49 protein-coding genes, 1 tRNA gene and 1 pseudogene (1 of these 51 running past the window's edge) are annotated in these 57,671 nt (G+C 40.3%); 30 read left to right on the top strand and 21 right to left on the bottom strand.

Translation table 11 applies throughout. The annotated features are described in order from the left end of the window. Positions 1-682, top strand: the final stretch of a protein-coding gene (locus tag M2448_RS00255; protein ID WP_280644232.1) for a translocation/assembly module TamB domain-containing protein. It extends 3,908 nt beyond the left edge of the window; 682 of the gene's 4,590 nt are visible here — the last part of the coding sequence; its start codon lies off the left edge, out of view; the stop codon is at positions 680-682. A 393-nt stretch (positions 683-1,075) separates the two neighbouring features. Here M2448_RS00255 and M2448_RS00250 read toward each other — a convergent pair whose 3' ends face one another. After that, positions 1,076-2,134, bottom strand: coding sequence for a tyrosine-protein phosphatase (locus M2448_RS00250; protein ID WP_280644231.1), 1,059 nt, complete (start codon positions 2,132-2,134; stop codon positions 1,076-1,078). 228 nt (positions 2,135-2,362) lie between these two features. On the opposite strand from M2448_RS00250, the gene M2448_RS00245 reads away from it, so the two are divergent. From M2448_RS00245 to M2448_RS00235, 3 genes are all read left to right on the top strand, one after another. Further along, a complete protein-coding gene (locus M2448_RS00245; RefSeq protein WP_280644230.1) occupies positions 2,363-3,322 on the top strand; it encodes a tyrosine-protein phosphatase in 960 nt (319 codons plus the stop codon). A 258-nt stretch (positions 3,323-3,580) separates the two neighbouring features. Further along, entirely contained in the window at positions 3,581-4,102 is a 522-nt protein-coding gene (locus tag M2448_RS00240) for a hypothetical protein (RefSeq protein WP_280644229.1), read from the top strand. Then, positions 4,102-4,257 (top strand): hypothetical protein, encoded by a 156-nt coding sequence (locus M2448_RS00235; RefSeq protein ID WP_280644228.1) that lies wholly within the window; start codon positions 4,102-4,104, stop codon positions 4,255-4,257. The genes M2448_RS00240 and M2448_RS00235 overlap by 1 nt, the downstream gene beginning before the upstream one ends. A gap of 433 nt (positions 4,258-4,690) precedes the next feature. Here M2448_RS00235 and M2448_RS00230 read toward each other — a convergent pair whose 3' ends face one another. From M2448_RS00230 to M2448_RS00220, 3 genes are all read right to left on the bottom strand, one after another. Then, positions 4,691-5,770, bottom strand: a complete 1,080-nt coding sequence (locus M2448_RS00230; RefSeq protein ID WP_280644227.1) for a DUF4831 family protein — start codon at positions 5,768-5,770, stop codon at positions 4,691-4,693. A 78-nt stretch (positions 5,771-5,848) separates the two neighbouring features. Beyond that, positions 5,849-6,511, bottom strand: a complete 663-nt coding sequence (locus tag M2448_RS00225) for a hypothetical protein (protein WP_280644226.1) — start codon at positions 6,509-6,511, stop codon at positions 5,849-5,851. Beyond that, positions 6,504-7,205 (bottom strand): hypothetical protein, encoded by a 702-nt coding sequence (locus tag M2448_RS00220; RefSeq protein ID WP_280644225.1) that lies wholly within the window; start codon positions 7,203-7,205, stop codon positions 6,504-6,506. The genes M2448_RS00225 and M2448_RS00220 overlap by 8 nt, the downstream gene beginning before the upstream one ends. A gap of 165 nt (positions 7,206-7,370) precedes the next feature. On the opposite strand from M2448_RS00220, the gene M2448_RS00215 reads away from it, so the two are divergent. The 4 genes from M2448_RS00215 to M2448_RS00200 are packed head-to-tail and all read left to right on the top strand — an operon-like array spanning position 7,371 to position 10,486. Continuing rightward, positions 7,371-7,904, top strand: a complete 534-nt coding sequence (locus M2448_RS00215) for an RNA polymerase sigma factor (protein WP_280644224.1) — start codon at positions 7,371-7,373, stop codon at positions 7,902-7,904. A 12-nt stretch (positions 7,905-7,916) separates the two neighbouring features. Further along, entirely contained in the window at positions 7,917-8,459 is a 543-nt protein-coding gene (locus M2448_RS00210; protein ID WP_280644223.1) for a hypothetical protein, read from the top strand. Between the two features lie 10 nt (positions 8,460-8,469). Then, positions 8,470-9,777, top strand: coding sequence for a hypothetical protein (locus M2448_RS00205; RefSeq protein ID WP_280644222.1), 1,308 nt, complete (start codon positions 8,470-8,472; stop codon positions 9,775-9,777). Between the two features lie 10 nt (positions 9,778-9,787). Beyond that, positions 9,788-10,486 (top strand): head GIN domain-containing protein, encoded by a 699-nt coding sequence (locus M2448_RS00200; protein WP_280644221.1) that lies wholly within the window; start codon positions 9,788-9,790, stop codon positions 10,484-10,486. Between the two features lie 117 nt (positions 10,487-10,603). Here the strand turns inward: M2448_RS00200 and M2448_RS00195 are convergent, their stop codons facing one another. Together M2448_RS00195 and M2448_RS00190 are read right to left on the bottom strand one after the other, a co-directional pair. Next, positions 10,604-12,307, bottom strand: coding sequence for a M56 family metallopeptidase (locus M2448_RS00195; RefSeq protein WP_280644220.1), 1,704 nt, complete (start codon positions 12,305-12,307; stop codon positions 10,604-10,606). A gap of 89 nt (positions 12,308-12,396) precedes the next feature. Beyond that, positions 12,397-12,759, bottom strand: a complete 363-nt coding sequence (locus tag M2448_RS00190) for a BlaI/MecI/CopY family transcriptional regulator (protein WP_348523104.1) — start codon at positions 12,757-12,759, stop codon at positions 12,397-12,399. Between the two features lie 847 nt (positions 12,760-13,606). Here M2448_RS00190 and M2448_RS00185 point away from each other — a divergent pair. Then, complete coding sequence (locus M2448_RS00185) at positions 13,607-14,509, top strand: transporter (RefSeq protein ID WP_280644218.1); 903 nt, start codon at positions 13,607-13,609, stop codon at positions 14,507-14,509. Between the two features lie 4 nt (positions 14,510-14,513). Here M2448_RS00185 and M2448_RS00180 read toward each other — a convergent pair whose 3' ends face one another. The 3 genes from M2448_RS00180 to M2448_RS00170 form a co-directional block, all read right to left on the bottom strand. Further along, positions 14,514-15,644: a hypothetical protein gene (locus M2448_RS00180; RefSeq protein WP_280644217.1), complete on the bottom strand. Its 1,131-nt coding sequence runs from the start codon at positions 15,642-15,644 to the stop codon at positions 14,514-14,516. A 141-nt stretch (positions 15,645-15,785) separates the two neighbouring features. Next, the gene (locus M2448_RS00175; protein WP_280644216.1) at positions 15,786-16,277 is read right to left on the bottom strand and encodes a GtrA family protein; all 492 of its coding nucleotides are present in this window, start codon (positions 16,275-16,277) and stop codon (positions 15,786-15,788) included. 27 nt (positions 16,278-16,304) lie between these two features. Next, positions 16,305-18,056, bottom strand: coding sequence for a glycosyltransferase family 39 protein (locus M2448_RS00170; protein WP_280644215.1), 1,752 nt, complete (start codon positions 18,054-18,056; stop codon positions 16,305-16,307). A gap of 448 nt (positions 18,057-18,504) precedes the next feature. Between M2448_RS00170 and M2448_RS00165 the strand changes: the two genes are divergently transcribed. From M2448_RS00165 to trxA, 5 genes are read left to right on the top strand one after another with little or no spacing between them, the layout of a single operon-like run. Further along, positions 18,505-18,864: a winged helix DNA-binding protein gene (locus M2448_RS00165; RefSeq protein WP_280644214.1), complete on the top strand. Its 360-nt coding sequence runs from the start codon at positions 18,505-18,507 to the stop codon at positions 18,862-18,864. Positions 18,865-18,917: 53 nt separating this feature from the next. Then, positions 18,918-21,365: an FAD-dependent oxidoreductase gene (locus M2448_RS00160; RefSeq protein ID WP_280644213.1), complete on the top strand. Its 2,448-nt coding sequence runs from the start codon at positions 18,918-18,920 to the stop codon at positions 21,363-21,365. Positions 21,366-21,377: 12 nt separating this feature from the next. Next, complete coding sequence (locus M2448_RS00155) at positions 21,378-21,590, top strand: hypothetical protein (protein ID WP_280644212.1); 213 nt, start codon at positions 21,378-21,380, stop codon at positions 21,588-21,590. Then, positions 21,583-21,744: a hypothetical protein gene (locus M2448_RS00150; RefSeq protein ID WP_280644211.1), complete on the top strand. Its 162-nt coding sequence runs from the start codon at positions 21,583-21,585 to the stop codon at positions 21,742-21,744. Before M2448_RS00155 ends, M2448_RS00150 begins: the two co-directional genes overlap by 8 nt. A gap of 3 nt (positions 21,745-21,747) precedes the next feature. Continuing rightward, entirely contained in the window at positions 21,748-22,218 is a 471-nt protein-coding gene (gene trxA, locus M2448_RS00145) for a thioredoxin (RefSeq protein ID WP_280644210.1), read from the top strand. 518 nt (positions 22,219-22,736) lie between these two features. Here the strand turns inward: trxA and M2448_RS00140 are convergent. Continuing rightward, a tRNA-OTHER gene (locus M2448_RS00140) sits at positions 22,737-22,884 on the bottom strand. Positions 22,885-23,048: 164 nt separating this feature from the next. Further along, a complete protein-coding gene (locus M2448_RS00135; protein ID WP_280644209.1) occupies positions 23,049-23,801 on the bottom strand; it encodes a hypothetical protein in 753 nt (250 codons plus the stop codon). Positions 23,802-25,576: 1,775 nt separating this feature from the next. Here M2448_RS00135 and fsa point away from each other — a divergent pair. Beyond that, on the top strand, positions 25,577-26,233 hold the full coding sequence (gene fsa, locus M2448_RS00130; protein ID WP_280644208.1) for a fructose-6-phosphate aldolase: 657 nt from the start codon (positions 25,577-25,579) through the stop codon (positions 26,231-26,233). A gap of 67 nt (positions 26,234-26,300) precedes the next feature. Here fsa and M2448_RS00125 read toward each other — a convergent pair whose 3' ends face one another. From M2448_RS00125 to M2448_RS00110, 4 genes are all read right to left on the bottom strand, one after another. Then, positions 26,301-27,065, bottom strand: coding sequence for a glucose 1-dehydrogenase (locus tag M2448_RS00125; RefSeq protein ID WP_280644207.1), 765 nt, complete (start codon positions 27,063-27,065; stop codon positions 26,301-26,303). A gap of 71 nt (positions 27,066-27,136) precedes the next feature. After that, a complete protein-coding gene (locus tag M2448_RS00120) occupies positions 27,137-27,601 on the bottom strand; it encodes a GNAT family N-acetyltransferase (RefSeq protein ID WP_280644206.1) in 465 nt (154 codons plus the stop codon). A gap of 47 nt (positions 27,602-27,648) precedes the next feature. Beyond that, positions 27,649-28,155 (bottom strand): GNAT family N-acetyltransferase, encoded by a 507-nt coding sequence (locus M2448_RS00115; RefSeq protein WP_280644205.1) that lies wholly within the window; start codon positions 28,153-28,155, stop codon positions 27,649-27,651. 6 nt (positions 28,156-28,161) lie between these two features. Further along, positions 28,162-28,944 (bottom strand): class I SAM-dependent methyltransferase, encoded by a 783-nt coding sequence (locus M2448_RS00110; protein WP_280644204.1) that lies wholly within the window; start codon positions 28,942-28,944, stop codon positions 28,162-28,164. A 379-nt stretch (positions 28,945-29,323) separates the two neighbouring features. On the opposite strand from M2448_RS00110, the gene M2448_RS00105 reads away from it, so the two are divergent. From M2448_RS00105 to M2448_RS00090, 4 genes are all read left to right on the top strand, one after another. Beyond that, positions 29,324-30,019, top strand: a complete 696-nt coding sequence (locus tag M2448_RS00105) for a DUF554 domain-containing protein (protein ID WP_280644203.1) — start codon at positions 29,324-29,326, stop codon at positions 30,017-30,019. A 114-nt stretch (positions 30,020-30,133) separates the two neighbouring features. Beyond that, positions 30,134-31,981, top strand: coding sequence for a transglutaminase domain-containing protein (locus M2448_RS00100; RefSeq protein WP_280644202.1), 1,848 nt, complete (start codon positions 30,134-30,136; stop codon positions 31,979-31,981). An 11-nt stretch (positions 31,982-31,992) separates the two neighbouring features. After that, entirely contained in the window at positions 31,993-34,176 is a 2,184-nt protein-coding gene (locus M2448_RS00095) for a hypothetical protein (protein ID WP_280644201.1), read from the top strand. A 79-nt stretch (positions 34,177-34,255) separates the two neighbouring features. After that, a complete protein-coding gene (locus M2448_RS00090; protein WP_280644200.1) occupies positions 34,256-36,406 on the top strand; it encodes a DUF3857 domain-containing protein in 2,151 nt (716 codons plus the stop codon). Between the two features lie 184 nt (positions 36,407-36,590). On the opposite strand, the gene M2448_RS00085 is transcribed toward M2448_RS00090, so the two are convergent. Further along, positions 36,591-37,211 carry an FISUMP domain-containing protein gene (locus tag M2448_RS00085; RefSeq protein WP_280644199.1) on the bottom strand — a complete coding sequence of 207 codons (621 nt, stop codon included), beginning with the start codon at positions 37,209-37,211 and terminating at the stop codon, positions 36,591-36,593. 225 nt (positions 37,212-37,436) lie between these two features. Here M2448_RS00085 and M2448_RS00080 point away from each other — a divergent pair, with 225 nt between their 5' ends. Continuing rightward, positions 37,437-38,027, top strand: a complete 591-nt coding sequence (locus M2448_RS00080) for a bifunctional nuclease family protein (protein WP_280644198.1) — start codon at positions 37,437-37,439, stop codon at positions 38,025-38,027. A gap of 202 nt (positions 38,028-38,229) precedes the next feature. On the opposite strand, the gene M2448_RS00075 is transcribed toward M2448_RS00080, so the two are convergent. From M2448_RS00075 to M2448_RS00055, 5 genes are read right to left on the bottom strand one after another with little or no spacing between them, the layout of a single operon-like run. Continuing rightward, entirely contained in the window at positions 38,230-39,369 is a 1,140-nt protein-coding gene (locus M2448_RS00075; protein WP_280644197.1) for an energy transducer TonB, read from the bottom strand. A 59-nt stretch (positions 39,370-39,428) separates the two neighbouring features. Continuing rightward, positions 39,429-39,707, bottom strand: coding sequence for a hypothetical protein (locus tag M2448_RS00070; RefSeq protein WP_280644196.1), 279 nt, complete (start codon positions 39,705-39,707; stop codon positions 39,429-39,431). Positions 39,708-39,726: 19 nt separating this feature from the next. After that, a complete protein-coding gene (locus M2448_RS00065) occupies positions 39,727-39,990 on the bottom strand; it encodes a hypothetical protein (protein ID WP_280644195.1) in 264 nt (87 codons plus the stop codon). Positions 39,991-40,033: 43 nt separating this feature from the next. Continuing rightward, positions 40,034-40,486 (bottom strand): hypothetical protein, encoded by a 453-nt coding sequence (locus M2448_RS00060; RefSeq protein ID WP_280644194.1) that lies wholly within the window; start codon positions 40,484-40,486, stop codon positions 40,034-40,036. Continuing rightward, positions 40,483-42,060 carry a hypothetical protein gene (locus tag M2448_RS00055; protein WP_280644193.1) on the bottom strand — a complete coding sequence of 526 codons (1,578 nt, stop codon included), beginning with the start codon at positions 42,058-42,060 and terminating at the stop codon, positions 40,483-40,485. The genes M2448_RS00060 and M2448_RS00055 overlap by 4 nt, the downstream gene beginning before the upstream one ends. 328 nt (positions 42,061-42,388) lie before the next feature. Here M2448_RS00055 and uvrA point away from each other — a divergent pair, with 328 nt between their 5' ends. The 10 genes and pseudogenes from uvrA to M2448_RS00005 all read left to right on the top strand — a co-directional run. Then, the gene (gene uvrA / locus M2448_RS00050; protein ID WP_280644192.1) at positions 42,389-45,175 is read left to right on the top strand and encodes an excinuclease ABC subunit UvrA; all 2,787 of its coding nucleotides are present in this window, start codon (positions 42,389-42,391) and stop codon (positions 45,173-45,175) included. 288 nt (positions 45,176-45,463) lie between these two features. Next, on the top strand, positions 45,464-46,027 hold the full coding sequence (locus tag M2448_RS00045) for an RNA polymerase sigma-70 factor (protein ID WP_280644191.1): 564 nt from the start codon (positions 45,464-45,466) through the stop codon (positions 46,025-46,027). Between the two features lie 85 nt (positions 46,028-46,112). Then, positions 46,113-47,081, top strand: coding sequence for a FecR family protein (locus tag M2448_RS00040; RefSeq protein WP_280644190.1), 969 nt, complete (start codon positions 46,113-46,115; stop codon positions 47,079-47,081). Between the two features lie 149 nt (positions 47,082-47,230). Then, a complete protein-coding gene (locus tag M2448_RS00035; RefSeq protein WP_280644189.1) occupies positions 47,231-50,629 on the top strand; it encodes a SusC/RagA family TonB-linked outer membrane protein in 3,399 nt (1,132 codons plus the stop codon). A 22-nt stretch (positions 50,630-50,651) separates the two neighbouring features. Beyond that, positions 50,652-52,220, top strand: a complete 1,569-nt coding sequence (locus tag M2448_RS00030) for a RagB/SusD family nutrient uptake outer membrane protein (protein WP_280644188.1) — start codon at positions 50,652-50,654, stop codon at positions 52,218-52,220. 18 nt (positions 52,221-52,238) lie between these two features. Beyond that, a complete protein-coding gene (locus M2448_RS00025; protein WP_280644187.1) occupies positions 52,239-53,264 on the top strand; it encodes a glycoside hydrolase family 18 in 1,026 nt (341 codons plus the stop codon). Between the two features lie 14 nt (positions 53,265-53,278). Next, complete coding sequence (locus tag M2448_RS00020) at positions 53,279-54,424, top strand: DUF1735 and LamG domain-containing protein (protein ID WP_280644186.1); 1,146 nt, start codon at positions 53,279-53,281, stop codon at positions 54,422-54,424. A gap of 29 nt (positions 54,425-54,453) precedes the next feature. Further along, on the top strand, positions 54,454-55,875 hold the full coding sequence (locus M2448_RS00015; RefSeq protein ID WP_280644185.1) for a DUF1735 domain-containing protein: 1,422 nt from the start codon (positions 54,454-54,456) through the stop codon (positions 55,873-55,875). Between the two features lie 36 nt (positions 55,876-55,911). After that, positions 55,912-56,910 carry a hypothetical protein gene (locus tag M2448_RS00010; protein ID WP_280644184.1) on the top strand — a complete coding sequence of 333 codons (999 nt, stop codon included), beginning with the start codon at positions 55,912-55,914 and terminating at the stop codon, positions 56,908-56,910. 246 nt (positions 56,911-57,156) lie between these two features. Further along, positions 57,157-57,671 (top strand): annotated as a pseudogene (locus tag M2448_RS00005) (glycoside hydrolase family 92 protein); the annotation flags it as partial.

The raw sequence follows: 57,671 nt of genomic DNA, 5'->3' as shown, positions 1-57,671 counted from the left end.
CATTATGACTAAAGTAGCCACATACATCAGTACAGATGAACAGAAAACCCTTCAGTTTGCCTCACTGGTTGCCACAGGATCATTCTACGCCAATCTGGGTAATGCCGGAAGTAATTTCGGAAACGGTATATGGACAAATATGGTGTCTACTGCCCTATCGAGTGGATTGACCGCTTTGGTCGGAAATATGCTGGGCGACAAATGGACGATAGGTGCAAACATAGATTCCAGCGATGGCTCACTATCCGAAATGGATATGAGTGTGAGCGTATCGCGCAAGTTTCTGGACGATAAGCTGAGATTCAATACCAATCTGGGATATCGTACCGACCAGACAACTTCGGCAGAAAATACATTTATCGGAGACTTCGATCTGGAATATCAGTTGAACTCGATGTGGACACTGAAAGCATACAGCCATACCAACGACCGCTATTATCGTCAGGCGCCTACCACTCAGGGCATCGGCATTGTGTACAGCAAAGAGGCGGCTACGCTGAAACGCCTGTTCCAGTCGTTCAAACCAAGAAGGAGAAGAAGCACGACAAACGCTCAGGACAGCATACAGCAACCACCACTGCAACAAGCTCCGGAAGCTGCCAAAACAGATTCATTACCATCTGATTCTACACAGTCGACAGTGGTAAAGCAACCGATGATAAATGATGAAAGGGAAGACTGATTTTAGCTTATTAGCTTGCTAGTCTATAGTTTACTCGCGCTCTAGTTTAACGTGAGTTCGAAATAATAGTATCTAAATATTAGCTAGTTATATATTTTCTTTGTGAGCCTTGTGTAAAACCTTGTGCTCTTTGTGGTTAAATCTTATTTCTTTTACCACAAAGGACACAAAGAAAAACCACAAAGAGCACGAAGTTTACATCATATATTTTGGAAAACAATTGATTACATACTATTTTTATATCGAACTCACGTTAGTTTAAATTTTTTCAGTAACCTACTTGCTAACAGTAAGGCGTAGAATAAGCGCATGAGAATTTGTATAATGTGTTTCTGCCATTCTCCGGACGAAAGATTTTTCGCCCCTACATCACCTTTTTCAAAATAAATAGAATCAGTGTAGCAGGATATTTTTCAGTTTTTGCCGCTTTTCGGGGGTGAGCTTCAGCTCATTCAGCATATATTCGTCTACCGAGCCGCTTTTCTCTCTTATGCACGATATGCCATACCTGAGATAAGCTAAATCGGTTTTTGTCAGCATTGTAAACGCTTCCTGACGCGATTCCGACAGGCTGTCGGCATTCCTTACCATTTTGTGTTTATCAATCTCTTTATCGGATGCCATGTAGTCGTTTTCTATATCATCCATAGGCACATCCAATGCCCTGAGCAGAAAATATGTAGCCAGCCCCGACTGGTCTTTTCCCAAGAAACAGTGATATACAATCGGATAATTCTTCTCATCGCAGAGGTAATCGAAAAATCCGGCATATTGCTCCGCAAAATTGTTTATCATATCCCTATATGTGTCTTGTGTAAAAATAATGGCGTCTCCCCTCAAAAACTGCCCATCCAACACTTTCTGTGATATAGCACTATATCCGCTATATGCAATAGGTATTCTTATATTATTGACAGCAGTATAGCGGTTCAGGGTTTTAGTTCTCACATCTTCCGATCTCAGGTCTATTACAGTCTTTATATTCAGATTATTCAGTTCGAGGCTATCGTGAGTAGTCATTCTCACAAAACTTCCGGAACGGAAAATTTTACCCCAACGTACTGTTTTTTTATCATTGGTAATATATCCGCCCACATCTCTGAAATTCTGAATACTATCCAGCTCAAAAAAACGATTGGTTATAACTTTAGATGTTGTGCCCCCTATCCTTATACGAAAATAGCGGCGCCCGACAATCGTATCCGAATTATTCTCGACAATGGTTATATAATCATTGGAATTAACTGTAAAAGATGGGCTCGAAGGAAAAACACTGTCATTATCGGACATGAATATTTCAGCGGGGATATTATCTACTTCGGGATACATCTCCCACCTGAGGATATAATTCCCATTCGGATCTTTTTCGCACAACGCTGTCACTGATGGTTTCGGAGAACAGTTATACAAAGCAAGCAGGCTTATAACACAGGCTATAAATTTAAGTTTCATATATAAAGTCCCATTATTTAAATTGATACCGTACTAACAAAGATACATTAGTCTCGAAAGCTTTTCAATAGTCTACAGGCTTTTTCCATAGATTTACCTTTTTTTCACACTTCACGCTATTTAACTATAGATTAGAGGATATACCAACTAATTCCGTATATTTGTATGTTTTTGCATACGATGAATTTGGAATTGGATATTCACAAGGAAAGGAAAGCTCCGCCGTCTATGGATAAGGGTATACAGATGATAGCCCGAATAATACGGAATAAATACACGAAAGAGGCCAGCCTTGAAATAAACGCAGAAGGTAATTGGTCTTTGTACGCCGGTCATACCGAGGAAAGCATTAATCGCAATACTCCTATACTGACGGGTAACAGAAGCGGTATTTACCATCTCACTGTAAGCACATCTATACGCATCTATTTCGAACTCGCCATAAACGATGAACGCATCATCCTCGCTGAAAAGCACCTGCCAATGGCCGGAGGGTATAATTTCCGCGATCTGGGGGGCATCAAAACAAAAGAAGGACGCACCGTAAAATGGGGTAAACTGTTCAGAGCCGACGAACTGTCCAACCTCACGATAGAAGATATCAAATACCTGTCGAGCATTCCTATCACATCAGTTATAGACTTCAGGGCGCAAAACGAAACAAAGCGTTCACCGGACAAACTACCGGCTACCGTACACTTCACCTACCCCATTGCCATTACTCCCGGAAACCTGAGTACGGAAGGCATTCAGGCAAATCTGCTAAAGACCAATATCGACACACATATGAAGCACATGAACAGGTTGCTGGTAAGCGATCCGGCATGTGTGAGAGCTTTCCGCATATTTTTTGCCATTGTGCAAAACAACCTGAGCGCACCGCTTATTTTCCATTGTTCGGCTGGAAAAGACAGGGCTGGCATGGCAACAGCACTGATACTGTTTGCGCTGGGCGTGGACGAAGAGACTGTGATGCAGGACTACCTGCTCTCTAAAATATACCTGAGCGACAAATACGATGCCTTCATAGCGAAATACCCCCGAGCCGAATCTATCTTCACCGTAAAGCGCATGTTCCTGCAAGCAGGGATCAACCAGATAAAGCGCGATCACGGATCGATAATGAATTACCTGACCAAAGTGCTGAAAGTAGATATAGCACGAATGAGGCGGTTATACCTTGACTAGGTTTACTAAAAACTACTGAATTATTCTTCTGCAATTTTATCTATAGGATTTTAAACAGACAATATACTTACATCCATTATCAGCTTATTTTTAAATGAAGAATAGCAGATAACTTTGTTCGGTTTGTAAGGTTTTAGTTAAAAAAAGCCCCACTCGCACAAACATCTCGTCTGTGTGTTGCGTAGCAGATTATCAGAACAAGACACTAACATAATGTTCGCACCAGCGAGTGATTAACAAACTAAATACAAAATAATAATGTATACAGTAAAGGAATTATATACAGATATAAAAAGAAGATGTTTTACAGATTTCACTTTGTGTAAAGGCAACATGAGTTATAATTGGACTCAGGATATAAATGGGATAACTAGGCGCATTGGTTTGAGCTATAGAAAATATCAATCCGGTTTTCTATTAGATCCACCTAATGTCAGAATTAGATTTAATAAAGTCGAATCAATTTTAGAAAATATAGTGAATAAGTATAATATAAAAAATATTGGAAGTGAATCTCTACAATTTACAATAATGGGGAATATACATCCGGTAAAAGGCGTTGATTATGAAATGTTTGATCGTTTTATCTCAGATTCGGAATATTTTTCTGGGACAGAAGCTTTTGATTTTGTGTTCGATGAAATGGAAGCAATTGTGAAATATGGAGCGATGCCATTTTTTGAGAAATATCAGACACTGGAAGATGTTCATAATCATGCCATTTCATTGCGAGAGGATGATTATCCTAAGTTTTTTCTGGAGATGGACCATTTAAACTAATGATTATAAAAAAATTATTGAATAAAAATGATTATGCAGAATATTCAAACAGAATGGTAGATGTTTGGACAGAAAATGCCATGAAATACCCTCAACATTTTAAAGATTATGACAAATTAGTTGCTGATTTAAAAAAAGTATTGGATCAGAAATAAGTTTTTTATTCAATGGTACAAGGTTCCCCCGCTACCGCGCGATTGCATCGCGTGGTATAATGTAAACAATTATGAGTCGTAATACAGAGAAACCACGCGATGCAATCGCGCGGCAGTTCAGGGTTTTCAAGGCCAGAAATCGCATAAGCTGTTCTTGCTCGTAAAGAGATATTTCTATTTAGTAACGGAACACCTAATAATCTTTCCTCAGAGTTTGCTCTTAATCCTTTCAAATCGAAAATGTTATCCGAATTTAAAGGTCTGTTTATTGATGGAATTTCATCAACATGTTCATTCTCATTATTTCGCTCTGACTTATTTCCACCAGTACACCCCAATGAGGCGAAAAGAGCTAAGAGGTATATTGACAGAATTTTATATGCTTTTATGTTGTTCGAGATTTTGAGCATGAGACACTATGATAAGTCACCCTTTACTGTATAATCTGCTTTATAGCTCCCATATCAGGATAGAAGATCACCTTTATGGGCTGTTTGGCGTTGTCGAACATTTGCTTAACCAGTACATCCTGTACGCCGTATTGCACTATATCGCATTCCTTCTGTACGTAGTTTCTGCCATTGTATGTTACTTGCAGGCTTGCCTTAGCCGGAATATTGTAGATAATGCCCGAAGAGAATTTCTTTTCCAGCTCTTTCTCTTCCTTCGGGGTAAGGAACTGCTCGGGTTTGGGTTCTTTATTTTTCAGCGTGAGGTAAACTGGCGCACCCGATAGGTCGTTGGCATCTACTATTCCTAGTTTTGACGAGAAGCGGCAGATAATCCTGTTGTCGATATTCTTTTCATCAGGGGTTATCACCAATTCTTTTGTCGCAGGTACTTCAGTTTCTGTTCCCGCAAACATAGAAGTAAGTGCTTTCTCTTGTTCATCGAGCTGTCTCATTACCAACTGGTAAGCATTCCCATCCGGCGGCATATTATCGGCTTCTCCTGTGAGTATGTTTGTGCGGCTTTCGCGCAGGCGGTATATTTGTTTAGCGATCAGTTCGGCTTGTTTGGCAGTCGAACCGGCGCGAAGTATTTCTTCCGACAAAAAGCTTTTCGGATTCAGAGACTGTTGCAATTCTTGCTGGGTTTTCATCGGAAGACCATCGTCCTCGAAGGTATAGTCACTGTTGATAGCGCATATCACACCATCTTTGGTAAGGGTTACAAATGGAGCTGTAGTGTTCGATCTGAACTCTACCAGATACGATTTATCTTTGTCTACCAATCCTCTTGTTCTCGATTCTATACTGTTCAGCGTGTAGATAGTCGCATCTTCCGTAATGGGGTTGGATATATTCAGGTACCTTTCGGCATACTGGAAAAATTCGCCTGTCTTCCGTATCTTTTTTGTATAATTTATGGTTATTACAATCGAGGTTTTTGGAAGCGAGTAAGCCACACCGAAGTCGTTAGCTTTCACCGCACTCATTTTTACTGTATTTTGTGAAAATGCTGTAGCTGTGCCGATAGCAAGAAGCAGAAATAAGCTTATACAATGCCTCATAAGTCTTCTGTTTTAAATATATTTATCCACAAAGCTAAGTATTTTTTATGAAAAATGCAGAGGTTAAGGCTGTTTGCTTCAATCTTCTTCCGAATATTCGCTGTCGTCACTGCTTTCAGTATCGGTGATTTCGGGAGCATGGAAACCCGAATTCCGATCCCATACTATATCCGGAGGTCTCGAAATATGATTCTTGGGCAGGCATTTTTCAAACCGGGAAAAGTATTGTTGCAAAGAATCCACATCTGTAACCACATAACCTGTTTTCCGCCCTTTGTAGTCTTCAAACACTTTCCTGTAGACATACTTCATGTCTTCGGGCAGATCGTCAGGTATATACATATCCAGCAGTATGCGCGAATTATCGTTGCGTTCTATCCACAAAAAGTAGTAATAGCCACCGTACAGACGCGTGCTCACCTTATTGTTGAGACTGTAGAAGGTAGTATCACGCGGATATTTGTCGAGTATTCCGGATATTTTGTTTCTAACGCTGTCGGCAAGTGTAAACGTTGTGCTACGGTAGTCTCCTCTCCATTTGCTTCGTTGGGTAGTCACTACATTATAGAACGGATCTATTTCGCTCAATCCGTTCACATAGAATGTGAATTCCGTTTCCGGGGGGTCGGGTACATCAAAGATATATTCTACCAGATACATTTTTTCGGCAGGGAGCTTTATTTCATTCTTCCGGCACGAAAGAAAAGCGATAAGTATAATGAGAATTATTATTCTATTCATCGTCATTAATTATTTTAAGGTAATCTATCGTATCCGGCACTATGCCCACAGGGGCGGCAATGATCAGTTTGGGATCTATACCATGCTGCTCGCGCCATCTTCGGGGAGGGGCAGGCGGTGCAATATATCTGTCCGTAAACATCCATTTCGGAAGTGAGTGTGCCAGATCTTCGACTACAATATTATAAACCACTTTCATGTCGTTTGCCAGTACGCCCTTGCTGGTATCTACATGGCCTGTCCTATCTGGCAGCTCATTATATAAGAGTTCAAGTTCGTTACGCAAATCTTCTATATCTAAATCGAGAAATACCTGTTTGCCATCCGCTTTCTTTATCAGTAGAAAAGCATATAATCCACTATATAGCCTGACATTATTTTCATCATAAAAAGAGGTGTCCACAGGATAGCTGTCAATAACCCTATTTATTCGTGTCTTTGTACTATCGTCAAGGGGTAGCTGCCATTGGTAATAACCTTTGTCGCCTACAAAATCGCACACATATATATTTGTACTGAATGACTTATCTATTTCGGCAAATCCGTTAATCGTAAGTCTTGTACTATAATCATCCAACCAACGAGAACGATACCTTACCAGATATACTTTCTCCGCATCCAGCATTATCTTTTCTTTCTCGCTGCACGAAGTAAAAATGAGGGTGAGCAGAAAAAATATAAGTATTCTTCTCATAGTATGAAATGTAAAGTTTTATAGAGTAGATAAAACTAGCATTTCTTTTCCATAAAAAGCGGTTGTTTTTTCAAATATTTTATTTTTCCGGAAAAATATTTCTTTCTTTTGTAACACTTCTTTTTTTAGTCCGTACATTATATATGAAAGGGTAACCAAAAATAGATGATCAGTTTCGAACACGGTATAATAGACCAATGCAGAAAAGGCGAGCGCCGCGCACAAATGCAGCTGTATAGTACTTTCTACAAGAGAGTATATAATACATGTTATCGTGTGTTGCAAAACTCGGCAGAGGCAGAGGATGCCATGCAGGAAAGTTTTCTGAAAGCTTTTTCGCGACTCGATACGTATAGCGATTCTATCCCTTTCGAAGCATGGCTGGTGAGAATATCGGTGAATACGTGCATCGATAAACTCAGAAAGAAAGAACTGGAACTGACAGACCTGAACGAGAATATCCATTACGAGATAGAAGATACTCAGGACGAGGAAGAATGGGAACAGGTACTGGAAAAGGTGGAACAAGTAAAGGCTGCCATCGCAAAATTGCCCGAATCGGGGCGATTGGTCATTACCCTCTATCTGATAGAAGGATACGACCATGAGGAGATAGCCGAGATATTGGGCATTGCATCGGGAACAGTGCGAATACAATATATGAGAGCAAAACAAAAACTGATAGAACTTATTGCATGAAAGGAGTGTAATATGAAAGATAACAGAAAAAAATACATAGAAGATAACAGGCCGTTTTTCGACGATAAAGAACCCGATGCAGGGCACTTCGAGCGTTTCGAGGCATTATTGGCGAAACAGGATGAAAAAAAGAAGCAAAGTAAGCCTGCTCGGAAAGTGAGACTATTCAGTCTTATATCAGTTGCAGCCTCTGTCGCAATACTTATTGCAGTGTCAGTCAAATTTCTGGCTCCGGGTAGTATAGATGTGCTGCCAACACAGGAAAATGGCGGAGTACAAACTGAACTTGAGGCAACGAATGAATACTACAATCAGCAGATGCAGGAACAGATTGCAGATATTATGTGCAAACTGGCTTATACCGATACCGAAAATCAGGCACAACTGACAGCCGATCTTCAAAAACTGGTGGATAGTAATACGGCTTTTGTGGAAGAAATGAAAAAATCCGATAATCAGGAAGTCGCGATACATTATCTGGTGAAACACTATAAGACGAACATACAAGTACTTGAGAATATAAATGAGAAATTAGGAAAATACACAAAATGCTAAAGCTAACGTTATGAAAAAGCATATAATATTAATAGGACTATTTTGCCTTGCCTTGCTGAAAGTCGATGCAGGGATACCACAGGATTCAACACATACATACAGGGGCAAGATTGACTTGTCTGATATGGACGAGATGTTTGAGGATTTGAAAAATATGGAAATCCCCAAAATCAAATTCGACTCTACTGAGATTGCCGAATTCAGAGAATCGATGCGGATGAATTCTGCAGAACTATCTAAACTACGGAAGGAGTTCAAATCCGATTTTGGAAAAGATTTTATGGGTATGAAAGAGGAATTCCGGGAGTATGCAAAAGAGTTTAAGAATTTTGGACGGAATTTTGATAATAATGAAGGTAAAGAGAAAAATCAAAACAATCAGAAGGGTACACCTAAACGCATCGAAACGAAGCTCTTCACAGGCATATCGAATGTGAAAATTGATCATAAGTATGGAAATATTATCATTAGGCAATCGGATAAAAAGCAGGTTGATATCGAAATACAGTACTTCGATTCGAGAAATGTGAAAGGTACATCTTCTGCAAGTGTAACAAATAGCTCATTATCAATAATTACGTCGGGCACAAATTCCGTTTCAAAGATTAATTATATAATCAGTATCCCCGAAGATGTGTCATTGGATATAGAATTGAAATACGGAGATATAAAGGCAGATAAATTGACAAGCCCTATCCGTGTAAATCAATGGTACGGGGATTTCAATGCCCAGAAGATTTCAGGAAATACGACTCCTTTCTTTGATATAAGATATTCTGACCTGAAAGTGACAGAAGCTCAAAATATAAAAATTGTCGGTGCATATTCGGATATAAATATTAAGAAAGTAAAATCGGCAGAGATATCGGGTAGTTATAGTGACTATGTACTGAGTGAAGTCGAAAATGTAGTCGCAGAACGATCTCTGCTATATGGAGACCTTAAGATAGGTACAATAGATAATATAAAAGGAAAATTTACTTACACCGATGTTTCAATTGGTACCCTCGTTTCGTCAATAGACGCTAAACTCACCTATGGGGATATTAAGATAAAAACCATATCGCCAAAACTGAAAACAATAGATATGACAGGGAGTTATACCGATATGACAATAGAGCTTCCCGCAGGGATCAAAGCTACATACGATACCAGTGCTACTTTTGGCAGTGTAGATATAGGGAAAAAGCATACATTGAGCAATGTGCAGCAAAGGGAGACCAATACGAATGTAATAAAACAGGGACAGATAGGAACAGGTACACCGACTGCCAAAATAGTGATGAGAAGTACTTATGCAGATATATTAATTAAATAAAGATAATACGATGAAAACGAGAAATGTATTGTTAATGATGTGCTGTGTTGTGAGTCTGGGAATCTCGGCGCAAGTGGTAAAAGAAAAGCAAACAGTAACATCTTTTGATAAGATAGCTTCCAGTTCGGGAATAGATGTTTACTTTACACAAGGCAATTCGTATTCGCTGGAGATAGAGACAGTAGCCGAAAATATGCCGAAAATAGATGTAACGGTGAAAGAAGGCAAGCTTGAACTGAAGAGAAAAAAAGGTGAAAACTTTGCACGCAATACCCAGATAAAAGCATATGTGACTGCTCCAACTCTTAGTGCTATAGGAATGTCGGGTGGTGCTGATTTCAGCGCACAAAAGCTTGCCGCAGGCAAATCTATAAATATAGCTGCTTCGGGCGGTGCCGATGTAGAGATAGATGACCTGTCGGCAGATGAATGTAAAATCGCATTTTCTGGCGGCGCCGATTGTGAGATCAAACGATTTAAAGGAAAAAATCTGACGCTCGCATTCTCGGGTGGCAGCGATGGTAAGATTAGCCAGGCAGATGTCGATAACCTCACTGCGGCAGCCAGTGGCGGTGCTGATCTGATTATCAGTGGGAATGTGAAAAATGCGATAGTATCGGCGAGTGGTGGTGCCGACATCAATATTAGTCAGCTAACAGCAGGTAATGTAGTTGCCAATAAATCGGGTGGCGGTGACATCAAACGATAACAGGTTTTCGAGATAATGATAATTATAATCAAAGCTAAGAAACGGCTTCGGGAAATTTTCCGAAGCCGTTTTGTATTATGGTTAAAGATATTTAGAGAAAAGAGTCATTAGATTCAGTTACCGTATTATCTCCCCCTGATATGAATTTTTCACCTTGATATCAGGAATATAGGCCTCTGTACCATTGTAATCTTCCGGAGCATCTACGTTATTGAACGGAGAATAATAATCGACCATTTCCACACCTTTCTTTAATGGAGGGAAAATGTAGGTGGCTTCAAACCATTTTCTATCTGTGCCTTCAAGTATAGATAACCGTCCGACTTCTTCGTCTCCTTCAATGTCACGAATCATATAACGATCTCCGGTGCTTTTATCTATCAGACAGGTATTTTTGTCGGTAAATCTCCATACCCAGTTCGAATAGCTTGTAGTTGCAAGAGTAATTTTAGTCTCTTTGTCATTGGCTTCAACTCTTAATATACGTCTGGGCTGTTGTAAATATTTCTCTTTTACCCATATCCTTTTGTTTGTTATTGCTTTGGCATTATACTTGACGCCGCAACTCCTTGTCCAGTCTACAAGAGCCACCCCATCGGGATTTATCCACGAACCATCAGCAGCTAGGATTACATTATGGCGGGCGTAATCAAATCCCTCTTCCAGATTATTTGCATAGATAGGATAGTCATCGGTTGCATCCTTAATGTAATTACCTTCATGGTCAACATTTATCATACGTACAGGGGGCAATCCTTTGATTCTGAAAGAAGCCATATCTTTGACTTTCTCTGCTAGCTCGTCGCTCCAAAACAGTTCATATTCACCGTTAGAATTCCTGACTTCATATAAGAGTCTGTCGCCCACATTCTCAACATTTACCAGTTTCGACTTATACTGCTCCTCATATTGCGCTGTTACTCCTTTTTCGGCTTGCTTGCAGCTAAAAAAGATAAGCAATATTACAATGAAAGGAACTGTCAGAGCAACCCTCAGGGCTCTGAATCTAACACGATTTTCATTTTTCATATTTATAAAACGTTTTTTTATTAGTGATCCCCGCAAACCGTTTGCCAGAGAAGGTATTCTTCCTGTAGTTTCTTCCAGTATAGCAATCATGTATTCACGTGCTTTGATGCCGCTGTGCAATAGTTTTGTATCGGCTTCGAACTCGTGTACAGCACGCAGTTCTTTGCGGATAAGCCAGACTACAGGATTGAACCACAACAAAACAGACATGATTTCTAATATAATAAGATCGATGTAATGGCGGGATATTATATGCTGGTATTCGTGTTGTATGATGAGGTTCAGTTTTTCATCGGCTATATTGTTGCGAACATAAATCTTTTTCATAACGGAGAATGAACTCTGTACATTATTGCTGCTGTAAACCGGAACATTTCCTACATAGCGTAATGGCTCTTCGGCGCATACTTTTCTGATCCGTAGCATTTGCCGGATTATTGAAGCGGCAAGTGTAAGCGAAACAAGCAGATACACTATCATCACTACTACAGGAATTGTATAGTCGTGGTTCTTTCCGGATATAATCTCACTCCCCGGATATGGATATAATGCAGGGGGAGCTGTGATTGCCTGTTCTTCGATTGCTGGAGCATCGTAGTTGAATGCTGCCGTATAGTTCGCCGCCAAATTATTATTTATTTCGCTTTTGTTCTCAAACAAACCTGATATCGAAAAACCGGCTATTCCATTTTCGGTCTCTATGGTTGTCAATGAAAAGATCAGGCTCAACAGAGGGATCACCACTAAAAAAAGCGGCTCGCAAGGTATGATGCCTTTCCTTTGAATAAGCATAAATAAAATACAAATAAAAGGCTTGATGAAGCTATTATCTTTATAATCGTGAGTAGTAAAGATTCCATGGTTTAGATTTTATCAGTTCTTTATTTAGTGCTGTTTAGTATTTCTATCAGTTCTTCTATTTCTGCTGATGAAAGCTTTTCTGATTCGGCAAAAAATGAAATCATCGATTTCAAAGATCCGCCAAACAGGTTATCTTTTGTGTTTTGCAAAAGCGTATGTGTATAATCTTCTTTATGTATAAGCGGATAATACTGGTGGCTTTTGCCAAAAGCATTATATGCTACATAGCCTTTTTTAACAAGAATGCGCATCATAGTTGAAATAGTAGTGTATGCCGGTTTGGGTTCGGGCAATATTTCTATGATATCATTTACAAATGCTTTCTCTTTATCCCACAGGATATTCATCAGCTTAAGTTCTAATTTGGTAAGATCTATTTCCATAATCATTAATTTATAAAACGCAAATGTATAACTACTGTTTTAGTTATACAACTAAAACGTTAATTAAATAACTAAATATTTAGTTATTGCGATATAATATATTAATACACAGTAAATTAAAATGATTTAATATTTGTGTTTTCTTTGAAAAAATATAATTTCACTTCCCTTTTTCGGGGCTTGCAATCCCAAAGTTGATACTCCGGTGCTGCTACTGCCCTCGCTGCCACGCAATTGTATCACAGTTCAAAACCGAATAGGAAATAATGGAAAAATTGGAGGTGTAGACATGAAAAGAAATATAAATGAATCAGGTTCTTTTATTGGAGATTTTTATTCTAAATTTGAATCTTATTTTGGTCTGTCATTTCAATCAAAATTAGGTGTTTCAAAAATTCAAATAGTTCGATTGATGTGAGTCCTTTTTTAAACTTAAAATAAGATGATACAGTATTATAAATCATACCCGTAGTGCATTTATGCAAATAGCTGGGTCATTCATGAAGAGAAGTACACATAAATATGCTTCAAGAAATATTTGAAGTTCAATTAAATACCTCATATGTCTTTGAATAGGAATGTGCTTTAAAATTAAGAGAAATAGAATAAAAAATATCCATGAAACAACTACACATCATCATATTACTCTTCATCTTTACCTTGTGCCAGTTACAAGCACAAAATGTAAACGATGCTGAAATCCCCACACCCCGCTGCCGCGCCAGCGTAATAGTTTCATCAGGGTTTAGTTAAAATTTTATTAACTATCGGCTTATAAAAAATGTCATCTTTATCAGGTTTTATTAAAAAGCACAGTAGCTTTGCAAGGTGAATAGAAAATACAAATATGGGATACAACATAGTAAATAAGATAAAATCGTACATGATGCCTATAGCCATGATTACAGGTGTGCTTCTGCACCGGTATATGGATGCGCTGGGCTTCCTCACCCCTTACCTTATAGCCTCTATGCTCCTTATCACCTATTGCAATATTTCATTCAAAGACATAAAGTTTTCGCGCCTGCATCTGTGGCTTATCCTTATACAGGTATTCGGTTGCATTATTGTCTATCTGCTGTTGCTTCCGGTAAATCCCATCATAGCACAGGGGGCTATGATCTGTGTACTGGCTCCTACGGCAACTTCGGCTCCGGTGATAACGGGGATGCTCGGCGGAAATGTGGAGAGCCTTACCGCATACAGCCTGCTCAGCAATATGACTGTCGTATTCGTAGCCCCCATACTGTTTGCCCTTACAGGAGAAGTAGATGCTTCGTCATTCATACACTCGCTGTGGATTGTCTTCCAGAAGATATTTATACTGTTATTCCTGCCTTTCTTCGGCGCCTTATTGCTACAGAAGCTATTACCCAGAGTACACTATGAAATACAAAAAGCTAAAAGCCTTTCATTCTATCTGTGGTCGATAGCATTGGTCATCATCACAGGGAAAACCGTACAGTTTATCAGCGATCAGGAAAGCCCCAACTATATAGTAGAGATATCGATTGCCCTTGCCGCACTGATAGTCTGCGTAGCACAGTTCTTTACAGGGCGCAGGCTGGGAAGCCGCTATGACAATACTGTTGCCGGAGGACAGGGACTGGGGCAGAAGAATACTATTCTGGCTATCTGGATGGCACAGACTTACCTCAGCCCTATTTCGTCTATCGGGCCGGGGGCTTATGTGCTATGGCAAAATATCGTGAACTCGTATCAGGTGTGGCGCAACAGAAAGAATTTGTAGCAGCTCAATTTGCGTGTGCCTGTTTCATAATATCGGAAGGTACCAGCACCATATTTTTCAGATACTCGAATTCCAACTCGAAGCATTCGCTGAATATTTCATCAACAAAACTTTCTTCAAGCTGTTTTACAGTCCAGAATTTTCCGGTCATTTTCCCATCCCTCTTTACCTTGCTTCCATCTTCAAGATTGGCTACAAACAAGAATACAAGGCGTTTTGTATCTTCATTTTCGAACACATATTTCAGCAGGAACGAAACGGAGACATCTACATTTTCACCTACCATCTGCCGGATGCTGTTACGTGCAGCCAGATTTATCTCATGGTTGAACAGCATGTATTTCTCGAAAGGATAATCCAGTTTTCCGGGGTTAAGGATATCGTCAGCAGGTCTTTCCTGTAAGTAGACTTCCGACTTGGATATCAAAGCAACCCTTACTACAGGATGAAGAAACTTATTCTTCATGTTGAAGGAAACACTTTTGGCTATTTTTCCGGTCACTTCGCCTTTTTCGGTTACTATAGGAAGCCATTCCTCATGTTTTAACTTAGAAGACAATGCGCTTACTTTAAATGCCTGATAGGCTCCGATAAGCAATATAATGAGTATAGGCAGTACAGAGAAAATGATAGGGTCGATAATCCGTTCGGCAGGATTGGCTAGCGTGAACTGCCGGTATAGCAATATGCAGAATATATGAATGGTGAGCCCGTATTGCAGAAATGTAGCAGAGTCGAAAAACTCGTTCATCAGAGCCTTTTGCAATAGGTTCTTTTGACGGAAAAATTTCGCTGCAATATACGTTTTACTGGCTCTGAGTACCATAAACAAGGAGATAATAGATACTTCACATATCACAATGTATGTATTGGGTTTCCATACATACCGGTAGGTCAGAAACCATATCAGGAGGGTGATCACAATAGATATACCCGAAATGTAGAAGGTAACACTGAAACCTCTGCTCTTGTAGTAGTTCCTGATCAGTATCTCTCCTGCAACAGCAAATACAAGTCCGGCAATGAGCGCATACGAATCCAGCACATTCATTGTATGCAACACAACAAACAGGACAAATGGAAGAAGTCCGATAGCAGGGTTCGATAAATATTTTCTTATTCCTTTATTAAGCATCTTGATTTATTTATCAGAAAAGGAGTTATGTATAAGTTTGTTTTTCCATGATAGCTATGCAGTTTTATTTATCCAATAAATCTGCATAATCCTCCTTAATTTATATTTTAAACAAATGATGATAGGTTTTGTTTGATGCACTCACGTTAAATCTTCCTGTTTGTGTTGCCTGAACGTGAAAAACTTGTTAATAAAGAATTGAATAGCTACAACAATAACAAGCGCCAGTGCCTTTGAAAGCATTTCGTCTATCTGGAATTTACCGACAAAAATAGTCATAAGGGTGGTACTGATAACCAGTCCGACTGCTGCTACTCCGAAGAAAGTAAAGAAACGCCTTACCTTATGGTCCGTAACTTTGAATGTGAAATAGCTGTTGAGTATAAAATTATTGGTAATAGCCAATACCGAGCTTATGATGTGTGACGTATCGGTATCTATGAGAGCTACGGACATCTTGCCATTCAGCATGTCACTGATAAACCCGGAGAAAGGATAATGAACCGAAAACTTTTTAGCTAACAGGTAAAAGACGGTCATCTCTATTACCAGACCGGTCATTCCCACCAAACCGTATTTTATAAGTTGCCTGACAGATTCTCTTTTAGCCAGATTGCTAATTTGCTGTTTCATGTATGTAGTTCCGTTTGTTACTCAAAATCATTTCTTCTCTATCTTGAAGAATAGCATGTTATCCTTGCAATCGTTCAATTTATCACTGGATTCGAGTAAAGTAAAATTATAGTTGTTGTATTCTTCCTGTATCCGGTCAATATCTTGTCTCAGAGCGACAAAGAAGCCCTTTTCAGGCTGTTCGGTCGCAATGTTTCTAAAATTGTTGTGTAAGTAAAAATTCAGGCCATACAGATTTCTGTAGTTTTTCAGATAGTTGGTAACGTAAACATTATCCCTGAGTTCATATTTATCCGAAAGCTTTTCGGCAAAAGGCTTAGCTGAATATGAATCTTTGAACCCGGCGAGCAGATATACATCCAGAAATATGTTCAGAGCAAACATAAGACCAAAGCCTGCCATCAGTATTTTTACGTTTATCTTCTTTCTCAACAGATAAATACTGTTTGCAACAGCGCACAGAAGAACGAGTATGGCAAACAATCCGTTCCAGCCGATATTTATAAACATATCTGAGAATAGCTTTATATCGCGCAGTGTCCGCTCACGTTTCGATATATGGTGAGACAGCTCTTCTACATTAATAATACCCGTATAAGCCAGCCCTACAATAATCAGCATCAGAATACCGATTGTTACCAATATAGAGGTCGAGATACGTATTGCCAAAGGCTTCATTTCGGTAAGGTAGATGAAAAAGCGGGCAATAAATATAGCTATAAAAGGATAGACAAGCATGATATACACACTCCGCTTCGAAGTAGGAATGGTAAAGAATATCAGCGACACGACGATTACCGAAAGACTGAACAGATGCACTTTATCCATTGACAATATCTTCTGGAAGAAAGACTTTATTGTTCCTGCCGGCTTTTTATACTTTATGAAGAACAGGGAAATAGCCAGTAACAGAGTCCAAGGGAGAAATCCGGCTACAAGGGTTATCGGATAATAATACCATGGGTTTTCCACACCCAGTTCGTAGGTTATATCCAGATTTGATGACTTCATACTCAGGAATCTTCCGAAATTTTCGGCAAATACCTTATCCAGGAAAGCTTCACCCTGAATCTGATAAGCAGCGTAGTACCAAATGAAAGGTATAATAAGTGCAGGAACTCCTATTATCAGGCATTTCAATGTGGCTTTGAAGAAGTTATCTTTTTGTATAAGCAGGTATGTTCCGAAGATCATGCACGGAACAAGTATGCCTACAGGCCCTTTGGCTAACGTAGCAAAGCTCATCAGCAACCATATCGATAACAGCTGCCCGAACCGCCGTTTCTCGTACCATGTGTACATTTGTATCAAAGCACACACCATCAGAGCTGTCAGCAACATATCTATACGAGTAGTCATGGCAGCCCGATGTAATTCGAAACAAGTAATGAGAATGAGACACGAGACAAATGCCTCTAATACAGGACGGCGACGTGCAAAGAACATAAAACAGACTCCTATCATGGCTATAAAAGCCAGTGTAGACGGTAGGCGCGATGTAAACGGAGTCACTTCCCCTTTATTTATAGCTAGTGAGAATCCGGCAATCAACCAATGATTCAACGGGGGTTTATATGCAAATTCGTCTGCATAATTGGATGGAATCACCCACTCTCCTTTTTCGATCATCGAAATCGCTAAAGCTGCTTCGCGCGGCTCTCCCTTTGTATAGAACTCGCCCATACCTATCCATGGCAGGGTAGATATTATGGCTATCAGCAGTATAAGAAGGAGTGGCTTTTGTAGATAAAGCGTTTGCAGAAAATGCGACTTTCTCATATCTCAGGTAAATATTTGGTGCAAAGATAAGTTTTTATTCTTTTTTAAATTATAATTTCCGGTTATTAACAGGCTAAGCCCATAGAAATAGTATATGTGCATGTATTATTTTCATAGAATATGTTTATCTATGTATCAGTCAACAGTCATCAGTCATCAGTTAACAACGAAAAGCGATCTTTGAATAACCAGTGTACTAGATTATAGAGTTAGCTACACCTTGTTCCGCTGAACGATGTTTCTAGTTTACTAGAAAAAAGAATTGCAAAGTAATCGGCGGAGCCAAATTTAAACTAGCAAGCTAGTAAACTAAAAAAACTAGTAAACTAGTAATGTTTGTCAGGTTTTAGTTAAAATTCATCAGACCATGTATAAAACATTAAAATAATTTGTATTTGTCGATAATAATATTTTCCTTTGCGAATAATTTCCACTAGCAAATAAAATAATGGAACCGATTTGTAAATTAAAAGATGTATATAAAGCACTCTATAACTTCGAGAAAGAGTTTGCTGAAAAGAATGGAATCACCATCAACGAGGGAATGCTTCTTTGTTGCCTCAAAGACGGAAAGCCGAAGTCGGCAAACGAACTCTGTGATTTTGTTGGTTTATCCAATTCACGCGTATCACGAATAATCACGACCGTAGAAGCTAAAGGCTATATAGAGCGTACAATGGGAACAACAGACAAACGTCAAATGATCTTTACACTGACCGAACTGGGAAAAGAGAAGACTGATGCCATGCAAGCTCAGAATATGGACTTCTCGGGACTTGCCACCCAAGTTTCAGGACTGATAGGATAGGACTAATTTTTTAAACATATAATTGCTAATAACAAATATTTATAATATAAATTATGAAAATACTTATTATAGGAGGAGTTGCCGGAGGCGCAACAGCAGCAGCAAGACTAAGGCGCATGGACGAGAATGCGCAGATCATTTTGTTCGAAAGGGGTGAGTATGTATCGTATGCCAATTGCGGATTACCATACCATATAGGAGGAACTATCAGTGACCGCGACAGGCTCTTTGTCCAAACTGTAGACGGTTTTGTAAACCGTTTCAATATTGACATCAGGGTACAGTCGGAAGTTACAAAGATAGACCCTGCGGATAAGACAGTAACAGTACACAATCTTGCCTCCGGAAAGACTTACACCGAAAACTACGATAAGCTTATTGTATCTACAGGTGCTGAACCTATCAAACCGCCACTAGCCGGAATGGAGGACAGGCGAATATTCTCGCTGCGGAATGTTCCCGATATGGACAAGATAAAAGCTTATATAAACGAACACAAGCCGAGAACGGCTGTCGTTGTTGGTGGTGGGTTTATCGGACTGGAGATGGTAGAAAACCTGCACGAAGCAGGGCTGAAAGTTTCTGTTGTAGAGAAATCTAATCAGGTGATGGCTCCTATCGACTATGCAATGGCAAGCCTTGTACACCAACATCTGAGACAAAATGGTGTAGACCTCTATCTTGAGGAAGGCGTTACTGCCTTTGAAACAACAGATAGCAAGCTGAAAGTGCTATTAGAGAAGAATGCACCGCTCGAAGCCGATATGGTGATACTGAGCATCGGAGTGCGTCCTGAGACAAAGCTGGCAAAAGAAGCCGGGCTTGAGCTGGGTACACTGGGAGGCATCAAAGTAGACGACTATATGCAGACCTCCGACAAGGATATATATGCACTGGGTGATGCAGTAGAAGTATTTAACCCTGTCATCGGAAAGCACGCTCTCATCCCGCTTGCAGGGCCAGCCAACAAGCAGGCACGCATTGTAGCGGATAATATCATCGAAGGGAATAAGTATCAATACAAAGGCACAATAGGCACTTCCATTGCTAAAGTATTTGACCTGACAGTTGCTGCTACCGGAGCTTCATCTAAACTGCTTGGCAGAGAGGGCATAGCTCATATAGAATCATATACACATGGTAGTTCGCATGCCGGATATTACCCTGATGCACTGCCTCTGTCTGTCAAGATAAACTTCTTACCTACAGACGGCAAACTATTAGGGGCGCAGATAGTAGGCTTCGACGGAGTAGATAAGCGTATTGACCTTTTTGCTGAAGTGATCAGAAAAGGGGGTACTATCTACGACTTGCAAGAGATAGAGCATGCCTATGCTCCTCCTTACTCCTCGGCAAAAGACCCTGTAAATATAGCAGGCTTCGTAGCTGATAATATCCTTAGGAAAAAGGGCAATATCATACAATGGAACGAGCTGGCTAAATCGGATAGTTCACAGACTTTTGTAATAGATACACGCACAGCAGAAGAACACGAGTTTGCTCACATCGAAGGCTCTGTTAATATACCTGTAGACGAAATCAGGAGACGACTATCTGAGATACCGAAGAATAAGAAGATCGTTCTCTATTGTGCTGTCGGATTAAGAGGTTACCTTGCTTCGCGCATATTGCTACAAAACGGATACACAGAGGTATATAATCTTTCGGGTGGTTACAAAACCTATTCGGCTGCTACAGAAGATAACACTACTGCGAAACCAACAAGCTGTGCTGTAAAAGTACAGGACACAGTTATAACCCAAGCACTCAAAGAAATGAAGACAATCACTATAGACGCCTGCGGACTACAGTGTCCCGGCCCGATAATGCAATTGAAGAAGAACTACGACCAGATAGCCGATGGCGACCGTCTACAGATAAAAGTGACTGATCAGGCTTTTGGTGAAGACCTCAACGGATGGTGCCGCATGGTAGGCGCCAAACTGGTAGGCATGGACAATACAGGAGGAATCATCACTGCAACCGTAGAGAAGCAGGCACAGTCTGCATCCAATAAACCAGCAAGTGGTGGCGACAACAAAACTCTGATCGTATTCAGCGATGATCTCGACCGCGCTTTGGCTTCATTCGTCATTGCTAACGGAGCAGCAGCATCGGGCAAGAAGGTCAGCATATTCTTCACCTTCTGGGGACTGAACGTAATCAAGAAAGCAAAGAAGCCATCTGTATCAAAAGACTTCATGGGCAAGATGTTTGGGTTCATGCTTCCGTCGAGCAGTAAAAAACTAAGCCTGTCTAAAATGAATATGGGTGGTATGGGCAGCAAAATGATGCGCTACATCATGAAGAGCAAGAATATTGACAGCCTCGAAAGCCTGATGCAACAAGCCAAAGATAATGGCGTGGAATTCATTGCCTGCTCTATGTCGATGGATGTGATGGGTATCAAAAAAGAGGAACTGATGGACAACATCACCATCGGTGGTGTGGCTACTTACTTAGACAGGGCTGAGAATGCCAATGTAAACCTATTCATATAAAACATGTAAACAATGGAAAAGCTAATCACTATATTCAGACGCAACTGGACATATCTGGCCGGAGCAGTCGCCGGAGGAATTACAGGATATCTATACTGGTACTTCATCGGTTGCAATACAGGAACTTGCCCTATAACCGCTTCGCCTATCAACAGCATCATATGGGGTGCTGTAATGGGAAGCCTGCTGTTCAGCCTGTTCAAGAAAGGGGCTAAGAATGAATAGAATAAGAAAAAGTCCAAAATACTTGTCAGTCCCGATTAAAGGCATGATATTTGCATTCATCATAATGTTCTTCTCTACTTCCTGTTGTATTACAGGCTATTGTCAGATGAGTACAGCAGATGTGCAACAAGAAAAGCAAGAAACAACAAAGTAATAAATGAAACGACTATTATTCTTACTGCTCATAGCAGGATTTACATTCAGTGCCTGTAGTGGACAAACGGGCAAGAAACAAACCAAAGAACCAACTAAAAAGGAGACTAAAATGAAAACAATACATCTCAACAAAATAGACTTTTTGAAGAAGGTCGCTAATTATGAAGCCAATCCTAATGAATTCAAGTACTTGGGAGATAAACCCGCTCTTATCGATTTCTACGCAGACTGGTGCGGGCCTTGTAAAGTTATCGCCCCTATACTGGAAGATCTGGCTGCCGAGTACGACGGCGAAGTTTACATCTACAAGATAAACACCGAAGAAGAACAGGAGCTGGCCGCATTGTTCGGCATCAGAAGTATCCCGAGCCTGTTATTTATCCCAATGGACGAACAGCCGCAAATGGCACAGGGCGCTTTACCGAAGTCTGCTCTGAAAGAAGCTATCGACAAGGTATTACTGAAAAAATAACCCGATATAAACTGTAAAGAAAGAGGCTATTCCACAAGTAAATAAGGATAGCCTCTTTTGCTATTTTAATCAGAAGTGTTCCAAAAGTGTTTAGACGTGAAGCCGCTGGTTCTCAGGAGGACGGGAGCATACTAAAGTATGTGACCTACGACTGATGAAGCTAGCAATGAAGCAGATGAGCACTTTTGGGACATCTTCTTTTGTTTTACATCAGGGCTACAAGTCGAAAAGGCCTTACAATCCGGTATTTTACTCTAAACTACCGGCTTTCGCCTGACAGGAATCGCACCTGTGTCGCCGGAGCCAACGAAGAACTCCTTTTCTACGGCACCTGATTATTTCTCACAGAAGTAACAAGCGATCAGAGACGGGGGCACGCTAGCCGGATTCGAACCGGATAGTCTCACCGATTTTACGGTCTCACTATTCCTCCCCCTTAATGGCAGCGAAGTATCTCTTTTCTACGACATTCTGTTTACCTTAAAACAAGGTAACAAGCAAAAAGAGCCAATATCCTAATGGATAGTGGGATTTGAACCCACAATAATGTATATAACATTTCTACCGAAGTAACTCTTCTTTACGACACTTGTTTGTATATATCAAAAAACAAGGCAACGGGCGGAAAGGGACTGTTTCCTGCTCTACCAACTGAGCTACATCTCGAAAGACGGCGGGAATCGAACCCGCGACCCGGGCGGTTAATGCGAAGTAACCCTATCCTACGGCACTTGTTTATATCTTAATTCAAAGAACTCTCATTTGATACTGCAAAGTAAAAAGGGCGGAATGCAACCTTTTTGCGCAGCGGCAAATTATTTTTTATTTTTTTAGTCTGTTGTAGATGCTACTATCCCTATATAGATGTCCTTCACCGGATTGTAGACAGTCCAAAAGTATGCGCCCCACCATTCTTTGCCTGCATTAAAATATGGATTACAATCGGTACTCCACTTATAGACCACTATTTTATCCAGATTATCAAACAACAGATCGAAGAAATTGAGTACGTATTCTCCCCTGTCTTTCAATGTCTCACCAAAACTCATGCTATAGGGTGGTTGTATAAGTGCATAGATAAATCCATTGTCGCAAGACGGAAATTTCTCCATATGCTTCTTAACCAATTCATTCATTGGCAGTGCATTCCCGGAACATTCATCATCAGTGTATCTGAAGTATGAGTTTAAAGTAGAGTTATCCTTCCGGCCTTTGATATATGGCATATTTTTTTCAACATCAAAATAGGGGCCTAAAAATTCTTCCAGAGAAATTTTCCGTCCGTTTGCAACCAAATCGGAATAATCAGTGGTACTATTTGGTAAATCATCCAGACTTATCAACCCCTTGATGCAATTGTAACTATATCTTGCTTTATTGAAATGAAAATTTGTTTCATAATTTATCAATTCCAAGATTTGCGTAGCAGTCATAAGGTGATTCAAGTATTCATCGTCCGACTTTTCACCTAAATAATTTTCCTTTATCTCATAGAATGCAAATTCTACACATCCTCCATTAGAGTAATACTCATCAATGAAATTTTCAATCAGATCTATTTTTTTTTCAATAATATTAATCATAATTCATATATTTTTGTACTCTTAAAGAGGCCCAAACTCATATTCTCCGCTACGGATAGTATAGCCTTATATATACGTTTCCCTACTTTACACTTACAAGTTTTGATGCATCTGTAAAATACAATTTTACCACAGACCGTCCACATTTAAGCCATAGGGATATCAAAAAACAAGGCAACAGGCGGAAAGGGACTGTTTCCTGCTCTACCTACTGAGCTACGTCTCGAAAGACGGCGGGAATCGAACCCGCGACCCGGGCGGTTAATGCGAAGTAACCCTATCCTACGGCACTTGTTTATATCTTAATTCAAAGAACTCTTCATTTGATACTGCAAAGTAAAAAGGGTGGGATGCAATCTTTTTGCGCAGCGGCAAATTATTATATATTTATTCCATCTTATCAAAAAGACCTCTTTTACTACATAGATAAATTAGTTTCAGAAGGGTAACAGAAAAGACGAAAATCTTGTACTCCTAATGAGGCTCGAACTCATATTCCCTTTCAGGCAGTACGGCTCTAAATACGCTTCCCTACTCTACAGTTACGAATTTCGGTGCATCTGTAAAATCTACCCACTGCAATCTGCAACGGGGATATCCGCACACTCTGTGGTAAGATCTAATTTTTCCACAGGCTTTTCCATTTAAGCTATAGGAGTATATAAAAACAAGGCGACAGGCGAAAAGGGACTGTGTTCCTGCTCTATCCACTGAGCTACACTCCCTTCATGTTTTTCAACTTAAATAGTAGGAGTGGTGGGAATCGAACCCACGACCCGGGCATTAATAATGCGAAGTAACCCTTATCTACGGCACTTGTTTATTCCTTATATAATTAGAGCCTGTTTAAATTTTACCAAAACATTTTGTTATCGTTCTTTTTTCGTTCATTTTCAGTCTCTTTTTGTCCGATTTTCCCCTTTCTTCAGCTTGAATAGCCCGCTATTCGCGCTTCAGATAAGAAAAAATCATTCCAAAAATAGTGCTGAAAACCTAAACGAATAAAATTTAAACAGGCTCTTAGTAATTCAATGATCGCTTGTTTGATGATACAAAGTAAAACAGGTGTTGCGCAATCTTTTTGCGTGGATGAAATTATTTTTTATAAAAGTGTAATTTTAACTAAAACCCGACATAAGTTACAAGTTTACTAGTTTTTAAGTTTACTTGCTTGCTAGTTTTTCTTTTTTCTAGTATACTAGTACACTTATAACTAGTACACTCCATTTTAATTAACTAAAACCTCACATTTCTTACAAGTTTATTAGTTTATAGTCTACTAGTTTGCTAGCATTATTTTCTGTTTTTCGTATGGGCTGACCTACGTGTCTGCCCGTTTATTTGATCTTCGGGCGAACACATGGGTTCGCCCCTACAAGCTCGTTCCCTTTTTGGGCTTTGCAACCCCCTCTCACTTTGGAAAGGGTCGGGGTGAGGTGAATTTAACTAAAACCTGACAACTCTTACTAGTTTACTAGTTTTTTTAGTTTACTAGCTTGCTAGTTTAAATTTGGCTCCGCCGATTACTTTGCAATTCTTTTTTCTAGTAAACTAGAAACATCGTTCAGCGGAACAAGGTGTAGCTAACTCTATAATCTAGTACACTGGTTATTCAAAGACCGCTTTCCTGTATAGATAAATTTCCCGTAATATTTATACAGTGTCTTATCGCCCATAAAAAATAAGCTGTGAAACAATCCCCTGCGTATAATTGTTTTTATTAAAATATATTCTGATATTTGAATAATATAGAACGTACTTAAAAACAATATATCATGAAGTTTTTTATTGATACAGCTAACCTCGATCAGATACGCGAAGCCAACGATCTGGGGGTATTGGACGGTGTAACTACAAACCCGTCACTGATGGCGAAAGAAGGAATCAAAGGAGTAGAAAACCAGCGCAAGCATTATCTCGCCATCTGCAAGATTGTAGATGGCGATGTTAGTGCTGAAGTGATTGCCACAGACTATACAGGCATGATACGCGAAGGGGAGGAGCTTGCAGCTCTACACCCTAACATCGTGGTGAAAGTGCCTTGTATCGAAGATGGGATAAAAGCGATTAAATATTTCAGCAAAAAAGGCATACGCACCAATTGCACGCTTATCTTTTCGGTAGGGCAGGCGCTACTTGCCGCAAAAGCGGGAGCCACCTATGTGTCGCCGTTTGTAGGACGCCTCGACGATATTTCGAGCGATGGTATCGAACTGGTAGGTAAAATTGTGGATATGTACGCTACTTACGATATGGAAACGCAAGTATTAGCGGCATCTATACGCAGTACACAACATATCATACAATGTATAGAGGTAGGTGCCGACGTGGCTACCTGCCCGCTTCCTGCTATTAAAGGATTGCTCAAACATCCGCTTACCGATAGCGGTCTGGCTACTTTCCTTGCCGACTATAAGAAAGTGAACGGATAGAAAAACTATAAAATGAAATATCCCTGTGCAGAACTCTGTACAGGGATATTTTCTATTTAGGAGATTGTTATTCTTCCATACTACCGATTGCCATCCCGGCTGTCTCACCACCGTCCACTACAATCTCTGTTCCTGTAATGAAAGACGACTCGTCGCCTGCCAGAAACAGGATGACATCAGCAATTTCTTTTGGCTGACCTATTCTGTTGAGTGCTATGTGCAGCGTTTTCATTTCGTTATTGTTATCCATATGGGTTTGCACACGTCCCGGATGCACCGAGTTGACCCGTATATTGTATTTGCCCAGTTCGAGGGCAACACTCTTTGTCAATCCGCGTACAGCCCATTTAGATGCTGCATAACCTGAAATAAGAGGATAGCCCGTCATTCCGGCAGTAGATGATATATTGATGATAGAACCACCTTTTGCAGCCTTCATCGATGAGGTTACAGCCTTCATCCCGTTGAAGGTGCCTATCAGATTTACATCCAGTACATTGCTAAACTGTTCGGCTGAGTATTCTTCAAACGCACCGTTATCTACGATTTCGGCATTGTTGATAAGTACATTTACATGTCCGAATTCTTTTTCGGCTGTTTCCACTGCCTTATTCCAGTCTTCGGGTTTAGTTACATCCAGATGAACAAAACGCACACTATCGCCCAATTCTTCTGCTAACTGCTTTCCTTCGCTGTCGGCAATATCCCCAAAGACTACTTTGGCTCCTTCCCATACCAACAGGCGTACCTCTTCGGCGCCCATTCCCTGTGCTCCTCCACTGACAAGTGCTACTTTATTACTCATCTCGCTCATCTGTGCGTTTTTTAGCATTTATAAATACCTTTTTCTATTAGTCGCTTATTATCTTAGACGAATCACATCGGATAATATTTTAATGAAGTTTATAATAATTCTAAATTTGTTTCAGACTTATATATCCGCGACTCTTCTTCCCATGGATGGTAACCCTGACCGATATAATCGAATCCGTATTTTTCGTAGAACCCTATATGATATGTACTTAGATAGATGCTTTTAAACCCCGCTTTAGCTGCATCGTGTTTCGATTTTTCTAACAATAATGTACTATAGGCATTCCCTCTATGGGTTTCCTCTATATACAGGGCACATATCCAGGGGTATAGATCCATCCTGCTGATAAAATCATTTGTGATAAGTCCGGCACAACCGATTATCTCCCCGTCCTTTTCCAATAGATACCACTGGGGAAGCGGCATATCGGATGTAATGGCATGTATGATACAATCTTCATAAATAGGGGGATAGACCGAAGGCCATTTACTCTGAAAATATTGAATGGCTATGCTCATGTATTCGGGATTTTCCCGTATCGATATTATTCTCATATTCTTTAGTATTAGTAACTGTTTAAATTTGATTGGCACTCTTATTTTTATTCTTTTTCTAGTTTCCACCAAATGCTTTCATTGGTTTGTCTGTATCTGTGCATCTTGCATTTTTCCAACACCCGCTGCGATGGTATGTTATTTATTTCCGTCTCAGCCGTTATACATTTTATATAGGGTTGTTGCAGTGCCCATTTGCACAATGCCTGTACTGCTTCTGTCATAAAACCTTTGTTGCGGTATTTTGCATTTGTCCCATAGCCGATTTCTACTTGCGATGGTGCGCTCTCATCTTTCATAAAACAGGCACTGCCTATAGATTTATTTTCAGATTTGAGTATTATTTGCCAGTTGGTGTACCAGTAATAATGCTCGGGATACGCTATTGCTTTTGCATAAAGGTCTTCCATTGCCTGTCGGGTATGTTCATCGGGGATTTCTCTTGAAGGAGTTAATCCCATTTGCAATTCCATCTTTTCTGTCTCGTCCAGAAACAGACGGAAATGTTCCACACTGAGCGGAACAATTCGTAGTCTTAATATTTCCATTTCCATTCCGGATTACTTTATTATACCCAAAGGTTTTCGAGCGACAATATATCCGAAGCTTGTCCAGCGTCCGTTATCTACAGCCAATGTTTTTGGGTCTTCGTCCGGATTCAGCTTACAGTAAGGGTCATGCGCTGCATACTCTTGCCACCACAGGTTAGCATCGGGAGCATAATCTGCTTCGACAACCTCAAATCCTGCTGCATATATTGCTTCCAGTGTATGCGAAAGGCTCTTGAAGCAGTCTTTCCATGCAAAAGATTCCTGCGACAGATAAGGGATGAGGTCTTCGGGGATTTCCGTTTCGAGGTGCATTGGTTCAGCCAGTCCGAATATGCCGCCGGGTTTCAGTACTCTGAATATTTCTTTTACTGCATTCCGATATCCTTCTTCGCCTTCCAGTGTCCTTATCATTTCCAGTGTAGTGGTCGAATACACATAGTCGAAAGTTCCGTTGGCAAAGAATGTCTCCGGCAAGGCTAGCTTCATTGCTATCAGCCTGTCGGCAACATTCCATTTGCTTGCATTCTCCGTTATATAATCTACCTGAGGCCGTTGGCTTGTACGGTCGTCCCAAGGGTCTATAGCTATGGTGAATGTATTGTATTTCTTAGTCAGGTAACAGGTTGGAAAACCTCTGTTTGCTCCTGCGTCCAACAGCTTCTTCCCGGTTTCTATTCCCATTTTCTTGGCAAGGAAGTCTACTAGCCTGAGACCACCCGGTCCGCTACATTCTGTATATATTTCGTCAAGACTGATGTTTTGTATATTGCTTAATTCATATTTTGTATTCATGATCGTTAATTCTTTTGTTATGAAATTATTTCATCCAAATATTGGAGTTTGGCAGGTACATAAAGACGCAGACATCTTACATGTGCAAGCATGAAAAATTTATTACTTATATGTAAATAGAAAAGGTTTTGAATAATGACAATTATTCAAAAGCGCCGAAGGGATAATCTGTAAAAGGACTACAGATTATTTACCTCACCAATATTTGTTTGTTTGTAGAATACATAAATTCGTTATGATAGGGCAAAGATATTTATTCTTTTGAAAAATGCAATATGATATGAAGATATTATTTTGCTACAGCTTCGGCGTGTGAGGAAATATATTTTTTACATTTGCAGTGAAACAATTAAGCAACTCTAAAAAAAGATACTATACTATGGTCGGAACCCTTGTAAATACAGGAGCTATTGTTGGCGGGAGCCTTCTGGGACTTATGATCCGCTCGCGCCTGTCGGAAAGAATGACTGCTATCGTATTTCAGGGTATCGGGCTGGTTACCATTGCTATCGGCGTATCCATGTCGTTGCAGACAAAAGACATGATACTGGTTGTGGTCAGTATCGTGTCGGGAGCAATACTCGGGCAGGCTGTCGACATCGACAAATATCTGCGGCGCTTTTCCGATTATCTCCGATCGAAGACCCGAAAGGAGAAATTGGCAGATGATGCCGGACAGAACCGTTTTACAGAGGGGTTTGTTACAGCTTCCATGCTTTTTTGCGTGGGGTCTATGGCTATACTTGGTGCTATTGAGGACGGTATGGGTAAAAATCCCGATATATTGCTTACCAAGTCGGTGATGGATGGGATATCTTCTGTTGCTCTGGCTGCATCCTTCGGAGTCTGCATTCTGTTTTCATCTATACCTGTACTGATTTATCAGGGTAGCCTTACTCTGTTTGCCGCTTTTATCATGCGCTATATGAGTGATGATATGACAGCCAATATGACCGGTGTCGGTGGCATTCTGCTTATCGGTTTGGGAATCAGTATTCTCAAAATAAAGGATATAAATGTGACCAATATGCTTCCGGCTTTGGTGATCATTGTTATTCTTTCTTATTTTTTCTGACACTATTCCTGTATTATGTATTGCAATTCTCCCAAAAGCTTCATATCTTCGGCGTATCAATCTATTCAGAAAAGATAAAGACATACCTTATATTTAGAGACAAAACTATCAACTATGTACAAAAGAACACTATGCTGCATCCTGGCTATTTGCGGTTATTTCTCCCTTTTTGCTCAGACCGATGACGATAATGTCATTATTACCAACCGTATAGAAACTTATGTTTTTGAAGAAAGCAAAGGGACTGCTGTGGTAAAAGAGAAGTCTGAAACCTATTATGAGTGTACAAAGAGAGGTACATCTATCCCCATCATGGAAATGTATGACAGCCAGACCACCCTCGACAAGGTAAGCAATAAGCGGAATGCAACGCCTAAGTACAATCTGTACACTACCGATGACATGTTTTACTCCGATGCGAAGGTATGCCACTTCGACCTGTCTTTCGACCGCAAAGGTTCAACAGGTGAGGTTAAGTTCGAAAAGACTTATAAAGACCCGCGCTACTTTACATCCATATACTTGTCAGAGCCTCAGTTTGTAAAAGAAAAAACGGTTACGATAACTATTCCCGATTGGATGAAGGTGGAATTGGTAGACCGTAATTTCGGTAAGAATGTAGCTAAGGAGGTGAAGGTGGATGAGAAGAACAAAACCCATGTCTACATCTATAAGATTACCGATGAAAAGGCGACGAAAGTGGAAAATAATATGCCGGGCAAATCGCACATCTTCCCACATATAATGGTATTATCCAAGTCGGCTACCATAAAAGGAGAGAAAATCACATACTTCGAGACTCTTAATGACCAGTACGCATGGTATAACGACATAGTGAAAGACGTAAAAAATGATGAGGTAATAATAAAGGCTAAAGCCGATGAAATCACTAAAAGCTGTACAACTGACGATGAAAAGGTGAAAACCTTGTTTGCATGGGTACAGGACAATATACGTTATATTGCTTTTGAAGATGGAATAGCAGCATTCAAACCTGATGATGCACAAGAAGTGCTGAGAAAAAAATACGGAGACTGTAAAGGAATGTCGAACCTGTTGAAAGCCCTGCTAAAGGCTAAAGGCTTCGATGCACGTCTGGCATGGTTGGGGACGAACCATATAGCTTACGATTACAGTACACCGTCGCTGTCGGCCGACAACCATATGATTTGTGCCCTGTTCTTCGATGGAAAGACCTATTATCTCGATCCTACAGTGAAATATATGCCGTTGGGCGAGTATCCTCAGACTATACAAGGGCGCCAGACACTGGTACAGGATAAGGATAAAAGCAAATATCTGCTCAACAGAATTCCTGAATTTACACCTGTACTGAATACCGACAGCCTATACTGTGAATACACTATAGATGGAGATGTGATGAAAGGCAAAGCCGGACAGTATTATATGGGCGAATCCAAGCAGGTGCTCCTTTCTCTGATGGATGCTACCCCGAAAGACAGGCTTAGTGGGGCACTGAAACGGTTCTTGGAGAATGGCAATTCGCAGGATGAAGCTTCCGATATACAGACTATAGGTGCTACTTCGCAGTCGAAGCAGGTAGAAATGCTGTACAACATAGACAACAGGTCGGGGTTGCAGCAGCTCGGGGCTGAATATTATATAGACCTCGATGCCGGTAAGGATTTCATGACAAATAATATAGATACTGCAAAACGCGTCAACGATCTGGAATTTTCTTACCGATATCATATCGTGAAAAATGTAGTACTGCATATTCCTGAAGGATATAAAGTTTCACATATACCCGAAAAATTAAATATAGATAAGGACGGATATACTTTCAGGATAAGCTATAGACAGGAAGGTAACAAATTATTCTACAAAAAAGAAATTACAATACGTGACATCTATCTGAGAAAATCAAATTTCGCAGAATGGAATTCCGACATCGCTAAATTGCGGAAAGCCTATATGGAGCAAATATCACTTACAAAATAATAAAACATGCGATGAAGACATATTTTAAATTATTACTATGCATTATCTCCATCCTGCTCGTTCAGAATGTATTTGCCGATGATTACGACGAATATGCCAAAAAGGTAAGAGAAGAAGTATGGGCGTGGGGCAGACCCGAATTTAAAAACTACAATGTACCTGCCGAATTTAAGAACGAATCGGCGGTGATACTGGCTATGCACAACCAGCTGCTAGCTACAGGTAAGAGTCGTTTCAGAATAAAGGTCACATTGGCTATGAAAATAAATAAGGAGTTGCTCTACACCAACACCTTTCGCAAAATGGTAAAAATAAATGATAAAGCTGCTTTGGATAAGTTTTCCGAAATCTCTTACAAAGAAGAGGCCGAAGCATCGGGAAGTATGATTACCAGTAAGTTTAAGACAATTGTAGGTGTGCGTATCATTAAGCCTGACGGCATCATCAAAGAAGTAAATGTAGACGAGGCTGTATCGGTTACTGAAGGGAAAAAAGACAAGGAAGATCATAAAAAACTTGCTATTTCTGACTTGCAGGTAGGTGACATACTCGACTATTTCGTCCAGAGAGAAGGTCATGCCGATACCGAAAATATACCCCCGATCGACTTTGTGTTTGCAAACGAATATCCGATGATGTCCTATTCGGTTCATTGCGAAATAGGCAATAAACTGACTACTGAGTACCGTTGCGTGAACGGTGCTCCCGACTTTACAGTGTCTACCAACGATAATGAAGATATAGTACTGGATGTGCAGAAGAAAGATATATCAAAGATGGAAGGTATGGAACGCTGGACTTCGCCCTATCGCGAGTTTCCGATGATACGCATGGCTGTACTCAACAACAGGTCGAAGGAAATATGGAAACCAAAGTCAGCACGCAAAAACGGGCTACATAAAGATGTACCTTCCGCCACCATATTTGAGGATGCCGGAAGCCAGATTCTTGACAACTATATAGGTTTTTATATGGGAATGAAGGAAGCATCAAAAAAAATAGCCGATCAGACCAAGAACTATAAGAAAGAGAACCCTTCGCATACAAAAGAAGAACTGGCTGAGTTTGTTTACGATGCTGTTCAGTATAATTTGTTTAAAGAGGCACCGTACTATCTCACTCCCTCAAGCTTTGTGAATACGGTAAACTATTATCTTAAACAGAATAAAATAGACTATAAGGCAGGAATGGTGACAAGCAAATATAGCGCACGTAAAAACGAGGTAGTTAACATGGACGACATCACTTATCTGACTGTAGTAAATGGTAATAAGCAGATATTTACTTTCGATCCCATATTTACCATAGCAGGCGAGGTAGACTACAGCTTTGAGGGCGAAACGGCAATGCTTGTGGCAAATACGAAGGATAAAACTAAAACGGAGTTTGCTATACCCGTATCCGATGAATCGAAACACTTGGGCGCAACCACCATGAACGTAAATTTTTCGCCCGACGATATGTTGCTGCTCAACATCGACCGCACCACCCGTAACAGGGGAAGCCTGAAAAGTACATATCAGCGAAGATTTTTTACCCTCGAGCGATACGAGGAAGATATGCGCAAGCGTCTGGGCATAAAGCAAAGCCAGTTGGAAGAAATGCAGAAGAAAAAGAGTGACCGTAAGTACATTGACGACTACAAAGATCTGAACGAAAAGATGAGGAAAAATCAGACTGACGAATTTAAGAAGGAGATAAAGGACTATCACGACGATATGGAAGCCAAAGAGGTTACCGCGCAGTCGGTCATTCACATGGGTATCACCAAGGCTCAGCCCGATTTCGAGTGCAATGTGAAATACAGCATGGAAGGACTGGTAAAAAAAGCCGGAAACAATTATATCCTCGATGCAGGAAAACTTATCGGTGCCCAGCTCGAACTGAAAGATGAAGCCCGTAAACGTAGTGTGGATGTATATATGCCTACAGCTCGCTCCTATGAGCATGATATACAGGTACAGATACCTGATGGCTATATAGTAGAAAATGTGGCTGCTCTGAATAAGAAAGTGGATAATGTAGCAGGTTCGTTCACATCATCGGCTACGCTTAACGGACAGGTATTGACTATAAAGACCCGCAAAGTCTACAAACATGCTTTCGAGCCGCTTAGCAACTGGCCGCAACTGCTCGAAATGCTGGATGGCACGAATGAGTTTTGTGCCCAATCGGTAGTGTTGAAAAAAAAATAACAGTAGATGTAGTCCAGTATGGCTTAATTATAATCTATACAATCGACATCAATTTTGAACATATAAATAGACAAATACTATGAAAATTCAATTTAAACTATTTCTGTGCATTATTTCTATTCTGCTCGTTCAGAATGTATTTGCCGATGATTACACCGAATATGCCAAAAAGGTAAGAGAAGAAGTCTGGGCGTGGGACAGAGCTGAATTTAAGAATTATAATGTACCTGCCGAGTACAAAAACGAATCGGCAGTAATTCTTGCACGTCACAGCCTGATAACGGCCACACGGCGAAGCCGCTTGAGGGCAAGAACGACCTTTACCATCAATAAGGAACTGCTTTATGCCAATACATACCGTACTATGGTAAAAATAAACGATAAGGTTGCACTCGAAGAATATTCAGAAATATCGTTTCGGGAAGAAGACCGGTCTTATGGAAGACATGTGACCAATAAGTTTAAGACGATTGTAGGTGCGCGCATTATAAAACCGGATGGTACCATTAAGGACGTGGATGTAGATGAGGCTGTATCTATTACCGAAGGTAAAAAAGACAAGGAAGATCATAAAAAACTTGCTATTGCCGATTTACAGGTAGGTGATATCCTCGACTATTTTATTCAGCAGGAAGGGCTGGTAGATGCTTTCAATATAGACCCGATGCTCTTTATCTTTGTTGATAAACATCCGATGTTATCTTATTCTATCTATTGCGAAATAGGACGTAAACTGACTACAGAATACCGCTGCCTGAATGGTGCTCCTGACTTTACGGTTTCTACTAATGAGGACAAGGATATTATACTGGACGTGCAAAAGACCAATATCCCTAAGGTAGAAGGGATGGACAGATGGACTTCCCCGCTGCGCGAGTATCCTGTAATTCGTCTGGCTATATTGAACAATGGCTCGGGTGGTATATGGAAGCCTAAAACAGCACGAAAAGACGGACTGCATAAAGATGTTGCACCCGAAACCATAATAGAGGATGCCCGTTCTTATTTTGGAAGTGAGAAACCCGGACCGTTAGGTGACGGAGCAAAAGATGCGAGGAAGCAGATAAAGGATTATGTGAAGAAGAATCCGAATGTATCAAAAGAAGATCTGGCTGCTTATATTTATGATGCACTTCAGTTCAACCTGGGAAATAATTCGCGAAACTATTACTACTTCCAGAGAGTATTACATACTTTTCTTAAAGAGAATAAGATAGAATCAAAAATTATGTTTACTACCAATAAATATGGTGCCCGTAGAAGTGAGTTGTTTGAGATGGATGACCTTTTTCACTTCGTTCAGGCTAATGGGAAACAGATTTTTGTCTACAATCCTCCTTTCAATATTGCCGGAGAGGTTCTTCCTGCTTTCGAAGGTGAAACAGCTCTTCCTGTATTTAATAAAAAAGATGGCAACAATGAATCTAAAGTGCCGCTAACAGATGAAAATTACAATCGTAGCATTAGTAAGGTTGTGGTTAAGTTTTCAGACAATGATCCGTTGCTGCTTGTTGTCGACCGCACTACTGATAATGCCGGCAATCTGAAAAAAGAATTTCAGCAGAACTTTGCCACTGTCGAAAAATGGCAGGAAGAAGTCCGCCAACGGCTGGGTATCACTAAATCTGTGCAGCAGGAAATGGCAGAGAAGCGCAGTAGTCGCAAATATATTGATGACTACAACGAAAAAGTAGAAAAAGATCGTAAAGATTTGGTTGATCGGTTCAAAGAAGAAATAAACAACTATCATGGAGTCGATCCGAAAGAGATATCCGAACATACTGTGATAAATCTGGGGATAACAAAAGCTAACCCGAACTTCCGTACAAATGTGAAATACAGCGTAGAAGGATTGGTAAAAAAAGCCGGAAATAATTATATCCTCGATGCAGGAAAACTTATCGGCGCCCAGCTCGAACTGAAAGATGAAGCTCGTAAGCGCAGTGTAGACGTATATATGCCTACAGCTCGCTCCTATGAGCATGATATACAGGTGCAGATACCTGATGGCTACACAGTGGAAAATGTAGCTGCCCTGAATAAGAATGTGGATAATGCAGCAGGATCATTTTCGGCATCAGCTACACTTAATGGACAGTTATTGAATATAAAGACGCGCAAAGTGTATAAGCATGCTTTCGAGCCGCTTAGCAACTGGTCGCAATTGCTCGCAATGCTGGATGGGACAAATGAATTTTGCGCCCAGTCGGTAGTGTTGAAGAAGAAATAGGACACGAAAGATGAAGACAAGCGGGAGGGTATGTCAATTTACTTTTGACACACCCTCCAATTAACTATAATACAGAAATTTAAATTCTTCCGGCCATTCGTGAATAAACATCCGCATTAGCAGTTACTAATTTTTATAGTGTTATTTTTCGGGCTGAAAGCCCGTAGGACAATTTATTCTTTGTTTATTCTGCCACACAACGTATTGACCGTCCATAGCTGCGATCGCCGTAATGCCTGACCATACCACCACTAGCAAATGCCAAAAAATAAGCGGTACTGTCATCAGGTGCCATGCTACTCCAATAATCGCCATAAGAACCAGCATCACCAAGTGAACCATCATTGTAGAAGCGATAGCTTGCTGTAGGCAGGAAGATACTTTTTTTAGTCATTCTATCGGTAAACTTTCTCCCTGCTATGCCGTTTTGGATTATCCATTCGTTGCTCACTTTTTCTTCATCAAGTAAACTTTCTAGTTCATCAAAAGTTGGTAATCGCCAGCCTACGGGACTAGGATCGTTAACTTTCTCCCATTTCTCACCTTTAGGCATAGAGTTGTCCCAATTAAAAACAAATTCATCTGTTGTATTCCACGCTTTTTTGCGGTTCCATTGGTAAAGCATTCCGGCATCTTCGGGTTTGGCTGTAAAAGTGCCGGGAGTATCTACATTGCGCGTAGCCCAGCGTACGCCATTGATCACTGCATCTTCTTCATGCGACACTGATTGTCGCTGTATGCAACTTGTGAAGCTTGCAATTATTGTGCAAATGCTAGTTAATAATATTATTATTGTGTATTTCATCTCTATCATTTTTCTTTTACAAAGAAAGTTAAAATCCAATATATTCATTATTATTTACTTATAAATATTTTACTTTCTTTAGCACAAAATGTATTGTTTTATTGTTTATCTATTGCAGATTGTCAGTTGCAAGTTCGGGCATAGCTTAAAATGTTTTAAAACAAGAGAGTTTCTCATAGTAATGAAAAAATAAATAAGTATTTTTGATCTAAGATTTGTAAGGTTATGGAAGAAAAAGTAAAATTATCAGTATTGGGATTTTCTTTCAATCAGACACAATCCGGCGCTTATGGATTGGTACTGGCAGAAGAAGACGGAATCCGGCGGCTCATGGTAGTCGTAGGCACTCCCGAAGCCCAGTCCATTGCTTTCAAACTGCAAGGCTCTGTACCACCGCGACCACTGACTCACGATCTGTTCAAATCTCTGCTGTCTCAGTTGGGTGTCGTTTTGCGTGAGGTGCAAATCTATAAATACGAAAATGGGGTTTTCTTCTCCAAGATGATCCTTAGTCAGGGAGAACATATCGTGGAAATAGAGTCACGTACTTCCGATGCGGTAGGTATTGCACTTAGAACACGCTCTCCTATATATACTACAGAACGCATAATGCAGGAACAGGCAATTATCTTCGACGAAAATTCGGTTCAGGATAATGCACGCGATGACGAAAAAGACAGCCTCGCACTAGACTACTCCCTGCTCAATCAGGAAGAACTCGAAACCTTGCTGAAAGATGCGATTGAGGGGGAAGACTACGAACTTGCTTCCCTGCTTCGCGACGAGCTGAAAAGAAAAAGAAATAATCCGATATAATCGCATAATCCCACTCCCCCTTGCCTGTGGCGGCATCCGAAACATTTTTTAAGTTTTATAAATACTCTTTTGCGCAGCAGGAAGATTTTTTCTGCATCTCATTTATGTAACAATTTTCTATAATACATCGCACCATGAATTAAACACGTAAAGGGGTTATCGCTTTGGGCGGTGGCTCCTTTTACGTGTGTGGTATGTAGAGTCACATCATTCTGAATGATATTGGAAGGGTGTAATATACCTTGACGTTTTTTCCGTTTATCTTTGCCGGAGTCCATTTCTTCGGTATTAGTTTTGTTATACGTAGTGCCTCTCTATTAAGGCTGCTGTGAGCCTCTTGTATTACTTGAAAGTCAGAAACATCTCCGGTCTCGGATATTATAAATCTGGTACAGACTTCTCCCTCTATTTTATGTTTCATGGCATTGATGGGGTACTTCAAATTCATGGCTATAAACCTTTGTAATTCACTTTCTTTCTCTTTATATTGAGGGTGGATAGTCACTTCCTCCATTGTATATATCCTGTCTTCGGGGATTTCATCCGTATAATAGTTTATTTCCCGTTTTATCGTTATTATCTGCCCGTTACCGGCATATATACATTCTGTCCAGTTGTTTTTTTCATCGTACTTGTATGCATGTGTTTCTACTGTATAGGTAGTATCTGCCTGCTCTCCCGATACGATATGTGATGTGAATTTTTGTTTTATATCATTCTTGTCGTTATATTCCATGTGAGTATTTACCGCAATATGCTTATCTCCCTTATCGTAGCTGTAATATTTTTCTATCAACTGTTTGTTGTCGTCATATCTGTAATTTACAGTCATCGGTTTATCAATAAAAAACACTTCTTTTACCAATCCATCGGGATAGTAGGAGATATTTACGGATGTTTTATTGCCATATTGAAGAACCACACCATCCGTCCCATATTCAGCATCAGTCAGCCTGTTCTTCTTATAGTCATATTCATAATGAACGAGATTCAGATGGTTTAACTCTTGCTTCAGATTGCCATCCTTTGTGTATATATATTTTTTCTTTGTATTATCGACTATCATTCTTGCTATCTTCCCGTTGTCGTCGAATACAAATTTTGTTTCTTTCAGAGTCTCATCGCTCGAGATAACCTTTTCTGTAACGAACTCTACTTGATCTCTCAATCCCAATTTACCCCAATCTGTTTCTACATTGCAGATCAATCCTACTATTTCCGATAATGAGGGATCTTCTTTTAGTATGTCAATCTCTTGTAGGGGTTTGTAAGAGATATTACTTTGTCCAAAGCAGTTCAGAGAAACCAATAGAAGTAAGAATAATGTATTGATGTGTTTCATATTGGATTGTGGATTAAAAGAGGGTGTGCCAAAAATGGCACATCCCTGTTATTGTTTTTTTACCATTCCCGCTTAACACTAAGCGAGCCATCAGGATTTTTTGTTACTATATCATCTTGAGCCGATTTAGTCTCTTTTGGCTTATACTTCTCATAGTATTTGCTATAGTTTGGTATAATGACTTCGACCTTCTCTATTTCCATGTCTTTTACATAATCGTACATTCCGTCATGCCAGTCAGGATGCCTCCGGAAAGTTTTATATGTTTTGTCGCATACATCAATAGGAGTTTTCCAATGAATTAAAATCGTATTATCTTCTTTCTTTTCTTCATCCATTTTATCAATAATATTACGGTCATATAAATATATATATGCCAGTAAAATAACCACCTCTGGCTGAGCTGTTTCTTGTGTAATCTTTGATAGGTATCTGTAAGTCTTTTGATACTTCTTTTATTGTCTTTCCTTTATAGTAATCCGCCCGATCCATAAAGTTATAGATAATAAAAGCGGTAGTATCCTTATTAAATTCGGATAATGCTTTGTATGGCTGATTGCATTGGCTGTAACCCGCTATTGCCATAACAGCTAATATTAATATTATTATAATTCTTTTCATAATCAAAGAAGTATAAGCAGGGCTTTTCAACCCTGCCTAGTTATTATTTAGTAGATACTTCTCCTACAATATTATTTTTAAAGAAATTGTAATGTTCCTGTACCCATACGTCATCATCATATTTTCTTATTAACTTCAGAAGATCTGTATAATCCATTAATTCCGGCCAATATATATATATATATTGAGTTTTCATTTTAGGATTCTCTATCCTTTGTGCTGAATAGCTATTATCTACATATACATATATACCGCTATATTTATTTTTATATGTAGAAGGTATTGGTACATAAGACTTTGGAGTTAACTGTAAATCAGTTAATACTTGAGCTACCGTTTTTCCTTTATAGCAATCGGTCCGTTCTTTAAAGTTATAACGCAAAAATGCTGTTGTATCTTTAGCGAATGCACTAAAAGCTTTGTATGGCTTGTTGCATTGAGCAGATGCGCCTAATGTGAATAATATAAAAAATAGAATTAATATAATCTTTTTCATGATTCCGGACATATTTGTGGTTTATACTTTATGCTTTTTCCTGTACCTGTTGTGGTCGTTTTCTGTTCCTTAAAGTTATCATTTTTGTTTTTACGGTACGATATTTTAAGACCCATTTTGTAATGATCGGATACATAGGATAAGGCGTACGCCTGTGCTTCATTCTCTGAGTACCCTTCTTTCTCTAATTTTCTTTTTACATCTATATAGATTCTTTGATATTCTGAATCTTTTTTAAAATCCGATCCGTTGGCAAGTTCGGTTGTTTTTGCTACAAAGAAATCATTGTTAGTCGGCAACGCATTGTAAAATTTCTCCAGTGCTACCGGATCGTCCACATAGATCAGATATTCCGAGCCATCGGCAGCAAAGTTAATAGTTCCTTTGTAATCTCCACCCATCGCTTTGATTTCTTTATAAAATTTGGCGGTAGTAATAATATCACCACCCGACGATGCGGCGTTCAGTCCCTGATAGTGTGTATGAGCAGTATAGACAGTATAAGCACTATAAGTTATTTCCACAGAATTACTGCCTGCTGCTCCTTGTGCTATTTGCCCGCCGGTAATGCTGTATGTCCCAAAATTACTGTCGTAGCTGATACCTGCTCCATATTCTATTTTCTGACTGGTATTAGCATTGGTTCTCAACAAATTCATCTTGTCTTTTATATCTATATCGTTAAGCATATTACTCGTATTCTTCCCATTCAATCGGGATTTTTCGGTGCAATCGGTACGTTTTTCAGGTTCTTTGTCCAAAGTTGGAATACCCCCACCCCCGGGACCACTCATCGGATCATAGCCCGGATCGATAGGTCCACCACTATCTATTGCAGGAGGGGCATCCTTATTTTCTTCTACAAACAACCAGTAGTACTCACAGTGGTAATTCCAATATTGATTTCCACCCGCTGTGACTAGTGTCCAATAACAAGTCTCTACTTGTATAAAGCCTTTTGTTACTTTATCTGTACTCAGTGGTGTTCTCCCCACTATTCTACCCTCCTTATACTTCCATGCATTTACAAACGAGCCCTCGGGCGTGAGGAAATAGACATATCCATCCAGATCGGTTTCCCGTGTCAGGTATTTGTTTTCATGGATGGCAGCTCCCTTTCTGTACATATAATCCAGTTCGGGCATCACCAGCATGATGAACGAATAATTCAGTCCGGTTTCCTTGTTTCGCATTACCACCAGGCGGAGTATCTGCTCTATTTGTGTGTTTTCGTGCTGCTGTGCATATTCACCTACATCTTGGGTCATAAAGATCATTTTCATACCATCTCTCTGTTCCAGCGGCGACTCCACCACATACCAGTTACTGTCCGAGAACAGTTGCCCTGCATTCCAGTCGGGAACAAGGTTAAATTCTCCGTTTCCATCGTCATTTTTCAGATACGCCGTTGCACCTACATACTGTTCGTACAGCGATTGTGCCATAGCTACTGTCAGCGGCTCTACGGGCTGTTTGGTGTCTATATCGGGGCTGTCTTCCGACTGGCAGGCATAGAGGATGGCTCCGAGCAGTAAAGGCACTGCAAGCCATCTTTTCAGGTTTTGTATGTTCATGATTTCAAGAAGTCAATAAATTTTTAGATAATCTTGTTAACTATAAAGTAAACCTGTGCACCGGCTATCCTTTTGTCAAAGATACTTCAAGGATATCGTAAAAAGATAGGTCAAGGCGATGGAATATGACTTTTTTTGATGTGCTAAATGTTTAATATATTGACAGTAAGCGAATGGCACTCACCTGAGTGTTGTTGAGATATGATTTTTAAAGAAAGGAAAATGAAGGTAAAATTCCTTTTACATATTTATAACACCTGCTGTCCTCAGGCAAAATAGCATATCTGTTCTTTTTTTAGTAATTTTGTAGCCATTTTTTTAGAGAATTATGTCCGAAGAAAAAAATATTTTTATAAAGGGAGCGCGCGTCAATAATCTCAAGAATATAGACGTAGAAATACCTCGCAACAAGTTCGTGGTTATTACAGGTTTATCCGGATCGGGTAAGTCCTCACTTGCATTCGACACACTCTATGCCGAAGGGCAGCGGCGCTATGTAGAAAGCCTGTCGGCCTATGCCCGTCAGTTTCTCGGTCGTATGAACAAGCCCGAGAGTGACTTCATCAAGGGTATTCCGCCCGCTATCGCTATCGAACAGCGCGTAAGTTCGCGCAATCCGCGTTCCACTGTGGGTACATCTACTGAGGTGTACGAATACCTGCGACTATTGTTTGCCCGTATCGGAAAAACCATTTCGCCTGTCTCGGGGCAGGAAGTGAAAAAGCATCAGGTGAGCGACATTGTAGCCAAGATGCAGACCTATCCTGAAGATACCCGCCTTGCCATTTTTACAAAGATCATTTTGCGCGACAGCCGCACCCTGAATGAGCAACTCGAGATATTACAGAAAGAAGGCTTCTCGCGTGTAGAGCTGGACGGTAAAATAGAGCGCATTGACAATATACTTTCCTCAAAGGAAAAATATAAAGTCGACCAGATGCTTCTGCTTATCGACCGTCTTACCTGCGACAAGGATGCCGCGAATATAAGCCGTTTCTCGGAATCTATAGAAACAGCATTCTATGAAGGAGAAGGAGATTGTATCATCCGTTTCTATATAGAGGACAGGATAGAGTCGTTTGACTTTTCGCGTCACTTCGAAGCAGATGGGATAGAATTTCAGGAACCGACCGATCTCATGTTCAGTTTCAACAGCCCTGTCGGAGCTTGTCCTGTGTGTGAAGGTTTTGGGCGGGTAATGGGAATAGATGAAGACCTTGTAGTCCCTAACAAAAGCTTGTCTGTGTATGAAGATGCCGTTATGTGCTGGAGGGGAGACAAAATGAGCGAATGGAAGAACGAATTTATCCATGCTGCCGGTAAATACGATTTTCCGGTACATCGTCCTTACTTCGAACTGACGGATAAAGAACGTGACCTGCTCTGGCATGGTGCAAAAGGTCTGCATGGTATCGATGACTTCTTCGCAATGGTGAGCGAAAACCAATATAAGATACAATACAGGGTGATGCTTGCCCGCTACAGGGGAAAGACTACTTGTCCGTCCTGTAAAGGAGCGCGGCTCAAACCTCAAGCGCTGTATGTGAAAGTGGGTGGGCGTACTATTGCCGATCTGGTACTGATGCCGATAAGCGAACTGAGAGAATTCTTCACTTCGCTCAATCTGGATGAAACGGATGCCGCCATTGCAAAACGTCTGTTGACCGATATAAATGTACGGATACAATACCTGATGAATGTAGGGCTAGGCTATCTAACCTTGAACCGTCTTTCAAACTCCCTCTCGGGAGGGGAGAGCCAGCGTATCAACCTGGCAACCTCTCTGGGTAGTAGCCTTGTGGGTTCGCTCTACATACTCGATGAACCGAGTATTGGTTTGCATTCACGCGATACCGATCTGTTGATAAAAGTTTTGCAGGAGCTTAAAGGAATTGGTAATACCGTCGTTGTAGTAGAGCATGATGAGGAAATTATCCGTGCTGCCGACTATATCATCGATATGGGGCCTAAAGCCGGACGTCTGGGGGGGGAAGTCGTTTATCAGGGCGATGTTGCCGGATTGCGGAAACAGACAGAAAGCTATACTGTCCGCTATCTGAATGGTGAAGAGAAAATAGACGTGCCGAAAACCCGCCGCAAGTGGAACAACTATATAAAAGTAAAAGGGGCAAGACAGAACAATCTGAAAAACATCGATGTGAAGTTCCCACTGAATGTGATGACTGTAGTAACAGGTGTCAGCGGTTCGGGGAAATCATCTCTTGTCTGTGATGTGTTCTATACTGCCCTCGAACGCCATTATAAAGGAAAAGGCGAACAGGTGGTGCAGTATAACGGTCTTGAAGGCGATCTCAAGCTGATAAAGGAAATAGAGATGGTAGACCAGAACCCTATCGGCAGGTCGACCCGCTCCAATCCTGTGACATATATAAAAGCATACGACGAGATACGTAAATTGTTTGCCGACCAACCTCTGGCAAAACAGCTGCATTTTACACCCGCCTTTTTCTCTTTCAATGTAGAGGGTGGCCGCTGCGAAGAATGTACCGGAGAAGGTAAGATACTTGTAGAAATGCAGTTTATGGCCGATGTGTTGCTCGAATGCGAGGTGTGTAAAGGAAGGCGTTTCAAGCAGGATATACTCGATGTACAATACAAGGGTGCAAGCATATACGATGTGTTGGAAATGACGATCGATCAGGCTATCGAATTCTTTGAAGAGGGCAAGGGAACTGCCGAAAAGAAGATAGTGAAGAGGTTAAAACCGTTACAGGATGTAGGCTTGGGCTATGTCAAACTGGGACAGTCATCATCTTCGCTTTCGGGAGGTGAAAATCAGCGTGTGAAGCTGGCGTTCCATCTGGTAGAAGAAAAACCGGAGCCGACCTTGTTTATTTTCGATGAACCTACAACAGGGCTACACTTTCACGATATAAAAACATTGTTGAAAGCCTTTGATTCACTGATCAAGAGAGGGCATACAATCGTGATAATCGAACACAATATGGATGTGATCAAATGCGCCGATCATATCATAGACATAGGCCCCGAAGGAGGAAAAGAAGGTGGCTATATAGTTTGCGAAGGTACACCTGAGAAGATTGTGAAATGTGAGAAATCTTATACAGGTCATTTCCTGAAAGAAAAGTTATAAATCGTAACTTATTTATTTACTGCATAGTGACTAGTCTTAATTAAATCTGTAACGGTTGCTTAGTACTAGTAGTTTCATTTTAAAAACAAGTTTAGAATGCGGTTTGATCGAAACAAATAGGAAATTTGTTCGTTGTATTTATATTAAAAAGAGTAGATTGTATAAATAATAGGTTGTTGGTTGCCAATAAATTTTGTTACCTTTGTTTTAATAGTAGAGATGTCACTAAAAATCTGATACTTGTACTTGCTTCTGGATCTGAAGCAAGCGTGTGTATTATAAGAATTAATGGATAGTTTAAATTCGTCCAATTATAAGACGTTTTATGTTACCTATTATGATAGGTGCTTCTTGTTCGCTAAATCATATGTTCATAATGATTTGGTAGCAGAAGACATTGCATCCGAAACTCTGATTAAGTTATGGGAATTGTCTACAATAGAAGAAATTGAAAATCCATCCAGATTGTTATTCGTGATTTTGAAAAATAAGGCGCTGGATTACCTGAAACATGAAAAAATAAAACAAAGTGCACTCGAGTCTATGTCTACTTCTGCAGACCGCGAACTTGAAATCCGTATATCCACATTGGAAGCCAGCAATCCTGATAAGATTTTTGCCGACGATATCCAGAACATTCTCCGCGCCACCATAGCCACTCTGCCAGAGCAAACCCAGAAAATATTTGAAATGTCACGTTTCAAAGATGTGTCGAAAAAAGATATTGCAGATCATTTCGGAATTTCAGTTAAAGGTGTTGACTATCACATATCTAAAGCGCTATCGTCTCTGCGCGAAAACCTGAAAGATTATTTTCCTATTTTCCTTCTTTTATTTATTAACGATTTTTAACTACATCTTCACTAGTAGGTCGCGACGATCAATCGTATTATATAGACTAAGGGGAAACTAATTCCTTTGGTTATATATGAAAACTATGGATCACGAAATTCTTCAGCGATATATCGAAGGTAATTCTACTCAGCAGGAAAAAGAAGACGTAGCCAGATGGCTCGACGCCGATGACAAACATATGCAGGAATTCTTATTGCTGAGAAATGTATATGATGTATCCCTGTGGAGAGGTAAAGATACTTTTGCAAAGGTAAATGAAGAACATACCGAAGATAGCGGAAACAGCAATAATAAAAGAAGAATAAAACTGGTACGCGAGTTCCTTAAAATTGCTGCTGTCTTTCTCCTTGCTTTGGGTTGCTATCATATGTTCCTATCACCGAATATGCAGATTCAACCTAATTTTGCATTGCAGACTGTATACTCTCCCGAAGGACAACGGGCTGAAGTCGTATTATCCGATGGAACTAAAGTATGGTTGAATGCAAAATCAAGCCTGACTTTCCCGAATGAATTTTCTGAAACCGAACGCGTCGTCAAACTCGATGGTGAAGCCTATTTCGATGTTACACACGATGATGCGAAAAAGTTTATTGTAAAAACAAAAGAATATCAGATAAAAGTACATGGTACCGAATTCAATGTGAATGCGTACGGTGGCAGTGATGTTTTTGAAACTGCCCTGATAAAAGGGTCGGTAGAAGTGATTGCCAATGCTACGGACGAAAGCATAATGCTGTCGCCTAACAATAGGGTATATGCCGAAAACAATAAGCTCGTATTAGCTAATCTGGAATCACAGGATCAATTCTTGTGGAAAAAAGGTATTTTGTATTTCGAAAATCAGGATGTTAAAGACATTTTCGAAAAGCTAGAACTTTACTATGATGTGAAGATAGACGTAAGAAACAGGGAGATACTTTCTCATAAATACCAGTACACCGGAAAATTCTGGTCTAAAGATGGCATCGAACATGTGTTGAAGGTTCTCCAACTCCGGCATAACTTTAAATATACCAAAGATGATATGAATAATATAACCATTTACTAATACAATAATTAATCTAAATCTAATTGCCAATGGGAAAATCCGAAGAATAAAAAGACCGGAAAGTGGAGCGAACACTTTCCGGTGGAAGATCAATACATGACAAGATTGTAAAAATCACTTAGTATTAACTTCATTTACATTACAAATGTATGAAAATTAAATTAACCGAGAAAAACCGAATACTGTCTAATCCTCTATCAAAGAGTGTAAAAAAAACAGGAATTACTTCCTTTCTGCTATTTATATTCATTTGCGGCTTATTATTTTCTCCCGGAGCCTATGCACAGGGCTCAAGGGTAAACATAAGTGCTCAGAATACCAGCTTAAAGGATGTTATCAGCCAGATTGAAAAGCAAACGAACTACTTATTTGTTTATAACCAACAGGAAATAGATCTTACCCAGAGAACAACATTAAATCTGAAAGACAAATCCGTTAACGAGGTTTTAACAACTGTGTTTAACAAAACAAATATTTCCTATCACATCGAAGGAAATAACATTATGTTGATGGAACGCTCGAATACGGGGCCGGATAAAAAGAAAGTCACCGGAGTCATTATTGACGAAAATGGCGATCCACTTACCGGTGCAACTGTTGGCATAAGGGGTACCACAGGAGGTACTATGACCGATATCGACGGAAAATTTGAATTGAATGTAGCTAAAGGGGCTACACTCATAATTTCATTTATGGGTTACAATTCTGAAAGTATAGTCGTTTCAGACCTGAATAACTATGACGTGAAACTGACTCCGGTTTCCAGAGAGTTAGATGCTGTTGTGGTTACTGCACTGGGTATAAAACGCTCACAGAAAGCGCTGAGCTACAATGCACAGGAAGTGAATCAGGACGAACTGACACGCGTAAAAGACGCTAACTTTATCAATGCCCTTTCGGGAAAAGTAGCGGGGGTAACTATTAACGCCAGCTCTTCCGGAGTCGGAGGTGCCAGCAAAGTAGTTATGCGTGGTGTGAAAAGTATAGGACAATCGAACAATGCCATGTATGTGATAGATGGTATTCCGATGTTCAATACCGGAGCCGAAGGAAGTACCGAGAAAGGTTCTTCGGGTACAACCGAAGCTATTGCCGACCTCAATCCGGAAGACATAGAATCGTTGACAGTGCTGAACGGTGCTGCTGCTTCGGCCCTATATGGTAGTAATGCTGCTAACGGTGTTATCCTGATAACTACAAAAACAGGGAAAGCCGGAAAAACAAGCCTGACATTTACACAAAATACGGAATTCCTTAACCCGTTTGTTCTTCCTAAATTCCAAAACTCTTATGGAACTGGTACAGCCGGACTTAATGGAACAGGAACTGACCTGAGCTGGGGTTCGAAACTGAATGCCGCTAACTATATGGGTTACGATCCGCGTGACGACTATTTCAGAACAGGGGTTGTTACGACCGAAACACTGACTTTGTCTACAGGTAGCGAGCGTAACCAGACTTATGCTTCAGCTGCAGCTGTGAATTCAGAAGGAATTATCCATAACAATACTTACGACCGTTTGAATTTCTCGATACGTAATACAACATCTCTTCTGAAGGATAAGATGAAGATCGACGTAGGAGCAAGCTACATCAAACAGAAGGATAATAATATGACCAATCAGGGAGAGTACCAGAATCCGTTGGTTTCTGCTTATCTGTTCCCTAGAGGCGGTGACTGGAATGATGTGAAAATGTATGAAGAGTGGAACACTTCGCGCAAAATTTATGATCAGCGTTGGGACTATGGACTGAATACATTTACAGGACAAAACCCATATTGGATCAGTTACCGCAATCTTCGCAAGAATACAAAAGACCGTTATATGCTGAACGGAAGCCTGAGCTACGATGTATTAGATTGGTTGAATGTATCGGGACGTGTGCGTACCGACTTCTCACACAACAAATATACCGAAAAGCTGTATGCCGGTACTAATACTACACTGACTGAAGGTTCTACTACCGGTTACTATGCCGAAGTGTCTACAAGAGACAGGCAGACTTATGCCGATGTAATGGCTAATGTAAACAAGACTTTCAACGAAGAAGTAACATTGGTTGCCAATGTCGGAGGTTCTATCTCGGATATCATGCAGGATTACATGGACGTCAGAGGTCCGTTGATGGATGGTCTGTATGACGGTGCTGTGCCGAATGTTTTCAATATTATGCAGATTGACCGTAGTAAACTGAAACCATTTCAGGACAAGTATCAGGATCAGACACAGTCTGTTTTCGCAAGTGCCGAAATAGGATATAAAGGAGCTTACTATCTGACATTGACAGGACGTTTCGACTGGCCGTCGCAGTTGGCAGGAGCCCAGTCTACCAAGAGTGGATTCTTCTATCCATCAGTAGGAACATCATTTGTTCTGTCAGAGATATTCACTATGCCGAAACAAATAGAATATGCTAAACTGAGAGCTTCTTTTGCTTCTGTCGGTTTACCGTTCGAACGTCGTCTGGCACAGAGATATCACTCATGGAATGAAAGTGGTTTGGGTTATTATCCGAATTACGACCACTATCCGATAACTTACCTCGACCCACAGAAAACCGATTCATGGGAAATAGGGCTCACTACCCGTTTTCTGAAACACTTCAAGTTCGATATCGGTCTTTATCATGCTAAAACATACAATCAGGTATTTAATGCTAATCTTCCGGCGTCATCCGGTTACGATCACTATTATGTTCAGTCCGGTAGCGTACTCAACAAGGGTATTGAAATGTCGCTGGGATATGAAAATACATGGAGTGGCCTCACCTGGTCAAGCGTTTATACACTCAGTGCAAATAGCAATAAGATCAAAGAGTTGGCTAATAATTATGTAAATCCGGCTACGGGAGAATCGTATCCTGTTGACCGATTAACGCTTACAGCATTTGGTGATACTAAGTTTATCCTGAAAGAAGGTGGAACGTTGGGCGATCTTTATTCATTGACTGACCTGCAAAGAGATGGAAACGGAAACATCTATGTAGATGCTGCCGGAAATGTCACTAAAGTTACTGTAGCTGACAATCCTGTAAAACTTGGAAGCGTATTGCCTAAGGCTAATATGTCGTGGAGAAATGATTTCTCATGGAGAAACTTCAATCTCGGATTCATGGTATCTGCTCGTCTGGGAGGTATTGTCTATTCTGCGACTCAGGCTATCCTCGATAGCCAGGGCGTATCAGAAGCTTCAGAAACAGCCCGCGATAACGGAGGTATGGTTGTAAACGGATCAGATGTTGTCGATTCTCAGACATGGTATCAGACAGTGGGTTCCAGTTCCAATATAGCACAGTACTACACATACAGTGCAACTAATGTTCGCTTGCAGGAACTTTCTTTCGGTTACACTTTCCCTAAATCACAACTATGGGGTATAGGAGATCTTACTCTTTCACTGGTAGGGCGTAATCTGTGGATGATCTACAACAAAGCGCCATTCGATCCGGAATCTGTTGCTACAACAGGAAACAACTATCAGGGTATCGACTACTTCATGATGCCTAGCAACAGAAGTATGGGATTCAATGTTAAATTAAGATTCTAACTAATTTAATAATAGAACGACAATGAAAATATATAAATATATATCAATCGTATTATTAGCATTCACTGCTCTTTTCTTTACTCAGTGTACCGATGCTTATGATGATTATAACAAAACCGGAATAAACGACGAAGAAGGCGAAAGAGATGCGTATTTCCTGAGACAGCATATGACCAATATGCAGAACTGGATTATTCCTAGTAACGAGCATGCCAACCAGTTTACCGAACAACTGTTGGGCGGAACTTATGCAGGTTATTTTGCCGATGTAAATCCGGGTTTCAATAACAGAAACTTTTCTACTTATGCACCCGAAAGCGGCTGGATAGAAGCAACATTCAACAATGCAATGAAGAATGTAATGACTTCGTACAATACGATAATTACTATGACCGAAGACCCTGTGTTATTATCTGTGGCTTCGATCACAAAAGTGATGGCTATGTCGCGTATTACCGACATATATGGTCCTATCCCATACTCTAAAGTAGGAAAAGACGGTGCGTTAAATACGCCGTACGATTCGCAGCAGGATGTGTATAAGACGATGATAGGAGAACTCAATGATGCAATTGCTATACTGACAAGTAACCAGACCGGTAACTTCTCATCTAAAGCCGATCGTATTTATGCAGGAAGCACAGTGAACTGGATAAAACTGGCTAATTCGATAAAACTCCGTATGGCCATTCGTATGGCAAATGTTGATGCGACTTTGGCACGTACTACAGCCGAAGAAGTAATGTCACATGCCGTAGGGCCTATGGTATCTAACAGTGACAATGCCAATCTGATACTGATCTCTGGTCAGACAAATCCTTACTCTTTTGGTTTCAGCCTTTGGGGAAATGGAGGAGATACACACATAGGAGCTGATATCATATCTTATATGAACGGATACAGCGATCCGCGCAGACCTCGTTATTTTGCTGACGAAAGCGGTTTCGGCAAGGATGTATATATCGGTTTTCGTTCAGGTATCAATATCCCTGATCAGACGATAGGACAGAGATATACCAATATGAACGCTGATATCTACAACGGATCGACTATGCACCTGATGAATGCCGCAGAGGTTGCATTCCTTAGAGCAGAAGGCGCTTTACGGGGCTGGAATATGGGCGGTACGGCTAAAGACCTGTACGAATCAGGAATTACCCTTTCATTCGAACAATGGGGTGCAACAGGCGCACCGGCCTATATAGCAGATGCAGCGAGTATGCCTGAAAGATATGTTGACCCTCTGGGTTCATTCAGTTACACAGGCGCAGCTTCTACTATAAAAGTTGCATGGAGTAACTCTGCAACCTTTGAAGAAAATCTGGAGCGTATCATTACCCAGAAATGGATTGCGATTTATCCGAATGGTATAGAAGCATGGAGCGAGTTCCGTCGTACAGGTTATCCTGAGTTGATGCCTGTAATGCTAAACCGCAGTTCGGTAGTAAGTACAGCACGCATGGTGCGCAGACTCTCTTTCCCTCAGAGCGAATATACAGGTAACCTGAAAAATGTGCAGGATGCCGTTTCAAACTATCTGGGAGGACCCGACAATATGGCTACGGATCTTTGGTGGGCTAAGAAGAACTAATTTATTTACGATCTAATTATGGAAAATAATAATATGAATAAAATACTTATATTTCTATTGTCGCTTATAGCCGGAGGTTTATTACTTACCTCTTGTAGCGACTGGACCGAAGACGAAAGTGTGGATATTAAGCAACCGGAAAAACCGGCCTATGGTAAATATCTGGAGAACCTGCGAGAGTATAAAAAAACAGATCATGTTCTGGTATATGCTTGGGTTGATAACAGTGAAAAGAAACCTTACAGCAGGGCGCATCACATCACAGATCTTCCCGATAGTGTAGACATAATTGGGCTGATGCATCCGGACGAACTCGTCAATTGGGAGTTGGAAGATATAAGCAAAGTGCGTAACGATAAAGGAACAAGGGTTATTTACACAATAGACTTTGAGGCAATCAAAGCCGCATATAACGCCAAACTTGAATTGGCCACAGAAGAAGAACCGATTGCATTGGAATTTCTAGATTTTCTGACCGATTCTCTGGAGTACTCACTTAGCCTGGTGAACAAATATAATTACGATGGTATTTGTATAGGTTATGCTGGAAAATCACGGCTCCATATGCGTCCTAATGAATTGAAACAATATATCGAGAACGAGACTGCTTTTATCAATATTATGAGGGACTGGAAAAGACGTAATCCGGGGAAAATGACAATATACGAAGGAAAACCTCAAAATCTGATAGATACTTCATTACTCGATGATTGTTTGTCCATCCTTATTTCAGGAAAAACTGCAACAGCAAAGGACGAACTGACTTATACTTTATTTCTTGCAAACATAGATAATATTGCAAAAGATCGTTTCGGAATGGTGGTGATGGCTATTGACCTGAATGATCCGAACAAGAGTACTGGATATTTTTCCAACGGAACAGTGACAATGGAAGGACTCGCCGACTGGGCATCAGTTGCGCACGATGGGATAAAAGTAAAGGCTGTAGGTGTTTACAATGCCTCTACCGACTACCATACTACTGTAAAGGATTATTATTACCTGAGAAAAATTATTTCGAGTGTTAATCCATCCATAAAATAAAAGAAGAAATAATTATGAAAAGCAAAATCAATAATTTAGTACTTTCATTTTTTGTAGCGCTCATAGCTTGTGGTGCATTGACGTCTTGCGGAGAAGATGCAGAGAATTATGACAACAAAGCTTTCACTACCTCGGAGAAAGTCAGTTCTATACTGCTAATGGGAACTAATGACACAGAGAGCAGAACCATTCAGACTTCTATTGCTAAACTCGAAGGATCTGATGTTGTAGTGACATATAAAGTGGACGAATCTTTAGTAAGCCAATACAATATGGCATATGCAGATAATGCCATTATCCTTCCCAGCGAATATTATGAGCTTACGGTGGCAGTATCTACCATTGCTGTAGGTACAGTGAAAGGGAATGATGTGGAAATAAGCTTCAAAAACCTCTCTGGTTTAGACCGCGACTTGGTTTATGTATTGCCGATAACTGTGGCCAACTCAAATATTGAATTTCTGAATAGTACCCGTAGTACTTATTTCGTAATAAGAGGTGCTGCCCTGATTAATACAGTAGCCGATATTACGACGAATTATCTTTCACTACAGAGTCCGGGAACTTCTTCCCTGAAAAATATGGGAGAGGTATCTATAGAAGCATTGTTATATATAGACAAGTTCGGTAAACTTATCAGTACGGTAATGGGTATTGAAGGAAATTTCCTGTTCCGTATTGGCGATGCAGGGCTTCCTGACAATCAGTTGCAATTAGCTACATCCAATGGAAACGTCACCGATGCAGCCTGGCAGTTGCCGACCGGCGTATGGGTACATCTGGCCGCCACTTACAATTCGGCTGATGGTGCAGTGAATGTTTATTTCAATGGTATCAAAAAAGGAGATACCAAGACGACTAGCTACCGGAACAATGTGAACTGGGCTACATCAAGTTTCTATGTCGGCAAATCGTACGATGACAATCGTTATCTATCAGGATCTATATCCGAGTGCAGGGTGTGGAATCGTGTGCTTACACAAGATGAAATTCAAGGAAAAGATCATTTTTATGTAGTGGCACCTGACAGTCCGGGCTTAGTAGCATATTGGAAGTTCAACGAAGGAGGCGGACAGATAATAGCCGACCATACAGGTAATGAAAATACCATAGTTGCAAACAAGACAATTACGTGGAATCCAGTCTCATTACCTAATTAATAGTTTTATAACTTTTAAAGAAAGAAATTATGAAATATTTAAAAATTAAATATTGGATTGCAGCATTTATACTGGTAGGCGGTTTACTTACAGCGTGTTCCGAAGACATTGCAGTAGGGACTCTTGATGAAAATAGATACTCTACAGGAGACGGTTCTGTAATGGGCTACATTAGCGATAACAACGGAAAGCGGATGTTCTCGAACGTGGAATTTCGCGATGCGGGCGATATGCACCTGCAACTGAAGACGACAGCAAAGCTTGTTTCGGGAGCCACAGTAGCCGTAAGCTATGACGAAACGGTTCTTACTGAATACAATAATACTCACGGGACTGCCTACGAAGCTTTTCCTCAGCAAAAAATTACATTAGCCGATGGTGGAATCATTAACCTGAGTACAGGTTCGACGCAATCGGTAGGGATGAAGGTATCATATACTTCCGATGGTAATCTTTCTGCTGACAAGAGCTATGTTATTCCTTTACGGATGAAAGTAACTTCGGGAGATTTTAAATTGGCGGAAACCGATCAAACCCGTTTGATATTCGTAAAAGACCTGACCGGAATCCCCGACTGTACCAAATACATAGATGGCACTCCGGGTGTTAAAGTATTCAGTTGTATGGAGGTTAATGATACCAATCCGTTAAATAATCTTAGCTTTACGTTAGCCAGCAATGGTAAACCGTTAGTGGATGCATTGATTATTTTTTCTGCGAACATCAACTATAACGAAGAAACCGGGCGGGTATATATCTTCAATAACGAAAATGTAAAAGCTATTCTTGATAACCGTGAGAAATACCTGAAACCGTTACAGGAAAGGGGTATAAAAATCATACTGGGACTTCTGGGGAACCATGACCGATCGGGAGTAGCAAATATGAGTAAAGAAACAGCTCAGGAGTTTGCCAAAGAAGTAAAGGCAATGTGTGATGCTTACCAATTGGATGGAATCTTTGTAGATGATGAATATTCAACCTATGAGTATAGTAATTTTACTCCCGGATTTGTATATCCGGGTAAGGAGCCGGCAGCGCGCCTCTGCTATGAAGTGAAGAAAATACAGCCAGAACGATGGGTGGTTGCTTATGCTTATAGTACGACATACGGCCTGCCTGCTATTGATGGTATGAATTCCGGTGAATTTGTAGACTACGCATTACATGATTATGGTGGTTCTGCGGATCTATCCTCTTACTTTCCCGGAATGCCTAAATCGAACATGGGCTTGTATTCACAAGAGTTTTCGCAAGGTCGTACAGCAAGCGAAAGCAACTTGAAAAGAATGCGTGACAACGGGTTTTTGTCGCATATGATCTTTGCTATGGATCCTAACCGTACCAACTTTACATCATCGCAGTTACCTGCAATGCAAAGAATGGCCAGAGCATTCTATGACGACGAACTGGTATTTGATGGTATTAAATATCCTAAAGATTGGAAATAAGAAAGCGTACTAATCATTCAAATGTAAAAATGAATTATGAAAACCATAAATAAAGTAATACAGATATTGGCCATAGCCATGTTGTTGCTGTTGCCCATTGGGTTTACCGGATGTAGCAGCGATGATGATGAAACAATAAATCCCGGTGGCGAAACCGAAGTTCCGGCATTTATACTTGGGCAGGAATCTATCAAAGTGAAAATAGGCGTTGAAAATAAAATGTCTGTGGATATAAAAGAAGGAGGAGGAGAATACGATGCCTTTATTCTGGATACAAATATAGCTAAAGTTGAAATGGTAGATGGAGTGGTGAAAGTAGAAGGACTTGCAAATGGGCAGACCTCATTGATTGTTTCCGATAAATATAGCCGCTATCGTAAAGTACCGGTTAGTGTGTACACTACCGACAAACTCCAGCTAAGCCATGAAACATTCGACTTGATAACTGTACTGGGTAATTCCAAGACGCTGACAGCAGATGTAGTGTTAGGTAACGGCGGGTATGAGGCTACATCGAATAACCCTGCCGTAACAGCCAGTGTGAATGAAGAAGGGGTTATCAGTATGACTGCCGTTTCCAAGAAGGCAGAATTTACGGCTATAGTTACAGTAACAGACTGTACCGGGCTGTCGGAGGATATCGCAGTTACAGTAAAGGCGTCTATGGATCCTTTTACGGATGCAGAGTTAGAAGCTATCATGCTTGATAATACCCGGCGTTATTATTATAATGGTTCTAAAACGGATTCCTCATATTACACATATCTGAATGAAGTAACTAGCCAAGGTAAGCAAAGGTATGGCTGGGATTACTGGTCATATTATTGGTATAAACTGGAATTCAAAGGTGGTAAGAATGTAGGAGTTAAAGAAGAGGCCGTATTTGATTATTACTATTATAGTGCAGGTTCTATTAATACTCCCGTCACAATGGAAATCATCAAAAATGATGGTGTCAATATTTGGGGAATATTCTCATATGTGAATGACGCACAGGAGAAATTATATACAGGATACTTCTGTTCACCTATATAGAAGATAATCTTAAAGTGTTATAAACAACTAACAGCCGCACGGCCAAGAAGAATAGATAATCTTTGTTTGTCCGTGCGGTTTCCTTTAGACGATAAAATGAACTGATCAATCCATGAAATAGTTTTGTGGCCTGTTAGGTTTGTGCCTTAATCAATTTGAAAAAGAAACAGACAAATTGCTATAAAAGTTTCTTTGTATTGTACACAAGGAGTTCGATAAGTGCCTCCTTTTATATAAAAGTGCCTTATGAAAAAATATTTATTATTTATTACAACCTCGTTACTTTCTCTTACAACCATAGCGGCTCAGGAGAATAATTATGTAGACTATGTCACGCCCTTAGTTGGTACACAGAGTAAGCATTCCTTATCTACAGGTAATACCTATCCCGCCATTGCCCGTCCCTGGGGCATGAATTTCTGGACACCACAGACCGGAAAGATGGGTGACGGATGGACATATACCTATGATGCCGATAAGATCAGGGGGCTCAAACAAACCCATCAGCCAAGTCCTTGGATCAACGATTATGGTCAATTCTCCATTATGCCCGTTACAGGCAAACCCATCTTCGATGAAGAAGAAAGAGCCAGTTGGTTTTCACACAAGTCCGAACAGGCAAAACCATATTACTATTCAGTCTATCTGGCCGACCATGATGTTATAGCCGAACTGGCACCCACTTCCCGTGCTGCCATGTTTCGCTTTACATTTCCGCAGAATGATAATTCATACGTCGTTATAGACGCCTTCGACAAAGG

The organism is Dysgonomonas sp. PF1-14 (assembly GCF_029892965.1).
GTDB lineage: Bacteria > Bacteroidota > Bacteroidia > Bacteroidales > Dysgonomonadaceae > Dysgonomonas.
Note: the sequence above shows the minus strand (reverse complement) of the source record. Positions and strands in the feature narration are given on the sequence as shown.

Coding starts and splice junctions, on each gene's coding strand:
- M2448_RS00150 (WP_280644211.1), top strand. CDS start 21,583: ATGAATAGAATAAGAAAAAGTCCAAAATACTTGTCAGTCCCGATTAAA.
- M2448_RS00085 (WP_280644199.1), bottom strand. CDS start 37,211: ATGAAATACACAATAATAATATTATTAACTAGCATTTGCACAATAATT.
- M2448_RS00115 (WP_280644205.1), bottom strand. CDS start 28,155: ATGGAAATGGAAATATTAAGACTACGAATTGTTCCGCTCAGTGTGGAA.
- M2448_RS00090 (WP_280644200.1), top strand. CDS start 34,256: ATGAAAATTCAATTTAAACTATTTCTGTGCATTATTTCTATTCTGCTC.
- M2448_RS00185 (WP_280644218.1), top strand. CDS start 13,607: ATGGGATACAACATAGTAAATAAGATAAAATCGTACATGATGCCTATA.
- M2448_RS00165 (WP_280644214.1), top strand. CDS start 18,505: ATGGAACCGATTTGTAAATTAAAAGATGTATATAAAGCACTCTATAAC.
- M2448_RS00060 (WP_280644194.1), bottom strand. CDS start 40,486: ATGAAAAAGATTATATTAATTCTATTTTTTATATTATTCACATTAGGC.
- M2448_RS00230 (WP_280644227.1), bottom strand. CDS start 5,770: ATGAGGCATTGTATAAGCTTATTTCTGCTTCTTGCTATCGGCACAGCT.
- M2448_RS00035 (WP_280644189.1), top strand. CDS start 47,231: ATGAAAATTAAATTAACCGAGAAAAACCGAATACTGTCTAATCCTCTA.
- M2448_RS00045 (WP_280644191.1), top strand. CDS start 45,464: ATGGATAGTTTAAATTCGTCCAATTATAAGACGTTTTATGTTACCTAT.
- M2448_RS00180 (WP_280644217.1), bottom strand. CDS start 15,644: ATGCTTAATAAAGGAATAAGAAAATATTTATCGAACCCTGCTATCGGA.
- M2448_RS00175 (WP_280644216.1), bottom strand. CDS start 16,277: ATGAAACAGCAAATTAGCAATCTGGCTAAAAGAGAATCTGTCAGGCAA.
- M2448_RS00220 (WP_280644225.1), bottom strand. CDS start 7,205: ATGAGAAGAATACTTATATTTTTTCTGCTCACCCTCATTTTTACTTCG.
- trxA (WP_280644210.1), top strand. CDS start 21,748: ATGAAACGACTATTATTCTTACTGCTCATAGCAGGATTTACATTCAGT.
- M2448_RS00020 (WP_280644186.1), top strand. CDS start 53,279: ATGAAAAGCAAAATCAATAATTTAGTACTTTCATTTTTTGTAGCGCTC.
- M2448_RS00200 (WP_280644221.1), top strand. CDS start 9,788: ATGAAAACGAGAAATGTATTGTTAATGATGTGCTGTGTTGTGAGTCTG.
- M2448_RS00160 (WP_280644213.1), top strand. CDS start 18,918: ATGAAAATACTTATTATAGGAGGAGTTGCCGGAGGCGCAACAGCAGCA.
- M2448_RS00030 (WP_280644188.1), top strand. CDS start 50,652: ATGAAAATATATAAATATATATCAATCGTATTATTAGCATTCACTGCT.
- M2448_RS00010 (WP_280644184.1), top strand. CDS start 55,912: ATGAAAACCATAAATAAAGTAATACAGATATTGGCCATAGCCATGTTG.
- fsa (WP_280644208.1), top strand. CDS start 25,577: ATGAAGTTTTTTATTGATACAGCTAACCTCGATCAGATACGCGAAGCC.
- M2448_RS00225 (WP_280644226.1), bottom strand. CDS start 6,511: ATGAATAGAATAATAATTCTCATTATACTTATCGCTTTTCTTTCGTGC.
- M2448_RS00025 (WP_280644187.1), top strand. CDS start 52,239: ATGGAAAATAATAATATGAATAAAATACTTATATTTCTATTGTCGCTT.
- M2448_RS00080 (WP_280644198.1), top strand. CDS start 37,437: ATGGAAGAAAAAGTAAAATTATCAGTATTGGGATTTTCTTTCAATCAG.
- M2448_RS00125 (WP_280644207.1), bottom strand. CDS start 27,065: ATGCTAAAAAACGCACAGATGAGCGAGATGAGTAATAAAGTAGCACTT.
- M2448_RS00170 (WP_280644215.1), bottom strand. CDS start 18,056: ATGAGAAAGTCGCATTTTCTGCAAACGCTTTATCTACAAAAGCCACTC.
- M2448_RS00105 (WP_280644203.1), top strand. CDS start 29,324: ATGGTCGGAACCCTTGTAAATACAGGAGCTATTGTTGGCGGGAGCCTT.
- M2448_RS00070 (WP_280644196.1), bottom strand. CDS start 39,707: ATGGATGAAGAAAAGAAAGAAGATAATACGATTTTAATTCATTGGAAA.
- M2448_RS00215 (WP_280644224.1), top strand. CDS start 7,371: ATGATCAGTTTCGAACACGGTATAATAGACCAATGCAGAAAAGGCGAG.
- uvrA (WP_280644192.1), top strand. CDS start 42,389: ATGTCCGAAGAAAAAAATATTTTTATAAAGGGAGCGCGCGTCAATAAT.
- M2448_RS00015 (WP_280644185.1), top strand. CDS start 54,454: ATGAAATATTTAAAAATTAAATATTGGATTGCAGCATTTATACTGGTA.
- M2448_RS00155 (WP_280644212.1), top strand. CDS start 21,378: ATGGAAAAGCTAATCACTATATTCAGACGCAACTGGACATATCTGGCC.
- M2448_RS00250 (WP_280644231.1), bottom strand. CDS start 2,134: ATGAAACTTAAATTTATAGCCTGTGTTATAAGCCTGCTTGCTTTGTAT.
- M2448_RS00055 (WP_280644193.1), bottom strand. CDS start 42,060: ATGAACATACAAAACCTGAAAAGATGGCTTGCAGTGCCTTTACTGCTC.
- M2448_RS00195 (WP_280644220.1), bottom strand. CDS start 12,307: ATGCTTATTCAAAGGAAAGGCATCATACCTTGCGAGCCGCTTTTTTTA.
- M2448_RS00235 (WP_280644228.1), top strand. CDS start 4,102: ATGATTATAAAAAAATTATTGAATAAAAATGATTATGCAGAATATTCA.
- M2448_RS00245 (WP_280644230.1), top strand. CDS start 2,363: ATGGATAAGGGTATACAGATGATAGCCCGAATAATACGGAATAAATAC.
- M2448_RS00075 (WP_280644197.1), bottom strand. CDS start 39,369: ATGAAACACATCAATACATTATTCTTACTTCTATTGGTTTCTCTGAAC.
- M2448_RS00135 (WP_280644209.1), bottom strand. CDS start 23,801: ATGATTAATATTATTGAAAAAAAAATAGATCTGATTGAAAATTTCATT.
- M2448_RS00100 (WP_280644202.1), top strand. CDS start 30,134: ATGTACAAAAGAACACTATGCTGCATCCTGGCTATTTGCGGTTATTTC.
- M2448_RS00120 (WP_280644206.1), bottom strand. CDS start 27,601: ATGAGAATAATATCGATACGGGAAAATCCCGAATACATGAGCATAGCC.
- M2448_RS00240 (WP_280644229.1), top strand. CDS start 3,581: ATGTATACAGTAAAGGAATTATATACAGATATAAAAAGAAGATGTTTT.
- M2448_RS00065 (WP_280644195.1), bottom strand. CDS start 39,990: ATGAAAAGAATTATAATAATATTAATATTAGCTGTTATGGCAATAGCG.
- M2448_RS00110 (WP_280644204.1), bottom strand. CDS start 28,944: ATGAATACAAAATATGAATTAAGCAATATACAAAACATCAGTCTTGAC.
- M2448_RS00205 (WP_280644222.1), top strand. CDS start 8,470: ATGAAAAAGCATATAATATTAATAGGACTATTTTGCCTTGCCTTGCTG.
- M2448_RS00040 (WP_280644190.1), top strand. CDS start 46,113: ATGGATCACGAAATTCTTCAGCGATATATCGAAGGTAATTCTACTCAG.
- M2448_RS00095 (WP_280644201.1), top strand. CDS start 31,993: ATGAAGACATATTTTAAATTATTACTATGCATTATCTCCATCCTGCTC.
- M2448_RS00210 (WP_280644223.1), top strand. CDS start 7,917: ATGAAAGATAACAGAAAAAAATACATAGAAGATAACAGGCCGTTTTTC.
- M2448_RS00190 (WP_348523104.1), bottom strand. CDS start 12,759: ATGGAAATAGATCTTACCAAATTAGAACTTAAGCTGATGAATATCCTG.